Genomic DNA, 57,671 nt, shown 5'->3' with positions numbered 1-57,671 from the left:
TAGCGATGTGCTGTTAATGGGGCTTGCCCCTGATGGCGGCTTAATGTTGCCTGAGCATTATCCGCTTATTGACAGCGCCACTCTTGATGAATGGCGTAAGCTCAGCTATCCAAAGTTAGCATTGGCGATTATGCAACGCTTTGCCACCGATATTCCTGCTCCTGACCTACAAGATATCATTGAGCGTACTTATACCACTGAGGTTTTTGGTAGTGCGGATATTGTTCCTGTCCGCAAGCTTGAAGATAACTTATATATTTTAGGCTTATCAAACGGGCCAACCTTAGCCTTTAAAGACGTCGCCATGCAATTTTTGGGCAATGCTTTTGAATATGTGTTGAAGCAAAAAGACGCGCGTATTACCATTATTGGCGCGACCAGTGGTGATACTGGCAGTGCTGCTGAATATGCCCTACGCGGCAAAGACAATATCGAAGTCTTTATGCTGTCACCACATGGCAAGATGAGTGAGTTTCAGCGCGCGCAGATGTATAGTTTGACCGATGATAATATCCATAATATTGCCATTGATGGCATGTTTGATGATTGCCAAGATATCGTCAAAGCGCTACAACAAGATGCTGAATTTAAAGCCGCCTATAACTTAGGAACGGTTAACTCCATTAATTGGGGACGCATCCTAGCGCAAATCGTCTATTATTTTAAAGCCTATTTTGCAGTGACTAGTAGCAATGATGAACAGGTTAGCTTTAGCATCCCATCAGGGAACTTTGGTAATATTTGTGCGGGCCATATTGCGCGCGAAATGGGCTTGCCAATTGGGCGCTTAATAGTCGCTACTAACGAGAACGACGTACTCAATGACTTCTTTAATAAAGGCGCTTATCAGCCACGTCCGACTGCCAAAACCTATATTACTTCAAGTCCGTCAATGGATATCTCCAAAGCCTCTAACTTTGAGCGCTTTGTTTATATGCTATTAGACAAAGACAGCGCCCGAGTTCATGAGTTGTTTGAAGGGGTGAAGTCAGGGCAAGGTTTTGACTTATCGGATTTGATGGAAGCGGTTAATTCGCGCTATGGTTTTGCCGCCGGTAAATCTACTCATAATGATCGTTTGCAAACCATCAAGTCACTCTATGAGCAACATGGTGAGCTGGTCGATCCGCACACTGCCGATGGTATTAAAGTGGCTAAAGAATTACAGCAAGAGGGCGAGATTATCATTTGTGCTGAAACAGCATTGCCGGTCAAGTTTGCTGAGACTATTGTGGAAGCTATTGGGCAGATAGACATTGCCCGTCCTGCTCATACCGAAGGCTTAGAGGATTTACCACAGTATGTGGTTATTTTAGATAATAAAGCGGAGCTGGTTGCTGAACAGATTCGTCAGCATGTTCAGGCAAATTCTGTCTAAATATAAGAAGTTAACTTAACGATAAGGGTTCTGTTTCACGTGAAACAGAACCCTTGCTATTAATATATTTGCGCTATGTTGGTTTGATTTTAAAAATGAACTGCAACAAAGTTTTTTTTGTAAAAAAGTGTTTGATATTATGCTATGGTTTATATCCCTATAGATGTAAAGAAAGTAGCGGATAGCTTTGGCTTGAATGTCGTTACAGGCATAAATGCATATAACGAAATGAATTCTATAAATAGCTAATAATGATCGACTATGACTGTGGCTACAATAATAGCGCCAGCGCTAACCCTTACCTATTATGGATATAACCATGAAAAAAAACCTAAATGTGATAGCAAAAGCGCTGCTAATAACCGCATTTAGTAGTACGTTGCTGATAACTACTGCCCATGCTAACAATCCACCACCGACTATTAAGGCCGATGCACCCAATCGATATACGGTCAAAAAAGGCGATACCTTATGGGATATTTCGGGTCGTTACTTAGATAGTCCATGGCGCTGGAAAGAGATTTGGGCGACCAATAAACAGATCAAGAATCCTAATTTAATCTATCCTAATGACATTCTTATCTTATGCTTAATTCAAGGTAAAACGCTTATTGGTGTCGATACTGGAGAAGGCTGCGCTGGAGTAGAGAAACAACTGAATGACACTATGGTTGCCAATACCGTTGCCATCACATCTACTGCCAATAGTATTCCAGCCATTCCGCGGTCGGCCATTCAACATTGGTTAGATAAAACACTAATTGTCAATCCAAAAGACTTTAATACCACCCCTTATATTTTAGCTTCCAAAAATCGCAACTTAATTACCGCCAGCGGTGACAAAGTTTACGCCAAAGGTGTGCCACTTATCGTCGGCCAGCGTTATGGCGTATACCGTGCAGGCGAGCTGTACGTTGAACCTCTAACCCAACAGGTCATTGGATTAGAGGTCACCCAAGTAGCAACTGGACTGGCCACCAATGTGGCCAGTAATGGCGTGACTAGCTTGCAGCTTACTGACAGCTATGGCAAAGAAGTCCGTGAAGGCGATCGGGTGTTCGTTGAGCTTGATAATGCTATTCCACCAGTTTTCTACCCGACGCCAGCAACGGTCAACCGTGGCGGTATGATCGTCCGCGTCATGGATTCGATCAGCTCAGCGGCACGCGGTAGCGTAGTCGCTATCAACTTAGGTAGTACACAAGGCGCTAAGCCTGGTGATGTATTAACTGTCTATCAAAAAGGACCCTTAGTACGCGATACTATCGATAATGACACTCCGGTGCGTCTACCCAGTGAGCCTGCTGGTATGGTGATGGTGTTTAATACCTTTGATAATATCAGCTATGCTTATGTACTGAGCTCAGAGCTACCACTTGATGTTGGCGATCAACTATTGCCGCCCCCTTATTTATAAGTGCTTAACGTCTAAGCATATAATAAGCTTATCACGGGATAAAAAACTTCTATGAGCGGACAACTTTTATGAGTAGACAGTTATGACGGTAATCCCAGCTACTTTATCAGATAATCAGCGCGCGGTATTGGCGCTATGGTATGAGGTAAATGCGTCATTATCTGCTTATCATAAGCTTGTCACCGCCTTTGGGAGTGCACGGCAAGCGTGGATAGCTAAGGTAGGCGCATGGAAACAGTTGGGCATTCATCACAGCCATCTTAAGCGTCATGAAGAGGAGCAGCAAACCCTCGACAGTATCGATAAAATTGAGCAGGCATTAATAGCTGGTAAGTATCAGTTGTTATTTGCTGAACAGCCGCAATTTCCCGTTCAATTACTGCAAATATTTGATCCGCCGCCGCTATTATTCTGCCGTGGTAATGCAGAAAGGCTGAACCAAGCACAAATTGCGATCGTCGGTAGCCGTAAGCCTACTAACCATGCGCAAAAAACCACCTTTGATATGGCGCAATATCTAGCGCAGGTTGGTTACGTCATCACTAGTGGGCTGGCGATGGGGGTGGATAAACGCGCCCATCTTGGCGCGCTTGCCCAAACTGATCCTGACTATCAAGGACGTACCATTGGCGTCATGGGTACGGGTATCGATATTCGTTATCCCAATCATCATGACCAATTATTTATCCAAATTATTGAGCAAGGTGGCTGCTTGATTAGTGAGCTACTACCGCATACCCAACCGCATAAGCATACCTTTCCACGTCGTAATCGTTTGGTTGCCGGACTCAGCTTAGCCACTATTGTCACTGAAGCCACTATCAAAAGTGGTTCGTTAATTACCGCACGGCTCACCTCCGAGCAAGGCAAACAGGTTTTTGCCATTCCAAGCCACATTGATAATAGCAACGCTGAAGGTTGTCATCATCTGATACGTGAAGGTGCAACCTTGATTTATCACCCTGAACAAGTGCTGAATGATGTCAGCGCCCAACTTAACTATCAGCCCAATCAACTCAAGAGCATTAAAGCTTCAGTCAAAAATCACACCAAGCAACTTACCGCTAGTAAACCAACCAGTATCGCCTCTCAAGTGACTATTTCTGAGCATCTAACGGCTGTTTATGAGCAGCTTGATTGGCATGGACAAGATTTAGATGCCTTGCTGGTATCCACAGAACTGCCACCACCACAATTGATTGGCCAGCTGATGGAGCTTGAGTTATTAGGGGCTATTAGCGTACAAGGTGGTCGTTATTTACGGGTGTAGGTTATTTGCATATTTAATAATTGCGCTTAAAATACCTACGACTTAGTACTTGAGGCGATTTGCTATCGTCACTTCTTTCCTATCTTTTCTGATATGTCACTTTATGAAAAAATCTACGTCTTTAGTAACGCCTTTAACCATTGTTTCCGTTAGCCAAGCGGCGCAGTGGTTAAGCATAGGCAGGTTATTGGTTTATCCCACCGAAAGCGTTTGGGGTATTGGCTGTGATCCATTTAATAGGGACGCAGTACAGCAGTTACTTACGATTAAGCAGCGTCCGATAGACAAAGGAATGATAGTAGTCACGGATAATCCGGAACGTATTAAACCACTGCTAGACCGTTTAAATACTGCACAGCGCCAAGCTGTTCTCGATAGTTGGCAGACATTGCCAAGCGCCAGTACACAGCAAGCACATACTTGGTTATTACCGTTACCTGAACAGCTTGAGATACCTATTCCGACTTGGATTACGGGTGCTCATAATAGCGTAGCAGTACGGGTGATTGCTCATCCTTTAATTCAGCAGTTGTGTGCGCAGCTGGTCTCGCCAAGCAATCCTTATGGCTTTCTGGTCTCGACCAGCGGTAACCTATCTGGGCAACCACCAGCGTTGTCATTAGTGCAGGCACAAAGCTATTTTGTGAGCAAGGACACAAACGATAATGTAGCTGAGCACGTCAGATATTTACAAGGTGATACGTTAGGCTATCAGCTGCCCAGCCAAATCAAAGATGCGCTGACGGGGAAAATACTTAGGTAGTGCTTCAGTCGTGTTCTTGCTATTAATACAGTGTTGTTTCCTGCTTGAATTCAAAGTTATCGATGATCTAAGCTCACTAAATGTTTAAGTGATAATTCCCAATCCCTACAATTGTCCTCTTGTTTTTATATCGTGTTTTTTGCCACACTAAACACATCAATAATTCATTTTCATCGTACTTAATAGGTACGGTTTGAATATTATCAGTAAAATAAAAACATCATAAAACTCTAAGGATAATAGGTCATGAATATACTTATCAGTGGCGGTAGTGGCTTTTTAGGTAGTGCTTTTAGTGACGAGCTTATAAAGCGTTATCAACCACAAAGTAAAGAAGTGCATATCACATGGCTGACACGTGATAGCAGCCAGACGCATCCTGATGCGATTAGCATGATGACTTATAACGAGCTGGCCAAAACCGATAAAAGCTTTGACGTTATATTAAACCTGGCCGGGGCAGGCATTGCCGACTCGCGCTGGAGCGATGCGCGTAAAGAGCAACTGCTTGCCAGCCGAGTTAAACCAACGGAGTCGCTGTTAGCATTTATTGAGCGTAGAAGCGTTAAGCCTAAGTTGTTAGTCAGCGGTTCAGCGATTGGTTGGTATGGTACGCAAGGTGATAAGCCCTTGACTGAAAATAGTGCTTCTGAGGTAGATTTTTCGCATCGTTTATGTGATGAGTGGGAGCAGTTGGCAATAAAGGCCACTGAATATGGTGTGCCGGTGGCTATTGTACGCACAGGCGTGGTTATTCATCCTGCTGGCGGTATGCTTGGTAAGCTGCTACTTCCATTTAAATTGGGACTTGGTGGGCAGTTGGGCGACGGCAAGCAGATCATGAGCTGGATTAGCCGAGAAGATTGGGTTGGGGCCGTTATATTTATTATTGAGCAGCACCTTGCCGACAAAACCAATACCCGGCAGGATAGTGACCCAACTAATGATTCAACCATTGATGACAATACGCTTAAGACACCAGCGATAGTATATAACCTTACCGCCCCTAATCCAGTGACCAATCATACTTTCACCAAAGAGGTCGGTGCATGGCTTCACCGCCCTACCTTTTTCACCTTACCCAGCTCTTTATTAAAATTAATGTTTGGTGAGATGTCTACATTGCTTATTGATGGGCAAAAGGTACAACCACAAGCGCTCCTTAATGCGGGTTATGAGTTTGAACAGCCAACGTTGAAGCAAGCATTAGAGCAGCAAAAATAGTAAAGTAACTAACGTTTCATGTGAAACTTTTCGGGTTCTTGTTAATATATACATATTTAGTAAAATGCCCAAAGTAAGTTTCACGTGAAACAAAATATGAGCAAATTATAAACTCCTAAGAATAACCAGCATAGCGCATTGTAATCACTCTAAAACTGATGAACTAACTTAATAAGTTAAAATAAAAAGTCAGCTATAAAACTCATAAAAAATCAGTAAAAACACCCAATCGATATAGTTAGTTGTCTGATTTTGGCTTAAGATGCAACAGTATTTAAATGAGTAGACCTGTTTATAATGTTTAAGTTTATTATTGTTACCCAAGTATTGGCGCTTACCACCAGTGCTATTCTGTACTGGCTATTACAGATAAAGCGCCGTCGACATATCATCGTCCTTATATCAACCGTTTTTATTATCAATAATATAGTACTGTTTTATGGGCTCAGTAATTTTTGGCGTGACCGTTTTTATGTGTATTTAGTTTTGACTATTTTGCAAGGTTTTATGATTTATGCTGCCTTAATAACGGCAATTATTATTGTCATTTATTATGGATTTTTTAGACAGCCGTGTAGGCCAAAACACATACAAGTTATAGCTGTATTGACCTATATTAGTATTGTCAGCGTGGCCGTATTTAATGCTTATTCCCCTGTTGTGCATCGACTGACCGTGACGACGGATAAGGCTTTGGACAAGCCGTTGACCATGGCACTGGTCTCTGATACGCATTTGGATAGATGGTTTGGTAATCGGCAATTAGACAAACTAGCCAATCTTATCAACGCCCAGAATGTGGATGTAGTGATGTTGGCCGGCGATATTATGAATGACAGCACTCTTTATTATGATAAGACCAACATGCATGAGCACCTATCAAAATTGCGCGCGCCGCTTGGTGTTTATGCGGTATTGGGCAATCATGATTATTCAGGTAATCAGGTACCGATTGCGGCAGCGGTTGAGCGTGCTGGGATAAAAGTAATTGATAATAAAAGCGTGCTATTAAATGACTCCGTATGGCTGGTCGGACGCTCAGATATTACTGACCCGAATCCTCGCCAATCAGCAGTAGATTTATTGGCACCGATTGATAGCGATAAACCGGTAGTATTTTTGGAACATAGTCTTGAATCAATCGATGAATTAAGCCCTTTGCCGATAGATCTTCATTTATCAGGACATACGCACGGTGGGCAAATATTCCCTATGACCACTTATATGCATTGGTTTAGAAACGTAATAGTGCAAGGCTCCAAACTGATTGATGGCACTCAGTTTTTGGTGACTTCGGGTTATGGATTTGGTGCTGTACCTTTTAGATTGGGTACTCGCGCTGAAATTTGGGTCATTACGTTACAGTCTGCAGAACCAACAGCCAATCAGTAACTCTCAATATAGTTTGTTTACAGGCATTTATTCAGGTATTAACATAGTGATAGTGATAATAAAAAGGCTTTAGGACAGACCATGCGCTACGTATTTTTTATTACTATTATTGTGCTCTTACAGTTATTCAGTCTAGGCGCGGCAGTGAGTTTGCAGTGGTGGATACAGCCATGGGCGACGCAAGTACTACAGGCAACACTATTTGTCGTTGTATTTATAATTAGCAATGGTCTGCTACTGCTAAGCGTTAGTAAGCTACTTGCTAACAGTTATCGCTGGGTGAGTGGTTGGATGTTGGTCATGCATTTCATCATGCTGACCGCTGCGCTTACTGGTTTAGTATATGGTGGTTATTGGCTAGTCAGCATGCTTCTTGATAGTCCTATTAATAACTTAGAGATGGTCGAACTTGGACTAAGAGCGTTTGCTTTGTTTGTCTTTGTAGGACTGTTTATTCATGCGCTATATAGTGCGTATATACCCGTAGTTCGAAAATTAACTATTAATATTGATAAGCCCATGCAGGGGCAACTGCGCATCGCGGTGGCCAGTGATTTACACTTAGGGCGTCTGTTCGGTACCCGTGCTATCGATAGGTTGCATGGTTTAGTCAGCCAGTCTCAAGCGGATATCCTATTAATGCCAGGCGATATTATGGATGATAATACCCAAGCATTTTCTGCTTATAATATGGCAGCCAATCTAGCTGAGTTATGTCATAGCCTGCCGTATGGGGTCTATGCCACTCTAGGAAATCACGATTTATATGGTCATGAAAAACCAATTACTCATTCTTTGCGTAGTGCTGGCGTGCAGTTATTAAATGATGAGGTGCTTTGCATAGCGCATCAAGGACAGCCCATTTGGCTGGTGGGACGCTTTGATAATCATAAACGCCCGCGCGCTGCGACTACAGAATTACTGGCGCAAGTAAATACTGCTGAACCGGTGATTTTATTGGATCATCGACCCAGTGACATCACTGAGCATAGTAAGTTACCGATCGATTTACAGCTCTCAGGCCATACGCACAACGGGCAAATATTTCCTGCAAACTTTATTGTCAATGCCATTAACCGCCTAGGTTATGGTTATGAAGCGATTGGCCGCGGTCACTTTGTGGTGTCGTCAGGCTATGGTTTTTGGGGTATACCGTTCCGTTTAGGGTCACGATCTGAGATTTGGTTAATTACGCTGACCGGTAAAGGAGCTGAACCCGCCAGTATCCTTAGATCTTAAAAAAACCATTCGGTTGTGGAAAGTTATTAAGTCTTAAAAAAGCGCAACAGACGCTGCATCTAAATTTCTCTGCTAGTGTCGTCAATACCTACCTTGATATGTCAATCTGATTGCATTGCAGTTTCTGCTGCTAGTAGTTGTCGTACAAACAAGGAAAACTCATTAATAATATAATCGGTCTCGCGCCCAAGTCCTTTATGAATACTCATTAAGTGAATAAAACCATGTGGTGCGCCTAGGACGGTGTAGGTCCGGACGTCACTATTATCTTGTTGTAATTGAGCCGTATAAGCAAGTGCCTCATCGCGCAAAATATCTAATTCAGCGACGACAATATAGCTAGGGCACAAGTGGGTATTATTACCGTTCATAGGCGAGATAAGGGCGTGTGACCGTGTTAAAGCGCTACCCTGCATATAAGCGGTATCAAATACTTCTATATCGTCATGATCAAGTAATAACCCGTCACCATACAACGACCAACTGGGATAGTCAGCCTCAATATCAGTGACGGGGTATAAAGGTAGCTGTGCCAGCGGGCGTGGCAAGTCTTGTAGCAAGGTAGTGACTATCTCACCATCTAGCCCCAGGTTCAGCCATTGAGTAGCAGTTGGTGTGATGACTTGCTGGGCGACCAATATTGCAAGGCATCCGCCTGCGCTATCACCAGATAATACGATACGTGATGATGATGCGCCAAGGGTATGACAATGCTCAGCCAGCCATTTGTAGGCTGCTATACAGTCCATAAGCGCAGTCGGGGCAGGATGCTCAGGTGCTAGTCGGTAGTCAACACTCACTACGACCCAACCCGTCAACGCACAGACTGTATGACAAAATTCATGATGGGTATCGAGACCTCCGATACAAAATCCACCACCATGAAAGAACAACATGGCTATTTTATCGGATTTTTTCTGACCAGTGTCCTCCTCATTACCTTTTTGTCCATGTGTCTGTTTATAGTCCGTTCCTAATTGATAACAGCGAACGGTCATATCACCACCATCAGCATTGGCAATACATTTATCCTGCCAGCTAACTACTGAGTCTCGCACTAACGCACTTTTTTTAGGCTTCGATTTAACATCAATATTAGGCTGTTGCCACACTTTGGGCGCTTGCAGCGCTACCGCGTCAGTGGCAAACTTTTGCCGTAGTTTTATGAGATGTGCCAATTGCAACGGTCGTTTGAGCTTACGATTAAAAGCAACAATTAAGCGTAGGTGGGCATTAGCGTGAGGGTACTGCTCAGCAGTAGGGGCACCCAAATATTGATTAAGTCGCTCAATTAATGGTGCTGGTAGTTCGCCTAAGCCCTTTAAAAAATAATGCAATGCATGCTTTTGGTAACGTGCTGCTGTTGGTCTTCGACGCATGGACTTCTCCCTGTTTTTTTGACAAGGTATCGTGGTTTTTACCGTACTTACTGTTTTTGTAAGCAATGCCTGTAGCGAGGGTATCGGTAGAATAGACATAACAGCCCTTATTAAGTTGATGTCAGTATTGGCTGTGATTAAGCAGCCGTTACTTTGTTTAGCACTATAGTATTTCTTTATTTAGTATTATAGTAAAAGTTAGACACCATAAAGTTAAGCATGACTCGGCAGCAAAACCGTCATTAGAATGATGGGGTATTAATTTGCTATACCGTCTCGTTTTAACAGGCGAACGTTTGTTGGCGTTAATAATAGCGTTTATCCGCGCTTATTATTTTATCTAAAGCAGAAATTCATTACTGTTAGGCTTGAAATTTACCTCCATCACCTTTATCAAGCAGCTATTGAGTTCCGATTACTGTTTTCTAGAATAATAATGCGCCCAAAGGCGATAGCAGATAATAGAAAGGCACAACTACCAGTAACCAGCGGTTCTATACTATTTTAAACTGAATCATCATTAAAAAACATAAGGAGTTATCATGAGCGAGCAAGCCCCCAACCATCAGTTTGACACCCAAGACCCGAAAGCGGCACAAAGCAATATTGATCATGAAGCAAGTATTTTAGAAGAAACCATTAATGAATTTGACCCTAAAAATAACTCAGGAGCGAATGAAACCATCGCAAATGACATCGACCTCCATGCTTTTGAAGCTCGTATCGCTGAGCTAGAAGGCGAAGTGAAGCAAGCTAAAGAAGGAACAGCACGCGCCAATGCTGAAGCTTATAACGCGCAAAAACGCATGGAACAAGAAGCGGATAAAAGCAAAAAATTTGCCCTACAAAAATTTGCGAAAGAGTTATTAGAAATCGTCGATAACTTAGAGCGTGCAGTTGAGAATACGGATGTTAATGATCCAGTCACCGAAGGCGTTAGACTCACACATAAAGCACTGCTGACAGTCCTTAATAAAAATGGCGTTGATGTGGTCGATCCACAAGATGAGAAGTTTAACGCCGACTTACATGAAGCAGTTGGAATCGATCCAGACGCTGAAGCAGATACGGTCGGTACGGTATTGCAAAAAGGCTACAGCTTAAATGGTCGTCTATTACGCCCTGCCATGGTACGTGTTGGTCAATAAACCTTATTAAAAGTAGGGGTATTCACAAAACTTCACATAAAAGAAAAACTTTGCGTGGTCATGGACTTGAAAAAACGACAACGTAAACCGATATAAAGCAACAAGTGACCAGTTATGGTCTGATATGCCAAGCCAAGTACAGGTAGTACGCTTTAGTTAAATGAGCGTCAGTAACCTAGTACGGCTGGCAACACATATAAACATTGAATTATCAAAACAAACTAGGAGCAATTGATTATGGGTAAAGTGATTGGTATTGATCTAGGTACAACTAACTCATGTGTGGCAGTGATGGAAGGCGATAAAGTCAAAATCATTGAAAACGCTGAAGGCACACGTACGACCCCTTCAATCGTCGCTTATAAAGACGATGAGATTCTTGTCGGTCAGTCAGCCAAGCGTCAAGCAGTGACCAACCCGAACAACACCTTATTTGCAATTAAGCGTCTTATTGGTCGTCGCTTTGATGACAAAGTCGTGCAAAAAGACATCGGTATGGTGCCCTATAAAATTGCCAAAGCTGATAACGGTGATGCATGGGTCGAAATTAATGGTAAGAAATTAGCGCCACCCCAAGTTTCTGCTGAAATCTTGAAAAAAATGAAAAAAACAGCAGAAGACTATCTTGGTGAAGCGGTTACTGAAGCCGTGGTTACCGTTCCTGCTTACTTTAATGACTCACAGCGTCAAGCGACTAAAGATGCGGGCAAGATTGCCGGTCTTGATGTGAAACGTATCATTAACGAACCAACGGCTGCCGCGCTTGCTTATGGCATGGATAAAAAACAAGGCGATCGCACCATTGCCGTTTATGACTTAGGTGGCGGTACTTTTGACGTCTCAATTATTGAGATTGCCGACGTTGATGGCGAGCAACAATTTGAAGTATTGGCAACCAATGGTGATACGTTCCTTGGCGGCGAAGATTTTGACTCAGCCTTAATTGATTACTTGGTAAGTGAGTTCAAAAAAGATCAAGACGTCAATCTAAAAGGGGACTCTCTAGCGATGCAGCGTCTCAAAGAAGCCGCAGAAAAAGCTAAAATTGAGTTATCAAGTGCCCAAAGTACTGAAGTCAACTTGCCATACATCACCGCTGACAGCAATGGTCCTAAGCATTTAGTAGTAACCATTAGCCGCTCAAAATTAGAGAGCCTCACCGAAGCGCTAGTTGAGCGTACGATGGGCCCTTGTAAGATTGCTATTGATGACGCGGGTCTAAAAACCAGTGAAATTGATGACGTTATCTTAGTCGGTGGTCAGACTCGTATGCCACTCGTACAGCAAAAAGTACAAGATTTCTTCGGTCAAGAGCCACGTAAAGACGTGAACCCTGACGAAGCTGTTGCTGCTGGTGCAGCGATTCAAGGTGCCGTATTGTCTGGTGACAAAACTGACGTCCTATTGCTTGATGTGACGCCGTTGACCCTTGGTATCGAAACCATGGGTGGTGTGATGACGCCAGTTATTGAGAAAAACACTATGATTCCTACTAAGAAATCACAGGTTTTCTCAACTGCTGAAGACAACCAGCCAGCAGTAACCATTCAGGTCTATCAAGGTGAGCGTAAAATCGCCAACCAAAATAAACAGCTTGGTCGTTTTGACTTAACTGAGATTCCACCAGCACCACGTGGTTTGCCACAAATCGAAGTGACTTTTGACATCAACGCTGACGGTATCATGAACATCTCAGCGACTGATAAAGGGACGGGCAAAGCACAAAGTATCCAGATCAAAGCGGATTCTGGCCTGTCGGATGAAGAAGTTGAACAAATGGTTCGTGACGCTGAAGCCAATGCTGTTGAAGATGAGAAATTTGCAGAGCTTGCGCAAGTTCGCAACGAAGCAGATGGTCGTATCCATGCTGTACAAAAAGCGTTAAAAGAAGCGGCAGATAAAGTATCTGATGATGAAAAATCATCGGTAGAAACCGCTATCTCTGAGCTTGAAATGGCTGCGAAAGAAGATGATCATGATGACATCAAAGCCAAGCTTGAAGCACTAGACAATGCTTTCTTGCCAGTTAGCCAAAAGATTTATGGCGATGCTAGCGCGGGTGCCGAAGGTATGGATCCAAGCCAGTTCCAAGAAGGCGCGGATGCAGCAGCTGATAGCAGTAAAGCTGATGATGATGTGGTTGATGCTGAGTTCACTGAAGTGGACGAAGAAGAGAAGAAGAAGTAGTCTTTCTTAAAAGCAACTTCTTAAAAGCTTAGTTTCTAAAAGCCAGTATTAACTAAAAATAAAAAAACGCACCTTTCGAGGTGCGTTTTTTTATGACTATAATTATGATAGACAGTTTTATAACTTAAAGGCACTAACCATAAGTACTTCATAGGTCAGAGTAACGCAAGGCTGACCATTGTCATCTTGTCCTGCAAACTGCTGCCAATACCCCGCCTCAAACTGTTGTAAACGGCTTTTAGTCCAGATAAATGGCTTAGTGCTGGGTTTGATTTCGGTTCGGCCTGGCGTTTGAATGGCTGTCTGAGATTGAGCCTCTTTTTGCGTTTGATTGGTGGATACGCCAGTAAGTTTCATATGCTTAAGCACATCGTAAGGACGATAAAATTGCAAATCAAAGCGCCGTGTGGTCATTTTAACCTGTCCAAAACCAGCGTTATCCAGCGCCAGTTGCCAAGCGTTGACAGTTGGATATTCTAAACCTTGTCCGGTTAGCGCTTTTATTTGCAAAAAATTCTCTGGTGTAAAGGTATTAAATAGCAGCTGCCCTCCAACTTGTAAGCGTGTCGCTGATTGCGCTATAAAGTTCAATGGATCATCAAACCACTGTACGGCATTGGCGCTAACGATTAGGCTATGCTGATCACCCAAATCTATGGTCTCAGCGTCGCCAATCGCTACGCTTGCGAATTGCTGGGCTAATGCTTGTACTGACGGTAATATTGATTGCAAAGTATCAGTTTGCTGCGCGCCTAATTCATTGATAAGCCATCGCTTGCTTTGTAGATGTGCTGCTAACAGACGGGTCATCTGCCCAGTGCCTGCGCCAATTTCTAACACACTATTTTGCTGTGCATAGGCAATATTTTCTAGCAGTTGCTGACAGACTTGCTGCTGAATATTGGCATGCTGGTCATAATCGCTAGCATGCGCGAAATGACGCGCGATGGTTTGTTTTCTGACGCTAAGACCGTAGGGTGCGGCTTTATGTTTCATAAGGTTTATTGCATCCAAATAAGCCAATCATCGCTTGATAATTGGGCTGACATAAGTGCTAAAAAGGTTAAGCTATAATTGTTCTATTAAGCGCTGGCAGTCCTCATCAGTCAGCGCCGCATTCATAACCAACCGAATGCGAGCGGTGTTGAAAGGAACCGTGGGTGGCCTAATGGGCAAGGCATAAAATCCAGCATTTTGCAGCTGTTGTGCCTTGGTAATAGCGCGTGCATTATCGCCCAATATATAAGGCACAATGGGTGAATCGTAATTCATTTGTGATGTTGTTTGCGTTGTCGAAACTCTATGTTGTGGGTTAATCGCTTGTCTAACCTGTAAAGTCAGTGCCGTTAAATGCTCGCGTTGATGGTTTAATTGCGGCATTTTTTCTAAAATAAAGCGTGTCCACGCATGATTAATCGGTGGTAATGCCGTACTAAAGATAAGTGGACGCATATGGTTAATCAGCCATTGCCTGACCACGTCATCACAAAGAATATAAGCCCCGACTGAGGCAAAGGCTTTACCAAAAGTGCCGACCAAATAATCAATATCCGTCAGCGTTTGGGTTTCTTCCGCCAGCCCCAAACCTTGATTGCCTAAGACCCCAACCGCATGTGCCTCGTCCACATATAGCTCAATACGCTCGTCCGCGGCTTTTAGCTGTACCAACTTACGCAAATCAGCGCGATCACCATCCATGCTAAAAATACTTTCTGTGACGATAATAATGCGTTCAACGGCTGGCTCAGCGTGCTCAATCATCAAGGCTAAGTGTTGATAGTCATTATGCCGATAACGCCGATAAGTGCACAGCTTGCTTTGGCTAAGACGTATCCCATCGATGATACTGGCGTGTACCAATTTGTCTGCTAAGATAAGCGTCTTGACGGGCAAAGCGGTCAGTGCTGGCAAGATGCCAATATTAGCATGATAGCCACTGTTTACCACCAGAGCAGATTTTGGGGATGAGTCTTTGAGCGTACCTGCTGCTTTTTGATACCACTGTTGTAAGTCATTTTCAAGTGCTTGCAATTCCGTATCATTGCCGGTCAGCAACCGTGAGGAAGTGGCGCTCATTTTTGGCATTGATTGCTGTGATATCTGAGTGAGAAATGCCGTTTGTAACTCGCTATCGCTGCCTAAACCTAGATAATCGTTACTGGCAATATTGAGTAATCTTTTTCCTTTATTAGTAACATAGCGTCCGTGATGCTCAAGGTCAGGCAAATGACGATATTGTTGAGAGACCTTTAGGAAATCAAGTGCCTCTTGTAAACGAGAGGTAATAGAGCTGGTCATTTTTTATCGTTCCTTAATAGTTTTTTAATTTTTTCAAACTTAGAATCAATTGAGATGATGTTAAATGAGTAGGAAGTATTGCATAAATCTAGTGGTTGTAACAAAAGATTTCATATCTTAGCCTTTGTAACCTGAGTGATGACAAACACTTGCAAAAGTTAACTCTCAACCTATTAAACACCGACAGAGCGCACGAAATACTTTGTTACTATGTACTCATCGTTAGCAAACAAGGCGATGTGACTATAATAGTCAATATAACTAAATAACTTGTTTGTCAAAATTGATTTTAAGGAGATGACGATGAAAACTCTACAAAAAACTCTATTCGCACTAGCAGCTGGTTCTTTATTGAGTGTAGGTGCGCAAGCAGCCGTCTCTTATGGCAATGGCTATACTGGTCAACCGTACGTTGGTGTAAAAGTTGGTCAGTTCGACCTAGACGTTAATGGGGCTGATAAGCCAACTGCTTATGGTGTTTATGGTGGTTATAACTTTGATCCTAACTTTGGTGTTGAAGCAGAATATGTAGGTTCAGATGATGCTGATTATTACAACAACGGCGACATTGATGCTAAGACCTATGGTGCTTATGGTACCTACCGTTATGCCTTCCCAAACACTGGAATATACGCTAAAGGTAAATTAGGGGTTGCTAAAACCAAAGTAGAAGCCAATACGCTACTAACCTCCTACTCAGATAGCGATACTAGTCTTGCCGGTGGTGTAGGTCTTGGTTATTCAGTAAACCCTAACTTTGGTGTGGAAGCTGAATATGACCTTCTTGGTAGTGATGCTAACCTAATGACAGTTGGCGCTCATCTAAAATTCTAAGATTACTTATTTGACTGCATGTCAACTAAGTAAAATGGGCAGACGACACTATAAAAATATAGTTTAATAAATACAATAATATATTTCTCATAATTGTTATCTAGTCCAGTATTATTAGCCTTTTAATAATACTGAATGCCCAATAAAAATAAAAAAACGACCACTTCATGTGGTCGTTTTTTTGCTTGTTTAAATTTTTGTTTAAACCTTTACTTAAGCTATTGTTAAGTAACTCATTTATTATTATTATTACTATTTTTTAAAGGCCTAATAATCAGTAAAGTATGCTACATTAAAAGCTTGGAATGCACAGGAGAAGACAGCAATGGTTGAAATTATTTATATGATTGAACCCTGGCATTGGTTGGTATTAGGCTTTGGGTTGATGATCGTCGAGATGTTTATTCCGACTTTTGCCAGTCTTTGGTTTGGTACTGCTGCTGTTATTGTTGCTGCTTTGTCGTGGCTATTGCCCATTTCATTATTATGGCAAGTGTTGATTTGGCTGGCTTTATCAGTCGCGTTTCTGTTTGCTTGGGTCAAATATATCCAGCCATTATCGGTAGATCGCACGAAAGCAGGATTGGGTGGCAGCGTCATTATTGGTGAGACTGGCATGATTATAATCAAGCCACAGTCAGATAAGCTTGGACGCGTGCGTTTTAGCGTGCCCATTGTGGGCGCAGATGAATGGTTTTGTCGTACGCGTGACGAAGAGGTTGAAATTGGCGACCGGGTGGTAGTCACAGATATTATTGGTAATGAGCTTATCGTAGCGCTTACCAAACGTATTGCAGCGCCTAGTGTTAACCAACCTAATATTACCCCTGCTATTGGGAGCCGTCCTGTCGCGAGTAAAGTTAACGTTAATAGACTGAATCTTAATAAACCTGATCTTGATAGAGTTCGCCTCAAGAAGAAATTTTTTGATAAGTGACCTATCAAAGCATTGAGTGAGCCACGTTTTATTTAATGGTTTTTTATTTAGTGGCATCGACTATTATGGCCTCGTTCAGGATAGCAAATACTTACCGCACCTTAGAATGATAGATATCTAACAAATACGACATTGCCGAGCCATTTATAGTGATGGTTTAAGGAGAGCCGCATGAATAGCATCATCAATAGCATGAATAGCTTTAGTATCGTTATGTTGGTACTAGTTGCTTTAATTGCCTTTACGGTCTTTAAAGGGGTACGGATTGTACCTCAAGGTTATAAATGGATCGTCCAACGTCTAGGTAAGTATAATCAAACGCTTGAACCTGGCCTGAATTTGATTATCCCTTTTGTGGATACCGTTGCCTCTAAAGTTACTACCAAAGATATCGTACTCGATATTCCATCGCAAGAAGTCATTACCCGCGATAACGTGGTCATTATTGCTAACGCCGTTGCCTATATTAATATCGTTCGCCCCGATAAAGCCGTTTATGGTATTGAAGACTATGAATACGGTATTCGTAATTTAGTACAGACTTCCTTGCGGTCTATCATTGGCGAGATGGACCTTGACAGTGCCTTATCGAGCCGCGATGAAATCAAAGCCAAGCTTAAACATGCTATCTCAGAAGATATCTCCGACTGGGGTATCACCCTAAAGACCGTTGAGATTCAAGATATTAATCCGTCATCGACCATGCAAATGGCGATGGAAGAACAAGCCGCCGCTGAACGTCAGCGCCGTGCTACGGTTACTCGTGCTGATGGTCAGAAGCAGGCCGCTATCCTAGAGGCCGACGGTCGCTTAGAGGCCTCACGCCGCGATGCTGAAGCGCAGGTAGTTCTTGCAAAAGGGTCAGAGGAATCAATTCGACTCATTACCGCAGCGGTAGGAGAGGAGGACATGCCGATTATCTACTTACTTGGGGAGCAGTATATTAAAGCAATTCGTGAATTGGCTGAGTCTGACAACGCGAAAATGGTGGTTATCCCCGCTGATATTTTAAGTACGGTTAAAGGGATGGTCGGTGATAAGTTAAAAGCATAACAAATGACAATTTAACTTCATCCTAGATACTTAATCTCTAAAATAGTCAGTTAGCATTTCATGCGCTGACTATTTTTTTGTCTATAAATTAACAACAAATTGGTATTTATATTGCTTTTTATTGAGCTATGGTTATTTATAATTCATGTTGTTTAAACCGTTAAAGAATATTGATTTAGGAAATTAAAAAATGTTAAAAACCAATAAAAAACAAACAATTGTTAATATAAGTGAGTTTATTCAAGGCAGCCTATTACCTTATAGCGTGATGAATAATAGCGTAATAAACAATCAATTTATAAATGCTGCATATCCTGAGAAAAAATTAGAAATTCGTAATGGTGGTTTTGGCTCAGACGCCGCTGCGCATCCTACCAATACCAACCAGTTTTACGCACTCACTGATCGCGGTCCCAATGCTGATTTTGATGGTAGTGCTGGTAAAGGTAAGCAGTTTCTAACGCCTGACTATACACCGCGTATCGGGCTATTTGAGTTACAAGCTGATGGAAAAATCAAAAAAGTCAAAGAAATTTTACTTAAAGATGCTAACGGTAATCCTATTTCTGGTCTACCCAATCCAAAAGCACTTGGCGGTACTAATGAGATACCTTACGATGTATCAGGCAAGCTAATGACCGTTAACCCTGACTTACCTTTTAATGACCTTACCAACCCAATCAAAAATGATATTAATGGCCTTGATCCCGAAGGTTTGGCGGCATTAACAGATGGTAGCTTTTGGATCAGTGATGAATATGGCCCACATTTGGTACATTACAACGCTGATGGGGTAGAGATTGCGCGTATTAATCCTTTCAGTAGTGATAAGCGTAATACTGTCATAATCGATGGCAACCCAGTTTTATTGCCTACAGAATTCGCTAACCGACGTCCCAATCGCGGTATGGAAAGTCTAACGATCACTCCCGATCAAACGACCTTAGTTGGTGTTATGGAATCGTCAATGGACAATCCGGATAAGTCAGGTCGCCTGTCTAGTTTGACCCGAATGGTCACCATCAATTTAGTCACTGGTCAAATCTCGCAGTATTTATATCGTCTTAATAAAGCGCAATATGTCATTTCTGGGGTGGTAGCTTTAAGCAGCCATGTATTCTATCTGATTGAACATGACCGCGAGTTTCTCCTACAAGTTGCGTCTGCGCAAAAGCATATCTATAAAGTCGATATTACTACCGCCACTGATCTTGAAAAAGTCACCAGTGAAAATAGCGAACTCTATCTTGATAACTATAGTGTTGAGCAAAATAAAAATTTAGGTCTGATGATTGATGGGCAGACCTTAGAACAATTTATTGTCGCTACAGATAGCAATTGGCAAACGTTTGAAAAGATGAACATTAAAGCGGCTGACAAAATCTTAGTAGCCGATGTTATTGCTGCTTTGAATTATCCTCATGATAAGCTCGAAGGCTTGTGGCTGCGTGAAGATGGTTCACTTGGTTTGCTAAATGATGATGACTTTTGTATTACAGATTCGACAATGACAAATTCGGCGATGACGGATGCGAATTATACGGTTGAACAAAAATATCTAGATAAGGAAAAAACGATAGAAGATGCCAATAGGTTATATATTGTGATGCCTAGTGAGTAATGACTCGTGGTTGATGAATTGATTTTCTATATTTTTGCCCAAAAAAAGACCTCTAATTAGAGGTCTTTTTAATTACTCATAGCATCAAGTTAAATGACTTTAGAAAAACGGTTTTTATGTGTTTTATCTAAATACTCATCAAATACCATCGCTACATTACGTCCTAGCAGGCGACCTTTAGGTAATACACGAATACCAGCTATATCCATATCGATAAGCTTGTCCTTTTGCATTTCACCGAGTTGTTGAATCTCATCAATAAAGTAAGTAACTGCATCGATACCGAATTTTTGATTGACGTCTTTAAAGTCGATGTAATCATGACACAATAAGTTCATGATGACATATTCACGCAAGCGATCTTTTATGGAAGTTTTTATAACTTTGACTGCCGGCATGACAGTAGGATTATTACTTACCGCATCAAGATTGTCTTGATAAACCTGTAGGTCAGTATCATTTTGCAAGATATAACTGCTATTAGCATTGATAATTTGGCTGATCGCTGAAACCCCAAAGCCTAATAAATCACAGTCGCCCATAATGGTATAGCCCTGAAAGTTACGATGGAGATGACCTTCGCGCTGTGCTACCGCCAACTCATCGTCAGGTTTAGCGAAGTGATCAATACCGATATATTGATAGCCAGCTTCGGTTAAAGTATTGATGGTATTGCCTAACATAGCAAGCTTCGCTGCTGGATCTGGTAAATCTTCATTTTTAATTTGGCGTTGGGCTTTAAAGCGCTCAGGTAGATGCGCGTAGTTAAATACCGATAAGCGATCCGGTGACATCTCAATAATACGGCGTACGGTTTTATCCAAAGTAGCCGGGGTCTGATGTGGTAAGCCATAAATCAGGTCAATATTAATAGAATGAAAGCCTAAATCGCGGGCCTCATTTAAGATATTGGCAATCATTTCTGCTGAATGTACCCGGTTTACGGCAATTTGTACCGCTTCATCTAAATCTTGCACCCCTAAACTAATTCTATTAAAACCTAGGTTACGCAGAGTCTGTAGGGTCTCGTCGCCAAGCTCACGTGGGTCAATTTCAATAGAATAATCGCCCTCGTTTTCAGGTAAAAACTCAAACTGAGTTTGCAAGAATTCCCAAAGCTGTACCAACTCTTCATCACGCAAAAATGTCGGCGTCCCGCCGCCTAAATGTAGTTGCTTAACCAGTGGTTTGGTAGCGTCATCTGCTATAGATAATAAGCTGCGTTTATGTTTAATCTCAGTAATGAGATACTGTAAGTAGTCGCCTGAATCGCTATTTTTTTTAGTGATAATCTTATTACAAGCACAGTAGTAGCAGAGATGGCGGCAAAATGGAATATGAAAATATAAGGATAATGGGGCGTATGCTTCACGGTTTTGTAGAATTTGGGTCTCAAGACCGTTAGGTATTGGCAAAAATTCTAAAGCAGTCGGGTAGGAGGTATAGCGTGGTCCCGAACGATTGTATTTATTAATAATTGTTTCATCAAATGTTGGTAACTGCTTGGTAGCAAGCGTACCGCGAAGACTGGCATAAGGGTTATTCAGCTGCGCAACAGGACGGGCAGTCGTGGGCTGCTCATTTGGCGGCGTGTGTGGAGTGATAGGTGGCTGCTGTGCGTCATTATATTCTGAGTGTTCTGGCATGCGACATTCCTCGTTTTGACCCTATTTATTACCATTTTTTGCGTTATTAATCCGTACTTATCTAAACGTTACTTATTATTCTGCTAGAAATGACAACACTAACTAAGTTAAGCTCATCATTTGCTATATGTTCGATTGTAATACTTACAGCTAAATGGACAATAACTATTATAACAAATCCTTGCTTATAGTGGGGTGGCCGACCCATTCTTTTAAACAGCCTATATTCAGTTTCTTGTACTGACTTTATAGTGAAACGGCCATAGTAGCACTGCAACAATTAGAACCTGAATCATTAGGTTTTATGGATAATAAGACACGACATTTGCGCACTGATAAATAATGCTCTATCATCAATAGCACTCTATATCTGGAGACTATTATGTCGTTTGCTCAAGTCTACACCCGCTCGGTTGTTGGTTTGCACGCCCCAAAAGTCATTATTGAGGTACATCTGTCATCAGGATTGCCAGCCCTAACCATTGTAGGTTTACCTACAGCAGCGGTTAGGGAGAGTAAAGATCGAGTACGCTCCGCCATTCTCAATTCAGGTTTTCAATTTCCCAATCGACGTTTGACAATCAATCTAGCGCCCGCTGACTTACCTAAAGATGGTGCGCGGCTTGATCTGCCTATCGCAATTGGTATTTTGGCGGCGAGTAATCAGCTCAATCCAGAAGATCTATCAGGGTTTGAATTTATTGGTGAGTTGGCACTTAACGGTGAGCTTAGGCAAGTAACGGGTAGCTTGGCAGTAGCACGAGTGATAAAGGCTGAGGCGATAGCATTGGAATCTGAACAAGAGTCGCGACAATTAATAGTACCTGCTAATAATGGCGCAGAAGCCAGTCGCGTTGAAGGCGTAACTATATTAGCGGCTCAAAGTCTAAAAGCGGTTTGCAACCATCTGCAATCGTTAGCAAATCCTAAAGCGACGGATGCGCGTCTAGAAATTGTACCACCAACTCCCGCTCAGCAACATGCAGGTTATCAAGTAGACTTAGCGGACGTTAAAGGTCAGCATCATGCACGGCGCGCGTTAGAGATTGCGGCAGCAGGTGGGCATTCGCTATTATTTACAGGGCCGCCTGGTTCCGGTAAGACCTTAATGGCATCACGGCTGCCGACTATCTTGCCAGATTTAAGCGCTGAGGATGCGTTAGAAGTCGCTAGCACTTATTCAGTAGCCGACAGCGACTATGATTATGGCACAAGGCCATTTAGGCAAGTTCATCACACCGTGTCAGCCGTTGCCTTAGTTGGTGGCGGTTCGCGTCCCAAACCGGGGGAAATTACTTTAGCTAATAAAGGTGTTTTGTTCTTAGATGAATTACCTGAATTTGATCGTAGCGTGTTGGAAGTATTGCGTCAGCCATTAGAAGCCAAGCAAATTACTATCAGCCGCGCCAACTCTCAAATGACTTTTCCGGCTAATTTTCAATTGGTCGCTGCGATGAATCCTTGTCCATGCGGTTATGATGGTGATGTATCAGGGCGTTGTCGCTGTCGTCCTGAGCAGATTAAGCGTTATCAAGATAAGCTCTCAGGACCACTGCTTGATCGCATTGATCTACATATTACCGTGCCAGCGCTACCGATTGCAGACCTGCAAAATAGCAGCGCTGGTGAAACTTCAGAGCAAGTACGGATTAGAGTCGCCGCAGCGCACAAGCGGCAACTGGCACGGCAACAAAAAGTGAATAATGAGCTTAGTCCCAGTGAAATTGACAAGTATATTCAACTAGGCGAAGGCGAGCAGCAGTTATTACAGTTGGCCCAGCAGCGCCTTAATCTTTCCGCTCGTGGCTATCACCGTGTACTGCGCGTTGCCCGTACTATCGCTGATCTTGCAGACAGCACGGGTATTACCAGTGCCCATGTGTCTGAAGCGCTTAGCTACCGGAGCAAATAGCATCTATAACTTGCATAGCATAGTCGGTTCAATTTAAAACAGACACAACGCAGCTGGTAGAAAATTTTGCAGCCTCTGTCTAGCGTAGCGCACAGTACGCCAGAAAATTTTTATCAGCCGCAGGTATTTATTTGTGACTATTGTTTAATTAGTATCTGCCGAACAAACAATAGTAACCAAACTTTTGAAAATAATATTATCTAGAATAAGCCAGTAATATTACCAGCGTCGTCTACATCAATACGCTCGGCTGAAGGACGTTTGGGTAGGCCTGGCATTTTCATAATAGGCCCACAGATAACCACAATAAACCCTGCACCGGATGAAATACTGATATCGCGCACATGGATATCAAAGCCGGTAGGTCGCCCGAGCAGCTTAGCATCATCGCTTAATGAATATTGAGTCTTGGCGATACAGATAGGCATTTTATCTAGATTGAGCGCTTCTAATTGGCGAATTTTGGTCTGCGCAAGTCTACTGATATCAATATCCTTGGCCCCATAAATACGCTGGGCAACCGTGCGAATTTTATACTCAATGCTATTATCATTGTCAAAAGCCAAACGGAATTGGCTAGGCTTATCTTTATTATCATTAAGTAGCTTAAGCAGTGCATTCGCTAGCGCTTCCCCGCCCGCGCCGCCTTTTTCCCAAACTTGAGTTAGAGCAACCTCCACATCTTTCACCCGGCAAGCTTGCCGTACCATCTCTACTTCGGCATCGGTGTCGCTGATAAACTGGTTAATGGCGACGACTACCGGCAGGCCGTACACCTCTTGCATATTTTCGATGTGTTTGAATAAGTTTGGTAGACCTTGTTCAAGCGCTGGCAAGTTTTCAGTCATCAGCTCATTTTTCGCAACGCCACCATTGTATTTTAACGCCCGAATAGTAGCCACGATAACAGCAGCATCTGGCATGAGCCCTGAGAGCCTACATTTAATATCACAAAACTTCTGCGCACCTAGGTCAGCGCCAAAGCCAGCTTCGGTAAGAGTGTAATCTGCCAAATGCATGGCAACGCGGGTGGCAATCACCGAGTTACAGCCATGGGCGATATTAGCAAAGGGACCGCCATGGACAATGGCTGGCGTGCCCTCAATGGTTTGTACCAAGTTAGGCTTGAGCGCCTCTTTTAGTAAGGCGGTCATAGCGCCATGGGCATTAAGGTCTCTGGCATAAATGGGCTGTTTGTCTTTATTATAAGCGACTAAAATATTACCCAAACGCTGTTTTAAATCGGCTAAATCTGTCGCCAAGCAAAAAATAGCCATCACTTCAGAGGCGACAGTGATATCAAAGCCATCTTCACGCATGACGCCATCGGTAGTTTTGCCCATACCGTTAATGATGTTGCGTAGCTGGCGGTCATTCATATCTACTGCTCGCCGCCAAAACACTTGTTTTGGGTCAATATTCAGCTTATTACCTTGGTAAATGTGATTATCCAGCATTGCGGCTAGTAAGTTGTTTGCCGCGCCAATAGCATGAAAATCACCGGTAAAATGCAGATTAATATCTTCCATCGGCAACACTTGCGCATAACCGCCACCAGCCGCACCGCCTTTCATACCAAATACCGGGCCTAATGACGGCTCACGTAAGGCAACCATCGTTAGCTCACCAGACTTTTGCTGTTGATGTAATCGGTTTAAAGCGTCAGCTAGGCCGATAGTGATCGTGGTTTTACCTTCACCAGCAGGCGTCGGATTAATCGCAGTGACCAATATCAATTTGCTACGTTTGGCTTTAACAGGCTTGGCAAACACATCGTTCGGATTTATCTTCGCCTTATAATGCCCATAAGGTTCTATATTATTGGTAGATAGGCCAATTCTTTCGGCAATACTATTAATTGACTGTAAGGTAGCGTTTTGGGCGATGCTAATATCGCTAGGTACGGTCATGTTAAAGGTCTCTTTAATTTTTATATTACTTTATATCATTTTGTATTGGGCCCAAAAAAATAGCGTCGTCATACTCGCTATTTTAGTTTTTGAGAAGGACGTGACATGTGCATATCGTTAAAGTTTATCGGTGTAAAGTTACACTCAGGGTGTTAAAAGTTAGGGTGTTAAAAGTTAGGACGTTAAAATCTATGAAATTAAAAACTATGGTGCTAATAGATAATCAAGCAAGTTTGCGAAATTTTCAAAAACTTGATTGGGATTACTCTCGCTAATATATTTTCCGTAGTTATAACCGTAAGACAGTCCGATGGTATCGATGTTAGCATTCTTACCTGCTGAGATATCATTGATCGAATCACCAATCATGATAGCTTCGGCTGGGTTAAATTTAAGAGTCTCACAAACATGGAGTAGTGGTGCGGGATCTGGCTTTTTGAGAGGTAGGCTATCACCACCTAATACCATATCAAATAAGGGCGACCAACCTAAGCCCTCCAGAATTTTTGGTACAAAGCGAATGGGTTTATTAGTGACTAACGCTAAAGTAAATCCCGCAGCCTTTAACTGTTGTAAACCTTGGTCGACATCAGGGTAAGAGGTTGTTTTGCTAGCGTCATGCTCAGCATAAGCGGTAAAGAACAATTGCTCAGCAGCTTCAATCTCTGCTACAGATAAGCTTTTATCAACTTCAACGCTGCCAGATAAGGCACGTTCAACCAAGGCTCGTGCACCATTCCCTACCCACTCTTTTATGGTATCAATGGGATAATTTGCTTTGCCCAATTGCGTGAGCATAAGGTTAGCAGCATCAGCCAAATCAGGTACGCTATCAATCAAGGTACCATCAAAATCAAAAATCAAAAGTTTTTTATTCATCATTGGTTCTCATTATCCCTTACCGTTTAAAGTTTTGCGCTTGTTTTATTTATACATCAGCTTTTTTAAAATACTTATTACCTTAGCATAGCAGAATCTTGCATCTAGATTTTTTACGCTGTTGTTCTAGGACTATTTATTCCAAAATAAAACTGGTAAACGTATTTCATAGAAATTTAATAAAAAACACTCAAATTTGTTGCTTACGAGTTCTTAAAGTCGTTTGTTTGTCTCTGCTAAATCCTATCTGCAACAGGCGCCTTACAAAAAAGACGAAGCCTATTCATATCTTTAATGATTTTGGATGCTTATAGAGGATTTTCTGCACTATTAAATCTCTTGATAACGCTGACGGTGCTCAGCTTTCATTGCCAGATACGTTTCATTTTCTCGGCAACAATCCCATTTCTGTTTAAAGATACGTGCAGACTCAGCTTTGATAGGATCTTCTTGTTGGCGTGGTAGTTCCGCACGACCATGCGCACCGCTTTGACCTTTTTTGTCGTCAGGGACTGCGCCTTTGTACTTTTTGCCACCTTTATGATTGGCATAGCGCCGCGCCCGCGTATAGCCCATTTGGATGAACTTACGCGCCATATCAGCACCGACAAAGTCATCAGCAGCCAAATAATCTAAAAACATCTGATAAATCGTCTCGCTGCTTTCTGTTGCGATATCAGGAGTGGCAAAGCGCCAATGGGGCAAGATTTCAGATTTATAGGGCTCAACCAATAGCACGCCTTGCTCACCGCGACCGATACGATATAACTCAGGTTGCACCCGCAAGTCTAAATTCTTATAATCCAAATCGTAATCAAACTCTCTCATAGCTTGTTACCTGCTAGACCGTCACTGATTTTAGTATACTGAGCGCACTGGCGTAAAAAATAGCACAAAAATGTTATTAGACTGTGATAGTCGCTCTTTAGAATACGATGCTACTTTTTATCAAAAATAAACGCTGAATAGCAAGCTCTTAGCAAAAAATATAAATAGGTCAGATTATAATGAATAAGTTTATCAGAGATAAGCAAGCGTATACCGTATCATTAAGTACCATGATAGTGACGCTAGGACTATTACTAATAGGCACTGTGTTGAGTAGCAGTAACGCCCATAGTGCTTGGTTTGAGCGCTTGATACCCCAAGGTGAAACCTATACGGTGAAAGAGATAGATCGCGATGTGGCTTTTGTGATTGATGACTTTATTTACGATGCACGCAAATTTTGTTATTTAGCAGTCGGTGATCGGGTCGTGTTTTTTGAAGGGCAGTATGGCATTGATTATCACGCTACCATCTATGATTTAGATTCGCGTGAGCGTTGCGAGCTATTATTAAGAGACCGACTACATTAAAAAATGAAGATATCCACCTGACCATCATCAGCATAGTAATGATAAGCCAATAAAATAAAGACATAAAAAAGCCCCAAACATTGCTGTTCGGGGCTTTTAAAATTCTAATAACGAAATGGTGGCTCGAGGCAGGTTCGAACTGCCGACACACGGATTTTCAATCCGTTGCTCTACCGACTGAGCTATCGAGCCGTCTTCGTTGAGGACGCTATTAAACTAAATATAGAGCTTGCTGTCAAGTTATTTTTGAGTTATTTACTATAAAAAAGTAAAGATAGACGGTTATAGCCTAATAATCTAAAATAGTTTTTGTTATTATTGTATATAAATACATTTAGATTTTAACCTGCAGCAGCTCATATTCAGTCATGATACGATGAATATCTGCATCAACCGGTACAAATTGACGCACGCCTTTTTTGATTTCAGCATCATAAACCAACTTAATAAACTTAGCATCAATGGCACGATTACGGTTCTCCGGATGCACGGTTAAATATTGCAAGCGTTTGGCATCGGTTTGTCCATCGTCAAAACAGCCAACGGCAGCGATAGGCTTATCGTTAAACATGCCGACATAGAAGCATTGTCCACGTCGAAAGCCTTGCTCCACAATCTTTAACACCTCAACGCCATCAGGCTGATTGTCATCGGCATCATACAAGGCTTGCAAGCGTTCAGCTAATTCGTGCTCACGAGCTGGTTTTTGAATAAGGGGCGCATCTAAGTTGTTGATAGCAATCGCTTCTAAAGGCATAGTTGGTTCCTGTCGTATTGTGCGTATACAGCGTTGATTGATAATACTGAACGCCCTATTTTAGCAGAATTATACAAATATGGGCGTGGTTTGCTGCTTGGTCGTGGCAGTAAATCTTAGGGTTTGCTATGATGAGGTTAGATAACACCTAGAACGTACTTTATGAGCTTTTTGTGTCATTGAAACCTAACTTTTGAGTTTAATTACGAAGTAATGACTCCGGATAAAGTATGTCAGTGTTTAACCTATTTATTAAGAAGTATTTTATTGAAAGTCAGCCTTTATTATTTTCATAGCGCTTTGACTTTATCTCGAACATATTGGGTATGTTTTTAGCCCTATTTTATTGACTTTATATTTATAGAGGGTAGTTATGACCGCCAATTCTACTGCACAATCTCAAGACCAAAACCCATCTTCATTATCAAGCCATAATTTACATGGCCGTCCTGCGCGTACTGCCACCGTTGAGCGCATTACTGCCGAGACCCAAGTAACCTGCACGGTCAATCTTGATGGCACAGGTCAAGGCACTGTAGATACAGGCGTACCGTTTTTGGATCATATGATTGACCAAATCAAGCGTCACGGTCTTTTTGATTTGGAAATTAAGTGTACTGGTGATACTTTTATTGATGATCACCATAGTGTTGAAGATACCGGTATTACCCTGGGGCAAGCGTTCGCTAAAGCATTAGGGGATAAAAAAGGCATTCGTCGTTACGGGCATTTTTATGCGCCACTAGACGAAGCATTGACGCGTGCGGTAGTCGATCTTTCAGGGCGTCCCGGCTTACATATGGACATTCCATTTACGCGCTCGCATGTGGGTAAGTTTGATGTGGATTTATTTAGCGAATTTTTCTATGGCTTTGTTAATCATGCATGGATGACGGTACATTTGGACAACCTAAAAGGTAAAAATAGCCATCACCAAATCGAAAGTACTTTTAAAGCCTTTGCACGGGCGCTACGTATGGCGTGCGAGTATGATGAGCGGGCGCTAAATACCTTGCCATCGACTAAAGAGGCGTTCTAAATGAGCAAAGTAACCAAAATTGCGCTATTAGATTATGGCATGGGCAATTTGCACTCTGCCAGTAAAGCTTTATCAGCAGTCGGTGCGGAAGTCTCCATCACCAATGACCCTAAAGTCGTTGCGGCTGCGGATAAGATTTTCTTCCCTGGCGTTGGTGCGATGCGTGCTTGTATCGATGGTATGCATGAGGCTGGTATTGATGAGGTGATACGTCATGCAGTATTTAATAAGCCAGTGATGGCTATTTGTGTGGGGATGCAGGCATTATTTACTGACTCTACTGAAAATGGTGGTACGCCTTGTCTGGATATTTTAGAGGGTACGGTAAAAGCTTTTGATCCAGCATGGACCGATGAAAACAATGCGCATATTAAAGTGCCACATATGGGCTGGAATACCATCAAGGGTATGGATTTTGATCATCCACTGTGGCATGGCATTGAAGACCACTCGCATTTTTACTTTGTGCACAGCTATTATTGCGAGCCAGCAGACAGCAAGCAAGTAGCGGCTGTTTGTGATTATGGGCAGCCATTTTGTGCCAGCATCTTGCAAGATAACTTATTTGCCACTCAGTTCCATCCCGAAAAGAGCCATAGCGCAGGCTTGCAGTTATTGAAGAATTTTGTGGATTGGGATATTTAGATAAACGTGAATTAAATATTTGATTCAGCAGTAGGGTAGGTTAGCAAATGTGTAGCCTGAGCGAGGAAGGAGCAAAGCACTGCTTTGCCCTCGTGCAAGAGAGCTTGCATTGTCGCAAACTCTTTTTTATTCTTATTTTATTCTGAGTTATTTGCTACTCTCTTATATGTGGAATACACAGTGGATTTTTATACCTTTAAGATAGGCATCATGAATGCCACAGGATTAGACAAAGATGCCCTACATATTTATGTGGGCATCAGCGTTTACCTATTAAGTTTAATCCTATTTCGTCCGATTTTCAGAAAATACAGTATTAGGTCATTTATTGCTTTAATCATGGTGACCTGTATCGCCTTATTAGGCGAGTATTTAGATAATCGCCATACTATTACAGAGCTAGGTATCTCGGGGATAGGAAGCGCAGAGCTAAGGGCTAGCATCCATGATCTTATCAATACTTGCCTGCTCTCTTACCTGCTCTACGCGCTTACCTTATGGACCAAGATTTTCCAATCAGTTACTAAACCAACCAGACTACTGAAACAACGACCATAGATTGATCTGGTCTACTTTGAAATGAATTTAAGTAAGATAGGCTGTTATTGGCATTAACCTATTTATTATCATACAACTCTCTTACCACTTTACCAATGACCTTAATACCATCAATCAGTGTTTGTTCATCAGCAGCGATGCTCATGCGAATACATTCATGCGCATGTTTATAGTTATCAACATCGACACCGGGAAAAAAGTGTTTACTTGGAACAATCAAAGTGCCTTTTTCCTTAAGAATTTCGTATAGCTCGACAGTAGTAATAGGTAAGTCTTTAAACCACAACCATAAAAATATCGCGCCCTCAGGCTTATGAATCGATAATGGGTAATCACCTAAAGCTTCTTTTAACAGGCGTACGGCTGTATTCGCTTGCTGCTGATAAAAAGGCTTAATAGCCTCATCAGATAACTGCTTAATACGGTCGTCTTTTACTAATGGCGTGGCAATGGCAGCACCAAAGCGAGTTGGGGCTAGATTGACCACTGCATTCATTGAGCTTACCGCAGAAATGACTTCAGGATGAGCAACAATAATACCGGTACGTACGCCTGGCAAGCCGATTTTGGATAAGCTAAAACATAAAATCGTATTGTCATCCCAAGTTAAATGCGCGTCAGAATAAATGATATTGGGAAAGGGCATACCGTAAGCATTATCAATAATTAGTGGTACATCATAGCGTTTTGCAATTTCAGCTAGGTGGCTCATTTCTTCATCGGTTAGCACATTGCCGGTTGGATTGGTAGGACGTGAGCAGCAAATCGCCCCGATACGACCCTCGACGAGCGCCGGTAATTGTTCGAGCGCCTCAAAGTCTACGCGATATTTAAAGAATCCTTCCTCGCCATCATGTGTGACTTCATCGATGTGCGGTAATACGGCAGTGAAATGCTGACCATCGATATGCACATCACTATAACCAATATATTCAGGCGCTAATGGCAGTAGGATAGATTTATCTACCGACTGGTTTTGCTCATCTGTAAACGCGCCGCCAAATAGATTAAATAGATAAAAGAAGGCGTTTTGCGAGCCATTAGTGAGGGCAATATTTTCAGCGCTCAAATTCCAATCATAATGACGATTAAAGAAGTCCACTAAGGCCTCAATAAAATCAGCATCGCCTTGCGGGCTAGAGTAGTTACTCATGCTATTGATAGCAGTGCTTGATAATTCATCAGAGCCATTTTTACCAGAAGTATTTTTGCCAGAGCTTCCGTCATTACCAAGCGCTTGAAAGGTCTGTAGAAACAATTCATTGACCGCATCAATACGGGCAGGATTACCACCGCCCAGCATATTAACCGGCTGATCACTTTTTAGCGCATCGCCTAAATCATCCATAAGCTGAGAAATGCCAGTCGGCTGAGTAAACTTCTGCCCAAATTTTGAAAAATTCATAACTATTCCATGTTTTTATAAGGTTGATAACTTAAAGGTTAGTATAACAAATGATAAACTTTAAATAAGCTAAAAAAGGCCTAGAGTCGAATCTAAGTAATTTCGATACAAAGAAACTGAGTGCAGCTCTTACCTCGAGTACAATAAGTAAGGTTGACACCGTAGTAGAATTGTTTGAATTCGGCTATCTTAAATCATTGCTCGTACTCGTGCCATAATCCCGCGCCCAATCACTAAGCGCACATAAATAATCGAAATGCTCAATAATAAGGCGAGCAACACTAGTGTACCGACACCGATACTCATCCATGGCATACTAAATTGCAAATTAAACCAGTAGGTAATGACTGCCCAAGCGCCAAGACTTGCAATAGTCACTGCGAACGCTGCAGCACTGATACCTAGCAGCCCAAGCTCTAAAATATTAAGTGTATATAAGTCGCGCTTTTGCATCCCCAACAAACGGAACGACGCGCTTTCTTGCATACGATCTTGTGAGGTAGATAATAACGAGCTGATCAACACCATCACCCCAGTTAGCAATGCCAATAGGGTAAAAATATAAACCAAGCGGCTCATTTGTACAACCAACTCTTGGACTTGCTTAGCGATTGCGGTGCCATCAATAGTGGTAATCGCAGGGAAACGGCGTACCAATTTACCTTGTAGCTCGGGGATATCATCGGCTGGCATATGAGCGGTGGCAAATTGAATTTGCGGGGCGGCAGACAATACAGAAGGCTCAAATAAGAAGTAAAAATAAGGACTTGGACCGCGCTCATAACGTGTACGAATACTGGTAATTTGACCAACAATCTCAATGCCTTGAATATTAAAGCGTACCTGATCGCCCATCTTAACGTTTAGCATGCTTGCCGCCGTATCTAAAATAGATAGTGGCGCAATTTGCTGGTTTGGTTGTTCAGCTCCTTGGCCTTGTTTAGTCTCAGCAGTAATAGGAGTGTAGAGTTTGTCATCTTGCACAGCAGAGGTTATAAACTCAGTTTCCATTACCGTATCGGCATAGCTTAAATTAAAGACTCGGGTAGGATCGTCAAACCCCTCAGCAGGCTCAATATCTTGCACAGGTACATTATTAGCAGTCACCACCCGTGCGCGAATAACGGGGTAATAGCTGACGGGCGCGCCAATTAAGTTATTAATGTCGTCGTGTTGGTCACTTTGAATATCTAATAGAAAAAGGTTGGGTGCATCTTCAGGATAAGCATTAACGAACTGTGCATTAATACTGTGATTAAGGGTGGTGATTAGGGTCAGCACCGCCACCGATAACGATAAGGTAACGAAGAACAGCGCTGACTGATTGCCTTTGCGAGCAAGGTTATGGATAGCAATACGCTGCATCCAACCTATCTTACTATAGGTAGCCAAGCGTGACAGGAACCACAGCCAACCGCGTGCCAATGCCCAAAATATGGCAATGAAGCCAATCAATCCTATAAGCAGCTGCCCAGCAAGCAGCCATGATTGTACTTCATAGGCAAAAAACGCATATAATCCTGCTAGCATCAGCCCATACCACAATAGCGGTAGCTGTCGATACCAAGGTAGGCGTTGCGCCTGCTGACTGGCACCTTGGCTGAGAAGGGTTGCAGGCTTAGTCGTGCTCAGTGTGCTAAGGCCGCGTTGAGTGATAAATAAAGTCAGTACTAACGCAATTACGATAGTTTTAACAATACTGATAGGCTTAATTGCCAGGCCAATATCAGCAGGTAAAATAGCGGCAAGATAAGGTTGACCAATCTTAAGCAAAGCTAGGCTAAGCAATATCGCCGCAATACAGGCTATTACAGCTGTTCCCATTAGCAACCGATAATAGCTGCCTTTAATCGATCCTATAGGCTCACCTAAGGCCATCCGAATCGCATTGTTAGACTGCTGCTTGGTCACAAAGGCGGTAATCACCCCATACATCGCTACCGCTGATAACAACAGTACTGCAATGACCAATAGCTTTAAAAACATTAGCACATTATCGGAGATGCGCGATACTGAGGTGTCTGCTGACTCAGCATCGGACAGCTCAATATCTGGATAGTTTGCGAGTATTTGCGTTAGCTGCTCGCGCTGGCTGGCCATTAGCTCAGGGTCACCTGCCAGCTCAATACGATAACTAATACGGCTGCGCTGACCTAATAAGTTAGTCGCAGCCAACGCATCTTGTTGCATCAGTACGCGCCCGCCAAAACCAAAGGCGGTTAATGGACGATCTGGCTCTTTGACCAGCTCGTCGCTAATGGTAAATTGTGCATCACCAATGTTAATACGATCACCCACACGTACGTCTAAGCTTTTGAGTACTTCAGGGGCGACCACCACGCTATCGGTAGTGAGTTGTTGCCATAACGGTTTTTCGGACGCCAGCGCTACCTCTCCGTATAACGGATAAGCAGATGACACTGCCTTTACGCGGGCAAGTAAGGTTTGCTCATCAGTCACTACCATAGCGTTGAACTGATAGTCATAGACTGTTTGAGTATCAGCGAGCGTTTGCACCTGCGTGACTACTTCTACTGGCCAGTCTTGGTTGCTGGTTAATACTAAATCCCCGCCGACCAGCGCGCGCTGATTGTCGTTGATATAAGTGTTCACCGATTGCTGAATGGAATCGAGGGTCAGATAAGTGGCAAGCGACAATGTTAAAGTTAATAAAAACAAGACCGGATAGACCCAGCGTCGCCACCAGCTGCGGCTTAAGGCTTGTGTCCCTAGTGTACGAGTAAGTATTTGGCTTATCATACCAACAGACTGCGTTGATGGCTCATTATTCATTGAATGGCTATCCATTGACTTATTATCCACTATGCTAAAATCCGGCCATCGTGCATGGTAATCACTCTATCAGCCATCTTGGCAAGTGCGGCATCATGCGTCACGACGACTAGCGCCGAGCCCACTTGTTGGCGTAAGTCTAATAGTAGCTGCATAACTTGGTTGGCATTTTGTTCATCTAAGTTACCCGTTGGCTCATCCGCAAACACCACTTTAGGATGTGATACCAGTGCGCGCGCCACCGCTGTGCGCTGCTGCTCACCACCAGACAATTGGTTGGGCAAGCTATTACGCCTATGACCCAATCCGACTGCATCGATCAATTCAGTCACTCTTGCTTTATTTGGACGCCGGGCAATATCGAGTGGAAAAGCAATATTTTCAGCCACTGTTAATGTGGGCAATAAATGAAACGATTGAAATACAAAGCCCATATCGCGCTGCCGGATAACCGCTAATGCATCCTCATCAAGCGTGCTTAATGGCTGACCAGCCAATTCAACTGAGCCGCTATCTGGGTAATCTAGAGCCGCTAGTAATCCCAATAAGGTGGATTTTCCTGAGCCTGACTTACCCATAATCACTAAGAATTCGCCAGCATCAACATGAATATTGACGTCTTTAATAATAGACAACGTCTGCTCACCGACCTGGACGGTTTTATTCAATTGTTTGCCAACCAACAGCACTTTTTCTTTTTCTATCGTTATTGGCATTGATTGCGATGTTGAGGTTGTTGATTGCGATGTCATTGTGTGATCTCGATTGGTTTTGTCTCTACTGGTGCTGGCACGTTTGTATTAGTAGACAGCATCTGCACAATCTTAGGTTCTAATATTGGTAAGATATTGTCGTTAACGATAATGGTATATCCTTCGGCTGTAGGATGAATCGCATCTGCTTGGTTGAGATTTGGATCTGCTGCCACTCCATTTAATATAAATGGAATGAGGGTTACGTTCATATCCTGAGCTATTCTTGGATACATTGCTGCAAATGCTTGGACATAGTCAGAGCCTAGATTGTCATAAATCTGCATGCCGCCTAAGATGACCTGGCTGCCATTGTCCTGTAAATGCTTGACAGCGGTACGAATATTGGCCTCAACGGTTGCCACATCAATACCGCGAATAGCATCATTTGCGCCAATAGTTAAAATAGTAATATCAGGTTTGGTTTGGGTGACCCAGTCCAAACGATTAACCAATCCCGTGCTGGTCTCACCGCTCAACCCTGAATTAATAACCTTGACATTTTTATAGCCCATCTGCTGAAGGCGTGCCTCTAACTGGGCGGGATAATTCGCATCATTTGCTACGCCAAGACCTTCAGTGAGTGAATCGCCCAGTGCCAATATGGTCAAGGATTGACTATTTGCTTGCTGAGTAGTTTCAATAGCGGTTTGATTGTGAGTCGTTTGATTACCAGTAGCTTGAGCATTCGCAATGGGCTCCTCGGTGATATCAACTGGTTCAGGATTTTTTTGGCAACCACTAATTGTCAAAATTACCGCCAGCATAGCAATGGCTATATAGTGATAGGGGCGTTGTATTACTGAACCTGCTACTAAACGGCCATTTAAACTGAATGATACGTTCATCATAGTTATTTTGTCCTATATCCAATCGGTTTAGTGTAGCAAATATTAAGGCGTGTTAAACATTCAACAAAGTCTATTTGTGAATATTTAACACGCCTGAGAATAGCAATATTGCTGCGTTAGGTACAAGAGTGAGCTTAGCGGATATTGATGAACGATATTGCAAGTAAATAATATCTGTCTATTACGCCCAAAACAAGCAGGTATGTCACACTTTTATAGGCATTATATCCGCTTCCCATCGACCATTATCGGACGACTAACCAGCCACGCAACACCTACGTTACCAATCATCAAAATCAACATAATTAATAGAGGTAAGTCCCAACTACCAGTTGCCTGATGTAGCCAGCCGGTACCTAGTGGACCGAAAAATGCAATGATATAACCGACTGCTTGTGCCATACCGGACAGCTCGCTTGCTTGATTGGCCGTATAAGTCCGCAGTGAAAACAGCATCATGCTTAAAGTAAAAATAGCTGAACAACCAAGACCCATGATTCCTGACCATAACCATGCCAGATCAGTGGATAAAAAGGTAATCCCCAATATACCAATCACATTTAAGATAGAGGCAAACACCGCCAAGGCCTGAATAGGACGACCACGATTGACCAGCCAAGTTAAGCTTAAAATAGATAGCGGCGCCATGAACTGAAAGACTGAACCCATCTGCCCTGCTATCACCGCAGGTAGACCTTTACTCACCCAAATAGAGGGTAAAAAGCTGGCCACGGTGTAGAACAATAACGACTGTAAACCCATAAAAATAGCAATCTGCCATGCAAATGGCGTGCGCCACATTGAGATATCTGAAGAACCTAGCGTGGCCAGCGCCGCCGTTTGATTGTTTGATGAGCCTAAACGCAGTCGCAAAAATATCCAGATAATAATCGCAAAGATACCCAAGAACGACCAACTACCAAGTGCCCATTGCCAACCAATATACTCAGATAAAGGCAGTACCACTCCGGCCACAAGCCCTGCGGTTACCGTCATAGTCAGGCTAAACAGACCAGTCACTAGGGGGATATGGTTGGGTGTGCGCTGCTTGATCACCGGAGCGGCTAAAGTATTGGCAAAACCGATGGCTAAGGTAAGTATAACCGTACCAGTCAAAAATCCAATCCACGTTGGGATGATGGTACGAACAATCATACCGATGGTCAAAAAGACAATCATCGCAATTAAAGTATTCTCAAGACCAAAACGCTTCCCAATCGTTGGGGCAATCAGTGCACCAACTGCAAAGGTCAGCATCGGCACCGCACCCAGCCAGCCGATTTGGGTTTCAGAGATGTTAAGGGCGTCTTGTACCACTGGTGCGATCGAGCCGAGCGCAACAATAGGGGCGCGCATATTAGTGCCCAGTAAAATCATGGCACCTAGCACCAGCCAAAAAGTAAAGCGTGAGGAGGGTAGGTTAAACGCTTTTGGCACATCCGAGCGAGGCTTGGATTGTAAATCAGAAGGGGTTGACATAGCAGCACGACAATCAGAATAAGAAAAAGGACACGTCATTAAAGAGCGCCGGAGAACCGCCACTCACAAAATAACACCAAAGAAAATTCAACAAGACGGTGATTGAGAGTTCGGTCAGAATTAGAAAAAACGTATAGAGCTTGCAGAAAGCAGATATTCAAAGGTTGAGCAAAACGGTTAGATAAAGATATTTAGTAAAAACACTCATCAAGAATGAGTATCGCAGGAAGCGATTGATATTTATCTGATTTAACTCAGTCTTGAACAAGACTGAACACCATTATAAGAGCAGATGGTACACGACGACTACCAGCGTATGGTAACACGCTGGTAGTATTACGAGTTATGAGGTGCTATTACGATATTGGCCACATAATAGTTAACATTTCATGAGCAATATTTAGACATTACTATTTACCTGACCAGATATCTAAGGGCCAGAAATTTTATAATGCAGGCTTGCCCAATTGAGCTGCTTTAACGGCATTTATCTGCTGATCAGCAACCGTAGATTCACACTTGTTAGGGTCATCACCACAATACGAGCATTTTTCATTGCCCATTAACTTAGCAACACCACCGCAAGAGCCTTTAAGTGGTTGTTTTTTAAACATATAACCAATACCCATAAAGATAAAAAATAGCACGAATACGGTAAAGGTAATAGCAAGCATGGGAAGTAATTGGCTAAACATGAGGTAACCTCGTTTTAAAAAATGAGACAGTCATTAATAACAATGACTGTTAACAGTATAACAAAATTTTGACCTGCTCGTTTACCATCAAGATTTTATTATCAACGCTTAAGGCTTTTTGTCGGCTCGTAGTTGTTGCATAGCTGGCGTTTGTACCATTTGCCAATCATCAAGGCTGTCAGCTGCCGCATCTGCTTTGACACCATCAGCAAGTACCACAAATAACGCGGCAATATTTTGTTCTTTAGCCGTTGCTAAAGCTTTGGCATAAGGCATTGCGGTTAATGCGGTCGCCCATGCATCAGCAAGCGCCACAGAATCTGCTGCCACAGTCACTGATGGCGCACCGCCAGCGATAGGCGCACCAGTGGAGGGATCAATGGTGTGACTATAGCGCTTACCATCAAATATCACCGAATTACGGTAGTTACCCGAAGTCGCCAGATACATCTGATTATCATTATTCATAGGTTGACGGATCGCCGCAATCGTTTGGCGCTCGCTTACTGTACTGCCTTCAATGGGCGCATCAATGGCGATTTGCCATGGTTGTTGTTGTCCGCTAACCCCAGATGTCGCTACTTCACCGCCAATCTCAACCATGTAATTATGAATTTGATAACGATTTTTGAGTACATCAGCGATGACATCGACGCCATAACCTTTGGCTACTGCCGAAAAATCAAGTCCGATACCGTCTTTAGTTTTATAAATGGTTTTATCGTTTTGAACAACCCCTTCGAAATCTACTAATGCGCGTGCTTGTACAATCTCTACGGGGCTGGGCGGACTTTGCAGGCGTTCAACGGTCATGGTACTGCCAAAGCCCCAAGTTTCGATAAGTGGCATGACTGTGGGATCAAATGCGCCATCTGATTGCTCATAAACTTGCCGTGAAACTTCCAGCACGTGGCTAAAATCAGCATCAATAGTGATGGGTGTGTCTTTGCCCAACCGATTAAATTTAGAGATAGTAGCATCAGCTTGATAAGTAGACATACTGTCATTAATCTGTTGCAAGCGCTCATTAATCGCCGCTTGAATAGCGGTCTCATCAGCGTCTTCTGGCAACTGATAGCTAATATGGTAACTGGTGCCCATGGTCTCGCCGCTTAGATAGTTATAATCAGGCTTTTGCTGACAGGCGGTCAATACTGACAAGCTTAAAGTTATAGTGGTTAGCGCTGTTAGCTTGCTCCAGTTACTATCTTTTAAACTATTTTTATTTAAATTATTAGGGATGTTGTTAGCTGTTAACGTCATAAGAGTTATCCAATAACAAAAAATGGATTAAAAAAAGAGCGTCAACAATGACGCCCTTTTTATACAGTCTGTAGCGACTATAATGTGAAAAATCGAAAGATGTTCAATGGCTTGTTTTAACCATTAAAGGTTTTAACCACCGAAATCATCAAGCGCAATATTTTCGTCTTCCACACCCATACTGTGTAACATATCGATTACCGCCGCATTCATCATCGGTGGCCCACACATGTAATATTCACAATCTTCCGGATTTGGATGATCTTTTAGATATTCTTCTAATAACACATTATGAATAAAGCCTGTATAACCATCCCAATTATCTTCAGGTAATGGATCTGACAAAGCTACATGCCATTGGAAATTAGCAAACTCTTCTTGGAGCTGATCATAATCTTCAACATAGAACATCTCACGAATAGAGCGTGCACCATACCAAAAGCTGATTTTACGATCCGTGTGCAAACGTTTAAGCTGATCAAAAATGTGCGAGCGCATGGGTGCCATACCAGCACCACCACCAATAAAGATCATTTCAGCTTCAGTCTCTTTGGCGAAGAATTCACCATAAGGACCAGATACGGTGACTTTATCGCCTGGCTTTAAGCTAAACGTCCACGAAGACATTTTACCGGGTGGAATACCATCAGGACCGCGCGGAGGTGGTGAAGCAATACGAATATTAAACTTAATTAAGCCGCGCTCTTCTGGATAGTTGGCCATTGAATAAGCACGAATAACCGGCTCATCAACTTTTGAGACATACTTGAAGATACCAAACTTTTCCCAATCTTCCTGATATTCTTCATCAATATCAAAGTCTTTATAATGCACTTCATGTGGTGGCGCTTCCAGCTGTACGTAACCACCAGCACGGAATTTTACTTCTTCGCCTTCTGGAATTTTGAGTACTAATTCTTTGATAAAGGTCGCAACGTTATCATTTGAGATAACCTCACACTCCCATTTTTGTACATCAAAGAATTCAGGATCAATTTCGATTTGCATGTCTTGCTTAACAGCAACCTGGCAAGCCAGACGCATATGATTGCGAATTTCACCTTGGGTAAAATAGCCTTCTTCGGTGGGTAAAATAGACCCACCACCTTCAATAACACGGCAGCGACATTGGGCACACGTACCACCACCACCACAAGCTGAAGATAAAAATATACCTTCACTAGCAAGGGTTTGTAGTAGCTTACCGCCTGCTGGCGTCACCACATCATTGTCGGGATTATCATTGATATGAATGGTAACATCGCCTGAACTGACCAGTCTTGAGCGTGCCGCCAAAATAATGACAACCAAGCCCATGATGATCAAGGTAAACATAGCAACGCCACCAATCGCCGTAGCATAATCCATGATATGTATCCTTAATCTATGGGGTAGGGGTACGGGGATACGTCATTGCGTTTCGTCCCGAACCTCTACCGAATAAATGAATTAAATAGGTCAAATAGCTAATTATAGTCTTAAGCCTCAGCGTTTAAATAGCCTCGTGCTTAAATCGACATACCACCGAATGACATAAAGCCTAGTGACATGAGACCGACTGTAATAAAAGTAATACCAAGACCCTGTAGTGGTGCTGGGATATCTGAGTATTTGAGCTTTTCACGGATACCGGCTAATACGGTAATGGCAAGTGCCCAACCGAAACCAGCACCAAAGCCGTATACCACGGACTCACTAAAGTTATAGTCACGCTCAACCATAAATAGCACGCCACCTAAGATGGCACAGTTAACAGTAATCAGTGGCAAGAACACCCCAAGGGCGTTATACAAACTTGGGACAAACTTATCTAGGAACATCTCTAAAATCTGCACCACGGCAGCAATGAGACCGATATAACTGAGCAAGCCTAAAAAGCTTAAATCAATATCCGGAAAACCTGCCCATGCTAGCGCGCCATCTTTTAGGATGAACTGAAATAACAAATTGTTCAATGGCACAGTGAGTGCCATAACAAAGACCACTGCGACCCCAAGACCAATAGCGGTGGATACTTTTTTCGATACCGCTAAAAAGGTACACATGCCTAAGAAATAGGCCAGCGCCATATTTTCGATAAAGACTGAGGTTATAAATAAACTAACATAATGTCCCATTAGTGACCCCCTCCATGTGCCATGCCTTTAGACTGCGGCTTCATTACAAATTCAGCCTCTTCAACCTGTTCTGGTTTCCAAATGCGCACGATGACAATAAACATCGCAATAATAAAGAACGCTGAAGGTGGCAATAATAATAAGCCATTAGGTACATACCAGCCACCATCAGTAGCTGGTTGTAATAGGGTGATACCAAACCAGCTACCTGAGCCTAATATTTCGCGAATAGTTGCGACGAATAATAGGACTGCAGAGTAGCCAAGACCGTTACCAATACCATCTAAAAAGCTGGGCACCGGTGGGTTACTCATCGCAAAGGCTTCTGCACGGCCCATCACGATACAGTTAGTGATGATCAAACCGACGAACACTGACAGTCCTTTACTCACATCATAAGCCACCGCTTTTAGTATCTGATCGACCAAAATAACCAAGGAGGCAATAATAGTCATCTGTACGATAATACGGATGCTTGATGGAATCTGTTTACGGATAATTGAGATAAAGAAACTTGAAAATGCGGTCACTAATGTCAACGCCACACTCATGACCAACGCATTAGACATGCTAGTGGTCACCGCCAATGCGGAACAAATACCTAAGATTTGTAGGCCAATGGGGTTATTGTCAAAAATGGGCGAGACTAAAATACTTTTTGTATCAGCCATGCTATGCCTCCTTGCCGTGTGCTGCTGGTGCTATGGATGCCAGCTCGGTTACGGGGTACGTCTCTTTCTGAGTTGGGTTCTGACCTAGCTTTTTATATAAACTTTGAGATGAGCTTTGCTGTGCTTGCGCATCAGTACTTGTCAGCGTTTTACCGCTTTCTTTACGCTGCTGATCCAAATAAGGCTTGTAACCTTGCTCACCTAACCAGAACTGAATCATATTACTGACACCACGGCTGGTCAGCGTCGCACCACTGATACCATCTATCCAATTCTCTTTGGGGTTACCGGCTTTGGTCACACCAGTAGCAACTTTACCGTTTTCATCATAGGAATGAATACCGCTCCACGTGGCACGCCATTTTGGCTCTTCAATACGAGCCCCTAAGCCTGGGGTTTCTTTATGCTCATAAAAACTGATACCTTTAATGGTATTCATATCACTTTCAAGGGTCAAGAAACCATAGATAGTACCCCATAGGCCATAGCCTTGAATCGGTAGCACGACCATTTCAGGTTGACCGGCATCATCATTCTTTACATACACTTTAGCGTATTTAGGTTTGCGACCGATACTGGCAGGATCATTCTCACCTAAATCTTCACTTAATGCCTTATTTTTAGTCGCTTGATTGGCATCATAAGTATTACGATCTGCAATACCAACTGCTGTTAAGGCGTCATCATCTAAGTAGTTGCCTTTATCTAAGTCAACAATTTCAATATCGAAATCTTTAAAACGCTCAGCGACATCTTTATCTGTATCAGAAGCGGGGTCAAACATGCCAGCGGCGACCAAGATATTCTTATTGCGGTCTAAGCGCGCATTTTCAATTTGTGTCGGCTTCAAGCCGACGGCTGCTGCTGAAACCAATATGGAACACACCAAGCATAGCGTCAACGCCACGCTGATGGTTTTCATATTATTACTTTTGGGCTTGGACATAGCGAACCCTCCGTGCAGTTTGGCGTTTGATATTTGCTTGGGTGACAAAGTAGTCAAACAGTGGGGCAAATAAGTTGGCAAATAGAATAGCGAGCATAATGCCTTCTGGGAACGCTGGATTAACCACCCGGATCAATACGGTCATAAACCCAATCAAGATACCATAAGCCCAGCGGCCTTTATTGGTATGCGCGGCTGACACTGGATCGGTTGCCATAAAGACCGCACCAAACGCAAAACCACCGATGACCAAATGCCAATAGAACGGTAGGTTCATCATGAGGTTTTCTTCAGAACCAATCATATTAAAGATAAGTGAGGTAATAATTAGCCCGATTACACAGCCTGACATGATGCGCCATGAGGCAATACGCGTCCATAACAGCACTGCAGCACCAAATAAGATGGCAAGAGTCGATACTTCACCAATACTACCTTGGATATTACCTAAAAAGGCATCACTCCAGTTAATGGCCTGGCCATAGACATCAATAAATTTGTCCGGTGTCACCCCAAGAGCCGCTAAGCCAAGTGGCGTCGCACCAGAGAAGCCATCAACCGCTGTCCACACGGAGTCACCTGACATATAGGCAGGATAGGCAAAATATAGAAACGCACGACCCGATAGGGCAGGGTTCAGGAAGTTTTTACCCGTACCACCAAATACTTCTTTGGCCACGACTACCCCAAAGATAATACCCAAGGCGACCTGCCATAATGGAATATCTGGTGGCATAATCAACGCGTACAGTACCGAGGTCACAAAGAAACCTTCGTTCACCTCATGACCGCGAACCACGGCAAAGATAATTTCACATGAAATACCTACTGCAAAAGTGACGATATAAATCGGTAAGAACTGCATCGCCCCATAGACAAAGCATGCCCAGATATTTTCTGGGTTATAGCCTGCCATGCTGGTGATAATGGTACGCCAGCCGTCAGGTTGCAGCCCAAGCTTCTCTACCGCTGTCAGTGCTTGATGACCGACGTTGTACATACCCCAAAACATCGCTGGGAAAGTACACATCCATACGGTGATCATAATACGCTTAAGATCGATACCGTCACGTACATGTGATGAGGTAAAAGTCGTTGAGTCTGGTTGACGTAAAAAGGTATCAAACATCTCAAAGAGAGCGTAGTATTTTTCGTGTTTGCCACCCTTAGTAAAGGACGGCTCCATCCGATCGAACATGTTGTGTAAAAATTTCATCGTGGTTAGCCCTCCAGCTCAATGCGCGTTAAGTTATCACGCAAAATATCACTGTATTCATATTTGCCAGGAGAAACGAAGGTGCACAAGGCCAAATCTTCTTCGTCCAGTTCAAGAACACCTAAGTCAACCGCGGTGATAATGTCTTCGATAATTAGTGCGCGCAAAAGCTGCGTTGGCAGATAATCTTGCGGCATAATTTTTTCATAAACCCCAATCGGTACCATAGCGCGCGGTGAGCCATTAGTAGTCGTGGTAAAGTCATACTTTTTATTACTAAAGAAATGGGAGATATAAATGGGCAATTTAGAGAAACGGTTTTTACCGGCTCTTAAAAAATGGAACGAGGGGCGTTCATGTCCTTCAGATAACACACTGATTTGATCATGAAAACGGCCAAGATAGGAGATGTTGTCAAACACTTTACGGCCCGACAGAACCGAACCTGAAATGATACGGTTCTCGCCTGCGATCAATTGACCTTTGGTCAAAGCTGTAATATCAGCACCGCGCTCAGTGGCGACCAAATGCGGTTCTTTAACCGCAGGGCCTGCTAGACTGATCAAGCGGCGCGTATATAAACGACCAGTGGTAAAGAGCTTACCAATCGCAATCACATCTTGATAGCCAATTGTCCATACAGTCACGCCGCGAGCAATAGGATGCAAAAAGTGTATATGCGTACCGGCTAGACCTGCTGGATGCTTACCGGTAAAACTATGATATTCAGTGACATTATTAGTAGCCGTGTGCGGTACTGGCGTCAACTGAGCATCACCATGATGGCAGACAAAAGTCTTTGGACTTAGAGTTGATAAAATGGCAAGGCCATCATTGAACGCCTGCAGCTGCTCATTAATCAGCAGCATGGGATCAAATGCTAATGGATTGGTATCCATAGCAGTAACAAAGATAGCGTGCGGACGGTCACCGATATCGGGCGCGCGGCTAAAGGGACGTGTGCGAAATGCGGTCCATTCACCCGAGGCAAGCAATTGGGTTTCAACTGCTTTAGAGTCTAAGTCAGCAAGTTGCTGGGATTCATAGCGCTGAAAGTCTACTTCTTCACCGTTGGGATCAATCTGAATCACCAGACTCTCAAACACACGACGGTCGCCGCGCTTAATGGCAATGACTTTGCCTGCAGCAGGTGCCGTATAGATGACACCGACCCGTTTCTTATCTTCAAAAACAGGCTGACCTTTTGCTACGATGTCGCCTTCTTTGACGTTCATCGTGGGCTTCATACCCACATAATCGTAGCCAATGAGTGCCACCTGTGCGGGTCTGTGCTCAGATATCTCGCGGGAGGGCTCACCGGTGATGGGCAAATCCAAACCTTTTTTAATGGTAATCATAAGCGAAAACTTAGTCCATAGTCTAAAACGATACCAGACGTCCTGTTTGGTACATCGGCAGTATGAACATCGGCGTCACTAAAAGAAATTAACCATCTATTCCCTATAGTAGGGCGGTGATAAAGACCTTCAAAAAAACGCTTGAGCATTACTGCTAGTAAGAGTATTAACGCTGACCTTAGACTCCTTAACAACACGTTAATGTCTTATTCGAATTACCAAAGTGGCGGCTGGCTACCAGGATGCATGATAAAACTCTCTAACTATAGTCAAAATTAAACGCTATTAACTATAGCAGAAGCCAGTCCCATCATACCTTCTATAACAAATACAAGAATTGTAATACCAGTGTGATTTAATTAGAGCTATTCAATAAAATTGATATGGGGTTAAATGTTAGTAGAACCAAGTAATCACCCATCTAAATAGGTAACAAACTGGTAAAACGATCAACCAATTAAGTGAGTGATGGATGGCTTGTTAATGCCTTATAAAAAGGTATCTAAGCGCAGTTTAGTGACCTATGATAGCATCTATAAACACCTCACATGTGAGCACTTGAGGTCATCCATTTATCAAAGAAACAAGTAACATGACCACCAATGTAGCCCTGTCATTTACCATATTCTAACTGCAAAGCATCGTCAAACCATCTGTAGATACAAAACGGTTGGGTGTTCTTACATAGAAACAAATACAAATTTACCTAGGATTATACGCTAAATTAACCTAAAATTGCCAGTTAGTAATTGAATTTACCTAATATTAGTACTGAGTTTAGGTGCTAAAACTTATAGTTATGAGTGTCTAGTTTCTGAAACTAGCAACATTATCTTCTACTCAAAATTTTATTCTATTTTTTAACTATTCTATATCTTAATTTAATATCTAAATAGTATTTTCAAACTTTGTTTTATTTTTGATATTATTTTGATTTCACGTTTTATAAGGAATGCTATATGTGTGCTGTGCCTGTCATTATTCCAGCTATTGATCTAAAAGATGGTAAATGTGTGCGCCTAAAACAAGGCCGTATGGAAGATGATACGGTTTTTTCTGATGACCCCGTAGCAATAGCGGCGCGTTGGGTAAAAGAGGGCGCACGGCGGTTACATTTGGTTGATTTAAACGGTGCATTTGATGGCGTGCCAGTTCATAAAAGTGTGGTTCATGATATTGCCAAAGCTTTTCCTAAGCTGCCTATCCAGCTTGGCGGTGGTGTCCGTAATATGCATACTATTGAACAGTATATCACCGCCGGTTTGACTTATATTATAATTGGTACTAAAGCCGTTGAAGATCCTGAATTTGTTACTGAAGCCTGTCGCGAGTTTGCTGGACATATCATTGTCGGTATTGATGCCAAAGATGGTATGGTCGCCACCCATGGTTGGGCGAATGTTACTGATACCAAAGCCACAGAGCTGGCAAAACGTTTTGCCGACGTTGGGGTTTCCTCTATCGTTTATACTGATATTGCTCGTGATGGCATGATGCAAGGTGTCAATGTCGAACAAACTATAAATTTAGCTCGTGAAGGTGGCCTGCCAGTAATTGCTTCCGGTGGCGTGACTGATATGCAGGATATTAAATTATTAAAACCTTATGGTGACTGTATAGAAGGTATCATTACTGGACGCGCTATTTATGAAGGTACATTAGACCTTGGTGAGGCGCAGAATTATTTAGATAGCAAATAAGTTTCTCGACTGATCTAGCTTAAAATTCTAGGTTGACCCAGTTTAGAATAACCATCAAGATTACTAAAGGGTGCTTATGGCTGCTTATTCCACTCACTCATTTGTTCTCAAATGGCGGCTTGCATCGGGTCAGCTGCTATTGCTATTAAGCATTTTTTTAACTTTGCCTTTACATGCCGCTGTTGAACAGCCTACTGATGTTACAGCGGCATCAGATATAGAAAACCTAGAAGCAGACTCTGCAAACACTTTAGCAATTATTGAGCCAATAACAGAACCAGTCACTGATAACTCTATCGCTCCAGCTAGTCCTACTCATGATAGTGGCATCCTGCCTACTGCCCCAACTACAGCGCCAGCTAAGCCGCCAGTTATCAGCGGTGAGAGTACCAATAATGCCCAAATCGAAACTATCCCAACCCTGCAAAAAGACAATGACATTCGTCAACGTATCAGTGGTATTTTTTCTGAAATCGAAGGTTTACAAACTGTTGGTGTCAGCGTCACTCAAGGCGTTGTTACTTTAACGGGTGAAACCCCGAATGAAAAAAAAGCCCAGCAGGCTATCAACCTAACCAATCGTTTAACTGATGTGGTTACGGTAGAAGATAAGATTAACCGCACCTTGGATGTACAAGATAACGTCACAACCGTTTATCAGGGGCTTAAGGTTCAAGGTAAAAATCTACTTAAAGCCATACCCTTATTATTGGTAGGTATTATAATATTTAGTATTGTGACTTGGTTTGGTAGTTGGTTGTCTAATCGGCAAAAAATGTGGCAGCGCTTGACACCCAACCCTTTTGTGGCTGAACTGTTGTCACAAACTGTTAAAGTGATCTTTATTGTCTTTGGACTGATATTGGCATTAAGTTTAGTAGGAGCGGAAACCATACTAGGGACGCTCCTCGGTGGTGCAGGGGTTATAGGTATTGCCGTTGGTTTTGCGGTAAAAGACACCATTGAGAATTACATAGCCTCTCTGATGCTAAGTATTCGTCAGCCATTTCGTGCCCGTGATCAGATCGTCATTAACGGTCAAGAAGGCATTGTAGTACGTTTGACCTCACGGGCGACAATTCTGATGACTTTAGACGGTAATCAGTTGCGTATTCCTAATGCTGAAGTCTTCAAAGGTACTATTCTAAACTATACCAAAAACCCTGAGCGTCGCTTTACTTTTGAGCTGGGAGTGGATGCCAATGATGACCCACTCGCAGCCATTAAAGTTGGGATCGATGCCATATGTACGTTAGACTTTGTGCTGGACAAGCCTAAAGCAATAGCGGTTATTACAAAGGTTGGTGATTCCAACATTCTCCTCGAGTTTCAAGTGTGGGTGGACCAGTCAGAGACTGACTTTGCTAAAGCGCGCAGTATTGCCATTCGTGAAACTAAGCATGCTCTAGAGAATGAAGGCTTTAGCTTACCTGAACCTATTTACCGCCTACGCTTCAATCATAAGCTCGAGAAGGCTCTTGAACATCTAAATAATAATAACAGTACCAGTAAGGACGACCCTGAGATTACTGTAATGCCGATGACACCTGCACAGGAAATTGCTGTACATGGTGATGAAATTACTGTTGACGACAAAGATAAGAAACAGGCCAAAGCGCGTGCTAAGTATATTTTGCAAGGGCATAATAGTGATGACGTACTTGATGCGCGTCCTGATGAAAAGCTAATGGAAAAAGTAAACCAAGAAATTGCTGAGAGTTCTGATGAGACTGATTTATTGGATAAGAGCAGTCCACAAGAATAGGCATAAGATCAAATGTTTATAAACCAGCGTCAAAATAGTAACAAAGGATAACCATGCAAGCAAAATATCTGATTATCATTGCACTTTTAGGTATTGCTGGGTTGTTGGGCTTTAATATCATTAACAGTAGCCACTACGAGGATAACAAAGCTGTTGCTATTAATACTGTTGAGCCCCCAGAGTCGAACGATAAGCCTATATCGACCACGAATAGGGAAGGTATTGCTAACAAACCGCTAGACGAGCAACCCAAAGCTATAATGGATAAGGCGACTACCCAGATAAATCAGGCGCAGCAAACCGAGCAAGAACGTTTAAAAAAAATGGATAGCCTGCAGTAGTGAATTAAATAGCGGGCGAATCATCCGCACAAAAAAGGCTAACGATAACGTTAGCCTTTTTTATAACCGTCTAGTGTTTAACTGGCTTTAGCTTTTCTTGCTATTACCACTACTACGGCGACGTTTTTTCTTGGCTGGACTTGCCTCAGTCTGGTTCATCTCACTAGATTGCAACTTAGCTGTCAAATCAAAGTCAATTTGTAGCAGATCCATATTAACCCCAGCAACTTTTACTCGTACCGAATCACCAAGTCCGAACAACGTGCCTTTGTCTTTACCGATAAGTTGTTGCTGTTTCTCATCATAGACAAAGAAGTCATCGCCAACATTGGAGATGTGTACCAGACCATCAATATATAGGTCAGTGAGCATCACAAAAAGGCCAAAGCTAGTTACGGTGGTGACTGTGCCATCAAATTCTTCGCCGACATGGTCTTTCATATAATGACACTTGAGCCACGACTCTACAAAGCGAGAGGCTTTTTCGGCACGGCGCTCCGTATCTGAGGTTTGGGTACCCGCACCTTCAAGAGAGAATTCCATCACCGGCTGCTGACTATTAGTTACTTTCGCTTTAATCGCGCGGTGCAGCATCAGGTCAGGGTAGCGGCGAATCGGCGAGGTAAAGTGGCTATATTCGTCATATGCCAAACCGAAGTGACCGATATTATCGGGCGCATAATTCGCCTGCATCATTGAGCGTAGTAGCATACTGTGGATACTGACGGCATCAGGACGTTCTTTGGTAGCCTCGATGATACGCTGATAATCTGCTTGCGTTGGACTCTCTTCTGGAAAGCTCAAACCAAAGTTTTTTGCATATTCATGAATACGCATCGACTTTTCGCCATCAGGCTTATCATGATTGCGATATAAAACAGGCAGCTCATTTTTTAGTGTGTAGTTTGCCGCGCAGGTATTTGCCAGCAGCATACACTCTTCAATAAGTTTGTGTGCATCACCACGTGTACGCGGCAAGATAGCCGCGATACCACCTTCTTCATTAAATTTAATATAAGTCTCAACCGTTTCAAACTCCATCGCATGACGTTCTTCACGCTTTTTAAGGAGCAAATCATACAGTTGATGTAGAGTATCAACAGATTTCTTAACGGCTTTATTCTCTGTCAAAGATTTTGGAATGCTGTCATCTTTTGGGTCAGCAAAATAAGCGTTTACTTGATTATAAGTCAAGCGCGCTTGTGAGTGCATAACTGCTGGATAAAAGTCATAAGCGGTAACTTTACCTGCACGTGAAACTTTGATATCAGCGACCATACACAAGCGATCGGCTTCAGGATTCAATGAACAAAGACCATTCGACAGTACTTCTGGCAACATCGGTATGACGCGATGGGGGAAATATACCGAGGTTCCACGCTCATAAGCATCTTGATCAAGTGGAGAGTTTGGTGTGACATAATGACTCACATCAGCAATAGCAACTAATATACGATAGTTACCACCAGCCCGCTTTTCAGCGAATACCGCATCATCGAAATCGCGTGCATCTTCGCCATCAATAGTAATCAGCGGTAAATCACGCAGATCAGTACGACCTTTTAAATCTTTCTTAGTTGGTTCTTGATAATCATTGGCTTGTTGAATGGCCGCTTCGCTAAATTCAGAAGGAATATCGTAGTTAAGTAACGTGGTTTCAATGATGAGTTCGCGATCATTGTCATTAGTGAGCACTTCAGTTATTTTTCCGGTAGAAAATTCATGCTGATTTGGCCAGTCGATAATATCAACTTTAACCGGATAGCCTTGTTTCGCGCCTACTGCTTGCACATTATCATCAGTGACGGTGATCGGTTGATGATTATTTGGGCTACCAAGCTCAACACAATAGCCGTCTTCATCTTTTGCTAGGGTACCGATGAACTGGTTTTGATGGCGCTCAGTAACTTCAACGATACGCCCTTCAGTACGACCACGGTTGTCCGTTGAAGTACCAACAGCATTGACTTTATCGCCGTTAAAAACCCAACGCATTTGTTTTTCATGTAAAAATAGATCTGGCATATCACTTAACAATACAAAGCCAAAACCTTTCGCATGTGCGGACACGGTACCAGTGACAATATCTTGCTGGGTTACCGTACGATAGCGATAAGGACGCCCTTCGCGGTTAACTTGCCCATCACGAGCCATCGCTTTTAGACGATTGCCTAAAGCATCAAACTGATCAGGATCTTCTATATTAAAAGCTTTTGCCAATTGTTGATGCGTCATGTCACCTTGTTCATTAATCGTGCTCAATATCAGCTCACGACTAGGAATAGGATTGTCATATTTTTGTGCTTCAGCCGAGGCGTTTGGATCATTCCAACTCATAAAGTACCGTATCTATTTTTTTAAATTATTAATAATCGCTATCTTAACACGAACGACGCCGTAATATCTTAGGTCAATTGTCTTATATGCATCTGATAGCAGGGAGTTGTTACGTTCAATCAGTAAGGGTTACCTAATTATTTTAGATATCAATATCAAATGAACTTGATTTATCTTTGATCTTTTTACTGTCCAATTCTTTTGATACTTCAAGCACGGTAGTCTGATTGGATTTATCTAAATACTTTTGTGCTTTGTCAACTTCGGTGGTCAAAGTATTGACGGTTAGCTTCATATTTTCTAGCGCTTCAATTTTATAATTACTAATCATATCCATGGTGTCATAGACATTATTGAAGGCGTTTTGCAATTTATCAAGTTCAATAGTGCTACTGGTCGCTTGCTCATGAATTTCACCTGATTGGCGCTTAAGCATGGCAGAAGTTGACTCGATTAAACTACTGGTGGTTTTATTTAAAGCGGTAATTTGATCCAGCACCAGCTTTTGGTTGGTCATTGCCTGGGCAACGATAACCGCTGTACGTAACGCTGAGACCGTGGTAGTGGTAGCGCGATCAACCCCTTTAATAAGCTCTAAGTTATTTCTACGAATAGTATCAAGGGCTAAATAACCTTGCACGTTAACTGCCAGTTGGGTCAAAAAATCCGTATTTTTCTGGCGCACATAGAACAGCATCTCTTCTTTGATAATACGTGCTTTTTCAGGGTCAGTGGCCTCAATCGTATAAATTTTTTGCTCTAGCTGCTCATCGATTTTCTTGCCAACATAAACGTATTGACGAATAGACTGCATCAAATCCCACATATTGACTTTTTCTTGTTCAATCATGGCATTGTCTTTGAGCAGCTCATCTTTACCATTATAAAGACTGGTTACTACCGCATTAATATGCGACTGTGCTGACTCATACTGTCTAAAGTAATCCTGTACTTTATTACCATAGGGAATCAAACCAAATAATTTACGTGAGCTAGTCAGCTCTTTTTTGCTAGGGTCCAAGTCCTCTACAATTCCGCGCAGTTCAGTGAGCGATTTAGCAATGGGCGAGTTATCAAATAAGCTGTCATTAAGGCTTTTAGCCGGTAATTCTAGCATCCGGTTAGAAATTTGCGCAGATTCACGTATTTCTTTATTACCTAAATTATGGATAGATTCAACATTTTGCTTAAATTCAGGACTGTGAACAGAGTTAGTAATGACATGATCTACAAAAGCATCGACTTTAGCATCAAGCTCTGGAATTTGGCTTTCATCTAGTGTGACCATCTGATCCGCTTCACTTTTTTGTATTTCTTTAACAGGGGCAGGGGGTGTCAGAGAGATGCTGGGGGTAGTCATGTTTTCGGGTGGGGTTAACTCTTGCATGAAATTTCCTATAATCACTGAAATTAGGGAGATTTTTTAACTAATATTTTACACACTAGATTTGGCGATAAAGATTCTTTTTTAATTGAATGGTCATTAATGAGTGCGACATAGATATAAGATTACCGTGTTATTAAATTTTAGAGAAGGTTGGTTTTGTAAAGTAGCTATCACTATTGTGCAAAATAGCAGCAGTCTAATAGCAAAAAACCATCAATATCTTACAGCATATTGATGGTTAAAAATTCAGATAGTTATGGCAGCTAACAATACGCTGTTTAACTATTTTTTCTTAGTAGGCCCTAGCAGCATACCCATTTGTCGACCTTCCATTTTTGGATACTGCTCGACATTCGATATATCAGCAGTGTCCTCAATGATACGGTCAAGTTGTTTCCGACCGATATCTTGGTGTGCCATCTCACGACCACGAAAGCGGATGCTAATTTTAACTTTGTCTTGATCTTCTAAAAAACTAACGATTTTTTTCAGCTTAACCTGATAATCAGCTTCTTCCGTACTAGGACGCAGTTTCATTTCTTTAAGCTGAGTTTGTTTTTGGTTTTTCTTAGCCTCTTTCGCTTTTTGCTTTTGGTCATAGAGGAAATGTTTATAATCCATGATTTTGCATACTGGCGGCTTGGCATCGGGAACTAACTCAACCAAATCTAGATTTTCATCACGTGCCGCTTTCATCGCGGTATCGATATCGACCACGCCCATTTGTTCGCCGTCCTCTCTGACAAGACGAACTTCTTTAACACTGATATCTTCATTGGTGTTCAGACGGTTTGACTGTTTAATAGGTATTACTCCTGATCTGTTTTTTGATTCTGTCGGCCTTTTTCGGCGACAGCTGTCTGTACTAATGTGATAAATTCAGGAACACTCATCACGCCTAGGTTCTCACCTTCACGAGTTCGGACGTTGACGCTGCCTGATTCGACTTCTTTATCCCCTAATACTAGCATATAGGGAATACGTTCTAATGTTTTCTCTCGTATCTTAAATCCAATCTTTTCGTTACGCAAGTCACTAATGGCGCGCAAACCTGCATTTTTCAACTCACTAACCACATTTTCACAGCTTTTCGCTTGCTTATCAGTGATGTTCATTACCACTACTTGCTGGGGCGCAAGCCATACTGGCATCCAACCCGCATAGTGTTCAATAAGCATACCAATAAAGCGCTCGAACGATCCCAAAATGGCACGGTGTAACATAATAGGCACTTCACGCTCGCCATGCTCGTTAACGAACTCGGCATCAAGGCGCTCAGGCATATTAGGATCGACTTGAATCGTACCGCACTGCCAGACACGACCTAAACAGTCTTTGAGACTAAATTCAATTTTAGGACCATAAAACGCGCCTTCGCCCGGTAGATAATCCCAATCAAGCCCTGAATTATCAAGCGCATCAGCCAATGCTTTTTCGGCAAAATCCCAAGCTTCTTCGCTACCAACACGTTTTTCAGGACGAGTAGACAGCTTCATAATAATATCTTTAAAGCCAAAGTCATCGTAAACATCAAGAGTAAGTTTAATGAAGTCTGCTACTTCTTGCTGAATTTGCGCTTGGGTACAAAAGATATGGGCATCATCTTGCGTAAAACCGCGCACGCGCATCAAACCATGCAAAGAACCTGATGGTTCATTACGATGGCAAGAACCAAATTCAGCCATCCGCAGTGGTAAATCACGATAAGATTTTAAACCTTGGTTAAATACTTGCACGTGACACGGGCAGTTCATCGGCTTCACTGCATAATCACGACTTTCACTAGAAGTGGTAAACATATTAGTGGCATAATTACCCCAATGACCAGAACGTTCCCATAAGCTACGATCGACGATTTGTGGCGTTTTAATTTCTTCATAGCCGTTATCATTTTGTACTTTGCGCATATATTGCTCAAGTACTTGATAAATCGTCCAACCGTTTGGATGCCAAAACACCATACCTGGCGCTTGTTCTTGCATGTGGAATAGATTTAACGCTTTACCAATTTTACGGTGATCACGTTTTTCTGCTTCTTCGATACGCTGGATATAAGCTTTCAGTTGTTTTTTATCCGCCCATGCCGTGCCATAAATACGCTGTAACTGCTCGTTTTTAGCATCGCCGCGCCAATAAGCACCTGACATCTTGGTCAGTTTAAAGACTTTCAAAAACCGAGTATTAGGAACGTGGGGGCCACGGCACATATCAACATATTCTTGATGATGATATAACCCAAAAGCATCTTCGCCTGGCATATCATTGATCAGCTTGAGCTTATAATCTTCGCCACGGGCTTTGAATATCTCAATTACCTCATTGCGAGGGGTTATTTTCTTAATAACATCATAGTCCTGTTTGATCAGTTCCATCATGCGCTTTTCAATTTTTTCCATGTGTTCAGGGGTAAACGGTGTTTCACTATAGATGTCATAATAAAACCCATCATCGATCACTGGCCCAATGACCATTTTAACGTCAGGATAAAGCTGCTTAACCGCATGACCGAGCAAATGCGCACACGAATGGCGAATGATATCGACTCCATCATCGTCTTTTGGCGTCACGATTTCGACATTGGCATCAGCAATGATAGGATCAGAGGCATCAACCAAATGACCATTCACACGCCCAGCGATTGTTGCTTTGGCAAGTCCTGCTCCAATACTTTGCGCCACGTCCATAACGGTAGTGTGGCCTTCGAAGTTTTTTACGCTACCATCGGGTAAAGTAATCGCTACCATAATCTGTTCACCTGTTTTTGAGTCTGTTAGCAGTGATGATTGCAACCATCAATCATATGACCGTAAGACCACATCAATTTTATCCACGAATCGTGTTATATTTTATCTGCCTAGCTTAAACATGTGCCGCTTATATATAGCCAGCCCTAACAATTTGGCTTAATAGCAAATAGCGGACTCATCATAAACCGCGGCAGCCTGCCCTTTAAATACGGTTAACGAACAGTACAGACAAGTAAAACCATAAAAGCACCTACTATAGCAAAAAATGTCTATAAACACCAGGTAGCAAGGCATAGCGATAGATATAAATCCGTTATATCGTATATTCTAGCAAGAGACAGTATGCTTATTGGTGCCCATAGCCGCCTCGTTTTAGTGCGGTCTTTGACTTAGTTTGGTCTTTAATGAAGATATATACACTGTATAAGAGATAGATGTCATTGCTATGGTGCAGTTAATGTGTAATTAGCCTAATTATCTAAGTGTTGGTCTAATTTCATCATATTATAAATCCAGTACCTATAATCCAGTACACATATAGTCACATACACCATTAAATAAAGTAATGCGCTATAGTGCCCAGTAAGCTAATAAAGCTAATAAAGCTAATAAAGCTAAAAGGCATTAAACATTAGTCCCTAAGTACGTATATATAGGGATGCTAGAGAGTAAATAAAAACAATCCACGCACCCCTTGACGCCCGCTTCAAACTGCGTATAATACGCCCCTATTGGAACGGCGCTACTTTGAGTGAGATAGCTACTATTTATATAGTAGGTTGTAGCATGAGAAGGCAGTCAGATTGGGAATTAAAGTTTAAAATCAACTTTAGAAGCCAATTAAAAAATAAGTTCTTGACAGCAGATTAAAAGGGTCTATAATACGCCCCTCAGCAAGGGAAGCGGGCTACATAAGTAATTTACTTATCACCTGACTCACTTGATGAAACGAATTAGAATAAAGGGTTGACAGGCTATCGAATCATGATATGATGGTCAGCTCG

General features: G+C 42.5%; 44 protein-coding genes, 1 tRNA gene and 1 pseudogene (1 of these 46 running past the window's edge). 20 read left to right on the top strand and 26 right to left on the bottom strand.

Annotated elements, in window-relative coordinates; translation table 11 throughout:
- The 7 genes from thrC to AAEY88_RS09170 form a co-directional block, all read left to right on the top strand.
- Positions 1-1,378, top strand: partial view of a threonine synthase gene (thrC, locus tag AAEY88_RS09200; protein WP_350561671.1) — the 3' portion only. The gene continues 44 nt to the left of window position 1, outside the view; only the last 1,378 of its 1,422 coding nucleotides appear in the window; its start codon lies off the left edge, out of view; it ends in the stop codon at positions 1,376-1,378.
- 319 nt (positions 1,379-1,697) lie between these two features.
- The gene (locus AAEY88_RS09195; RefSeq protein WP_350561669.1) at positions 1,698-2,795 is read left to right on the top strand and encodes a LysM peptidoglycan-binding domain-containing protein; all 1,098 of its coding nucleotides are present in this window, start codon (positions 1,698-1,700) and stop codon (positions 2,793-2,795) included.
- A gap of 82 nt (positions 2,796-2,877) precedes the next feature.
- A complete protein-coding gene (dprA, locus tag AAEY88_RS09190; RefSeq protein ID WP_350561667.1) occupies positions 2,878-4,065 on the top strand; it encodes a DNA-processing protein DprA in 1,188 nt (395 codons plus the stop codon).
- 103 nt (positions 4,066-4,168) lie between these two features.
- The gene (locus tag AAEY88_RS09185; RefSeq protein ID WP_350561665.1) at positions 4,169-4,828 is read left to right on the top strand and encodes a Sua5/YciO/YrdC/YwlC family protein; all 660 of its coding nucleotides are present in this window, start codon (positions 4,169-4,171) and stop codon (positions 4,826-4,828) included.
- 246 nt (positions 4,829-5,074) lie between these two features.
- Positions 5,075-6,052, top strand: a complete 978-nt coding sequence (locus tag AAEY88_RS09180) for a TIGR01777 family oxidoreductase (protein ID WP_350561663.1) — start codon at positions 5,075-5,077, stop codon at positions 6,050-6,052.
- A 297-nt stretch (positions 6,053-6,349) separates the two neighbouring features.
- The gene (locus AAEY88_RS09175; RefSeq protein WP_350561661.1) at positions 6,350-7,444 is read left to right on the top strand and encodes a metallophosphoesterase; all 1,095 of its coding nucleotides are present in this window, start codon (positions 6,350-6,352) and stop codon (positions 7,442-7,444) included.
- Between the two features lie 81 nt (positions 7,445-7,525).
- Entirely contained in the window at positions 7,526-8,683 is a 1,158-nt protein-coding gene (locus AAEY88_RS09170) for a metallophosphoesterase (RefSeq protein ID WP_350561659.1), read from the top strand.
- Between the two features lie 101 nt (positions 8,684-8,784).
- Here the strand turns inward: AAEY88_RS09170 and AAEY88_RS09165 are convergent, their stop codons facing one another.
- The gene (locus AAEY88_RS09165; protein ID WP_350561657.1) at positions 8,785-10,062 is read right to left on the bottom strand and encodes an alpha/beta hydrolase; all 1,278 of its coding nucleotides are present in this window, start codon (positions 10,060-10,062) and stop codon (positions 8,785-8,787) included.
- Between the two features lie 542 nt (positions 10,063-10,604).
- Between AAEY88_RS09165 and grpE the strand changes: the two genes are divergently transcribed.
- Both grpE and dnaK read left to right on the top strand, forming a co-directional pair.
- Positions 10,605-11,210, top strand: a complete 606-nt coding sequence (grpE, locus tag AAEY88_RS09160) for a nucleotide exchange factor GrpE (protein WP_350561655.1) — start codon at positions 10,605-10,607, stop codon at positions 11,208-11,210.
- Positions 11,211-11,447: 237 nt separating this feature from the next.
- Positions 11,448-13,397, top strand: coding sequence for a molecular chaperone DnaK (gene dnaK / locus AAEY88_RS09155; protein WP_350561653.1), 1,950 nt, complete (start codon positions 11,448-11,450; stop codon positions 13,395-13,397).
- A 117-nt stretch (positions 13,398-13,514) separates the two neighbouring features.
- Here the strand turns inward: dnaK and AAEY88_RS09150 are convergent, their stop codons facing one another.
- Positions 13,515-14,393, bottom strand: coding sequence for a methyltransferase domain-containing protein (locus AAEY88_RS09150; protein ID WP_350561651.1), 879 nt, complete (start codon positions 14,391-14,393; stop codon positions 13,515-13,517).
- A gap of 72 nt (positions 14,394-14,465) precedes the next feature.
- The gene (locus AAEY88_RS09145) at positions 14,466-15,695 is read right to left on the bottom strand and encodes an 8-amino-7-oxononanoate synthase (protein WP_350561649.1); all 1,230 of its coding nucleotides are present in this window, start codon (positions 15,693-15,695) and stop codon (positions 14,466-14,468) included.
- Between the two features lie 303 nt (positions 15,696-15,998).
- On the opposite strand from AAEY88_RS09145, the gene AAEY88_RS09140 reads away from it, so the two are divergent.
- The 4 genes and pseudogenes from AAEY88_RS09140 to AAEY88_RS09125 all read left to right on the top strand — a co-directional run bounded on the left by AAEY88_RS09140 (position 15,999) and on the right by AAEY88_RS09125 (position 20,140).
- A complete protein-coding gene (locus AAEY88_RS09140; RefSeq protein WP_350561647.1) occupies positions 15,999-16,529 on the top strand; it encodes a porin family protein in 531 nt (176 codons plus the stop codon).
- A gap of 325 nt (positions 16,530-16,854) precedes the next feature.
- Positions 16,855-17,307, top strand: a pseudogene (locus AAEY88_RS09135) (NfeD family protein); the annotation flags it as partial.
- A 351-nt stretch (positions 17,308-17,658) separates the two neighbouring features.
- Complete coding sequence (locus AAEY88_RS09130; protein WP_350562055.1) at positions 17,659-18,519, top strand: SPFH domain-containing protein; 861 nt, start codon at positions 17,659-17,661, stop codon at positions 18,517-18,519.
- A 190-nt stretch (positions 18,520-18,709) separates the two neighbouring features.
- Positions 18,710-20,140, top strand: a complete 1,431-nt coding sequence (locus AAEY88_RS09125; RefSeq protein ID WP_350561645.1) for an esterase-like activity of phytase family protein — start codon at positions 18,710-18,712, stop codon at positions 20,138-20,140.
- Positions 20,141-20,229: 89 nt separating this feature from the next.
- Here the strand turns inward: AAEY88_RS09125 and hemN are convergent, their stop codons facing one another.
- Positions 20,230-21,786, bottom strand: coding sequence for an oxygen-independent coproporphyrinogen III oxidase (gene hemN / locus AAEY88_RS09120; protein WP_350561643.1), 1,557 nt, complete (start codon positions 21,784-21,786; stop codon positions 20,230-20,232).
- A gap of 382 nt (positions 21,787-22,168) precedes the next feature.
- On the opposite strand from hemN, the gene AAEY88_RS09115 reads away from it, so the two are divergent.
- On the top strand, positions 22,169-23,698 hold the full coding sequence (locus AAEY88_RS09115; protein WP_350561642.1) for a YifB family Mg chelatase-like AAA ATPase: 1,530 nt from the start codon (positions 22,169-22,171) through the stop codon (positions 23,696-23,698).
- A 200-nt stretch (positions 23,699-23,898) separates the two neighbouring features.
- Here the strand turns inward: AAEY88_RS09115 and AAEY88_RS09110 are convergent, their stop codons facing one another.
- The 3 genes from AAEY88_RS09110 to AAEY88_RS09100 all read right to left on the bottom strand — a co-directional run bounded on the left by AAEY88_RS09110 (position 23,899) and on the right by AAEY88_RS09100 (position 27,315).
- On the bottom strand, positions 23,899-25,608 hold the full coding sequence (locus AAEY88_RS09110) for a formate--tetrahydrofolate ligase (protein WP_350561640.1): 1,710 nt from the start codon (positions 25,606-25,608) through the stop codon (positions 23,899-23,901).
- Between the two features lie 204 nt (positions 25,609-25,812).
- Positions 25,813-26,487 carry a phosphoglycolate phosphatase gene (locus AAEY88_RS09105; protein ID WP_350562053.1) on the bottom strand — a complete coding sequence of 225 codons (675 nt, stop codon included), beginning with the start codon at positions 26,485-26,487 and terminating at the stop codon, positions 25,813-25,815.
- Between the two features lie 330 nt (positions 26,488-26,817).
- Positions 26,818-27,315, bottom strand: a complete 498-nt coding sequence (locus AAEY88_RS09100; RefSeq protein WP_350561638.1) for a DUF4385 domain-containing protein — start codon at positions 27,313-27,315, stop codon at positions 26,818-26,820.
- Positions 27,316-27,494: 179 nt separating this feature from the next.
- Between AAEY88_RS09100 and AAEY88_RS09095 the strand changes: the two genes are divergently transcribed.
- The gene (locus tag AAEY88_RS09095; protein ID WP_350561636.1) at positions 27,495-27,845 is read left to right on the top strand and encodes a hypothetical protein; all 351 of its coding nucleotides are present in this window, start codon (positions 27,495-27,497) and stop codon (positions 27,843-27,845) included.
- 116 nt (positions 27,846-27,961) lie between these two features.
- Here the strand turns inward: AAEY88_RS09095 and AAEY88_RS09090 are convergent.
- Positions 27,962-28,037: transfer RNA gene (locus AAEY88_RS09090), tRNA-Phe, on the bottom strand.
- Between the two features lie 142 nt (positions 28,038-28,179).
- Positions 28,180-28,602, bottom strand: a complete 423-nt coding sequence (locus tag AAEY88_RS09085; protein WP_350561634.1) for a hypothetical protein — start codon at positions 28,600-28,602, stop codon at positions 28,180-28,182.
- Between the two features lie 373 nt (positions 28,603-28,975).
- Between AAEY88_RS09085 and hisB the strand changes: the two genes are divergently transcribed.
- Together hisB and hisH are read left to right on the top strand one after the other, a co-directional pair.
- Positions 28,976-29,641 (top strand): imidazoleglycerol-phosphate dehydratase HisB, encoded by a 666-nt coding sequence (hisB, locus tag AAEY88_RS09080; RefSeq protein ID WP_350561632.1) that lies wholly within the window; start codon positions 28,976-28,978, stop codon positions 29,639-29,641.
- Positions 29,642-30,286 carry an imidazole glycerol phosphate synthase subunit HisH gene (gene hisH / locus AAEY88_RS09075; protein WP_350561630.1) on the top strand — a complete coding sequence of 215 codons (645 nt, stop codon included), beginning with the start codon at positions 29,642-29,644 and terminating at the stop codon, positions 30,284-30,286.
- 616 nt (positions 30,287-30,902) lie between these two features.
- Here the strand turns inward: hisH and AAEY88_RS09070 are convergent.
- The 13 genes from AAEY88_RS09070 to AAEY88_RS09010 all read right to left on the bottom strand — a co-directional run bounded on the left by AAEY88_RS09070 (position 30,903) and on the right by AAEY88_RS09010 (position 46,390).
- Complete coding sequence (locus AAEY88_RS09070; RefSeq protein ID WP_350561628.1) at positions 30,903-32,249, bottom strand: valine--pyruvate transaminase; 1,347 nt, start codon at positions 32,247-32,249, stop codon at positions 30,903-30,905.
- A gap of 189 nt (positions 32,250-32,438) precedes the next feature.
- Positions 32,439-35,042 (bottom strand): FtsX-like permease family protein, encoded by a 2,604-nt coding sequence (locus AAEY88_RS09065; protein WP_350562051.1) that lies wholly within the window; start codon positions 35,040-35,042, stop codon positions 32,439-32,441.
- Positions 35,043-35,071: 29 nt separating this feature from the next.
- A complete protein-coding gene (locus tag AAEY88_RS09060; protein WP_350562049.1) occupies positions 35,072-35,758 on the bottom strand; it encodes an ABC transporter ATP-binding protein in 687 nt (228 codons plus the stop codon).
- Between the two features lie 32 nt (positions 35,759-35,790).
- On the bottom strand, positions 35,791-36,645 hold the full coding sequence (locus AAEY88_RS09055; RefSeq protein ID WP_407074445.1) for an arylesterase: 855 nt from the start codon (positions 36,643-36,645) through the stop codon (positions 35,791-35,793).
- Between the two features lie 222 nt (positions 36,646-36,867).
- Positions 36,868-38,124, bottom strand: a complete 1,257-nt coding sequence (locus tag AAEY88_RS09050) for an MFS transporter (protein ID WP_350561626.1) — start codon at positions 38,122-38,124, stop codon at positions 36,868-36,870.
- Positions 38,125-38,570: 446 nt separating this feature from the next.
- Positions 38,571-38,819, bottom strand: coding sequence for a (Na+)-NQR maturation NqrM (gene nqrM, locus AAEY88_RS09045; RefSeq protein ID WP_350561624.1), 249 nt, complete (start codon positions 38,817-38,819; stop codon positions 38,571-38,573).
- 108 nt (positions 38,820-38,927) lie between these two features.
- Positions 38,928-40,082: an FAD:protein FMN transferase gene (locus AAEY88_RS09040; protein WP_350561622.1), complete on the bottom strand. Its 1,155-nt coding sequence runs from the start codon at positions 40,080-40,082 to the stop codon at positions 38,928-38,930.
- Positions 40,083-40,214: 132 nt separating this feature from the next.
- Positions 40,215-41,450: an NADH:ubiquinone reductase (Na(+)-transporting) subunit F gene (nqrF, locus tag AAEY88_RS09035; RefSeq protein WP_350561620.1), complete on the bottom strand. Its 1,236-nt coding sequence runs from the start codon at positions 41,448-41,450 to the stop codon at positions 40,215-40,217.
- 140 nt (positions 41,451-41,590) lie between these two features.
- Entirely contained in the window at positions 41,591-42,199 is a 609-nt protein-coding gene (gene nqrE, locus AAEY88_RS09030) for an NADH:ubiquinone reductase (Na(+)-transporting) subunit E (RefSeq protein WP_350561618.1), read from the bottom strand.
- Entirely contained in the window at positions 42,199-42,870 is a 672-nt protein-coding gene (locus tag AAEY88_RS09025) for an NADH:ubiquinone reductase (Na(+)-transporting) subunit D (RefSeq protein WP_350561617.1), read from the bottom strand. The genes nqrE and AAEY88_RS09025 overlap by 1 nt, the downstream gene beginning before the upstream one ends.
- 1 nt (position 42,871) lies before the next feature.
- Positions 42,872-43,816: a Na(+)-translocating NADH-quinone reductase subunit C gene (locus AAEY88_RS09020; RefSeq protein WP_350561615.1), complete on the bottom strand. Its 945-nt coding sequence runs from the start codon at positions 43,814-43,816 to the stop codon at positions 42,872-42,874.
- Positions 43,797-45,032: an NADH:ubiquinone reductase (Na(+)-transporting) subunit B gene (locus AAEY88_RS09015; RefSeq protein WP_350561613.1), complete on the bottom strand. Its 1,236-nt coding sequence runs from the start codon at positions 45,030-45,032 to the stop codon at positions 43,797-43,799. Before AAEY88_RS09015 ends, AAEY88_RS09020 begins: the two co-directional genes overlap by 20 nt.
- 5 nt (positions 45,033-45,037) lie before the next feature.
- Positions 45,038-46,390 (bottom strand): Na(+)-translocating NADH-quinone reductase subunit A, encoded by a 1,353-nt coding sequence (locus tag AAEY88_RS09010; RefSeq protein WP_350561611.1) that lies wholly within the window; start codon positions 46,388-46,390, stop codon positions 45,038-45,040.
- Positions 46,391-47,349: 959 nt separating this feature from the next.
- Between AAEY88_RS09010 and hisA the strand changes: the two genes are divergently transcribed.
- The 3 genes from hisA (at position 47,350) to AAEY88_RS08995 (ending at position 50,196) form a co-directional block, all read left to right on the top strand.
- A complete protein-coding gene (gene hisA / locus AAEY88_RS09005) occupies positions 47,350-48,090 on the top strand; it encodes a 1-(5-phosphoribosyl)-5-[(5-phosphoribosylamino)methylideneamino]imidazole-4-carboxamide isomerase (RefSeq protein ID WP_350561609.1) in 741 nt (246 codons plus the stop codon).
- Positions 48,091-48,166: 76 nt separating this feature from the next.
- Positions 48,167-49,855 carry a mechanosensitive ion channel family protein gene (locus tag AAEY88_RS09000; RefSeq protein ID WP_350561607.1) on the top strand — a complete coding sequence of 563 codons (1,689 nt, stop codon included), beginning with the start codon at positions 48,167-48,169 and terminating at the stop codon, positions 49,853-49,855.
- Between the two features lie 53 nt (positions 49,856-49,908).
- Entirely contained in the window at positions 49,909-50,196 is a 288-nt protein-coding gene (locus tag AAEY88_RS08995) for a hypothetical protein (RefSeq protein WP_350561605.1), read from the top strand.
- An 87-nt stretch (positions 50,197-50,283) separates the two neighbouring features.
- Here the strand turns inward: AAEY88_RS08995 and rnr are convergent, their stop codons facing one another.
- The 4 genes from rnr to thrS all read right to left on the bottom strand — a co-directional run bounded on the left by rnr (position 50,284) and on the right by thrS (position 56,664).
- Complete coding sequence (gene rnr / locus AAEY88_RS08990; RefSeq protein ID WP_350561603.1) at positions 50,284-52,533, bottom strand: ribonuclease R; 2,250 nt, start codon at positions 52,531-52,533, stop codon at positions 50,284-50,286.
- 142 nt (positions 52,534-52,675) lie between these two features.
- Complete coding sequence (locus AAEY88_RS08985; protein WP_350561601.1) at positions 52,676-53,920, bottom strand: toxic anion resistance protein; 1,245 nt, start codon at positions 53,918-53,920, stop codon at positions 52,676-52,678.
- Positions 53,921-54,202: 282 nt separating this feature from the next.
- A complete protein-coding gene (gene infC / locus AAEY88_RS08980; RefSeq protein ID WP_350562045.1) occupies positions 54,203-54,706 on the bottom strand; it encodes a translation initiation factor IF-3 in 504 nt (167 codons plus the stop codon).
- A 23-nt stretch (positions 54,707-54,729) separates the two neighbouring features.
- Positions 54,730-56,664, bottom strand: coding sequence for a threonine--tRNA ligase (gene thrS, locus AAEY88_RS08975; protein ID WP_350561599.1), 1,935 nt, complete (start codon positions 56,662-56,664; stop codon positions 54,730-54,732).
- Between the last annotated feature and the right edge of the window lie 1,007 nt (positions 56,665-57,671).

Origin of the sequence: Psychrobacter sp. CAL346-MNA-CIBAN-0220 (genome assembly GCF_040309805.1) — a bacterium.
Taxonomy (GTDB): Bacteria; Pseudomonadota; Gammaproteobacteria; order Pseudomonadales; family Moraxellaceae; genus Psychrobacter.
The sequence above is the reverse complement of the archived record's forward strand: the minus strand, read 5'-3'. Positions and strand labels throughout refer to the sequence as shown.

What these genes read in the sequence shown, in the direction of transcription:
- AAEY88_RS09195 (WP_350561669.1), top strand. Translation starts at nt 1,698, where the DNA reads ATGAAAAAAAACCTAAATGTGATAGCAAAAGCGCTGCTAATAACCGCA.
- dprA (WP_350561667.1), top strand. Translation starts at nt 2,878, where the DNA reads ATGACGGTAATCCCAGCTACTTTATCAGATAATCAGCGCGCGGTATTG.
- AAEY88_RS09185 (WP_350561665.1), top strand. Translation starts at nt 4,169, where the DNA reads ATGAAAAAATCTACGTCTTTAGTAACGCCTTTAACCATTGTTTCCGTT.
- AAEY88_RS09180 (WP_350561663.1), top strand. Translation starts at nt 5,075, where the DNA reads ATGAATATACTTATCAGTGGCGGTAGTGGCTTTTTAGGTAGTGCTTTT.
- AAEY88_RS09175 (WP_350561661.1), top strand. Translation starts at nt 6,350, where the DNA reads ATGTTTAAGTTTATTATTGTTACCCAAGTATTGGCGCTTACCACCAGT.
- AAEY88_RS09170 (WP_350561659.1), top strand. Translation starts at nt 7,526, where the DNA reads ATGCGCTACGTATTTTTTATTACTATTATTGTGCTCTTACAGTTATTC.
- AAEY88_RS09165 (WP_350561657.1), bottom strand. Translation starts at nt 10,062, where the DNA reads ATGCGTCGAAGACCAACAGCAGCACGTTACCAAAAGCATGCATTGCAT.
- grpE (WP_350561655.1), top strand. Translation starts at nt 10,605, where the DNA reads ATGAGCGAGCAAGCCCCCAACCATCAGTTTGACACCCAAGACCCGAAA.
- dnaK (WP_350561653.1), top strand. Translation starts at nt 11,448, where the DNA reads ATGGGTAAAGTGATTGGTATTGATCTAGGTACAACTAACTCATGTGTG.
- AAEY88_RS09150 (WP_350561651.1), bottom strand. Translation starts at nt 14,393, where the DNA reads ATGAAACATAAAGCCGCACCCTACGGTCTTAGCGTCAGAAAACAAACC.
- AAEY88_RS09145 (WP_350561649.1), bottom strand. Translation starts at nt 15,695, where the DNA reads ATGACCAGCTCTATTACCTCTCGTTTACAAGAGGCACTTGATTTCCTA.
- AAEY88_RS09140 (WP_350561647.1), top strand. Translation starts at nt 15,999, where the DNA reads ATGAAAACTCTACAAAAAACTCTATTCGCACTAGCAGCTGGTTCTTTA.
- AAEY88_RS09130 (WP_350562055.1), top strand. Translation starts at nt 17,659, where the DNA reads ATGAATAGCTTTAGTATCGTTATGTTGGTACTAGTTGCTTTAATTGCC.
- AAEY88_RS09125 (WP_350561645.1), top strand. Translation starts at nt 18,710, where the DNA reads ATGTTAAAAACCAATAAAAAACAAACAATTGTTAATATAAGTGAGTTT.
- hemN (WP_350561643.1), bottom strand. Translation starts at nt 21,786, where the DNA reads ATGCCAGAACACTCAGAATATAATGACGCACAGCAGCCACCTATCACT.
- AAEY88_RS09115 (WP_350561642.1), top strand. Translation starts at nt 22,169, where the DNA reads ATGTCGTTTGCTCAAGTCTACACCCGCTCGGTTGTTGGTTTGCACGCC.
- AAEY88_RS09110 (WP_350561640.1), bottom strand. Translation starts at nt 25,608, where the DNA reads ATGACCGTACCTAGCGATATTAGCATCGCCCAAAACGCTACCTTACAG.
- AAEY88_RS09105 (WP_350562053.1), bottom strand. Translation starts at nt 26,487, where the DNA reads ATGAATAAAAAACTTTTGATTTTTGATTTTGATGGTACCTTGATTGAT.
- AAEY88_RS09100 (WP_350561638.1), bottom strand. Translation starts at nt 27,315, where the DNA reads ATGAGAGAGTTTGATTACGATTTGGATTATAAGAATTTAGACTTGCGG.
- AAEY88_RS09095 (WP_350561636.1), top strand. Translation starts at nt 27,495, where the DNA reads ATGAATAAGTTTATCAGAGATAAGCAAGCGTATACCGTATCATTAAGT.
- AAEY88_RS09085 (WP_350561634.1), bottom strand. Translation starts at nt 28,602, where the DNA reads ATGCCTTTAGAAGCGATTGCTATCAACAACTTAGATGCGCCCCTTATT.
- hisB (WP_350561632.1), top strand. Translation starts at nt 28,976, where the DNA reads ATGACCGCCAATTCTACTGCACAATCTCAAGACCAAAACCCATCTTCA.
- hisH (WP_350561630.1), top strand. Translation starts at nt 29,642, where the DNA reads ATGAGCAAAGTAACCAAAATTGCGCTATTAGATTATGGCATGGGCAAT.
- AAEY88_RS09070 (WP_350561628.1), bottom strand. Translation starts at nt 32,249, where the DNA reads ATGAATTTTTCAAAATTTGGGCAGAAGTTTACTCAGCCGACTGGCATT.
- AAEY88_RS09065 (WP_350562051.1), bottom strand. Translation starts at nt 35,042, where the DNA reads ATGAATAATGAGCCATCAACGCAGTCTGTTGGTATGATAAGCCAAATA.
- AAEY88_RS09060 (WP_350562049.1), bottom strand. Translation starts at nt 35,758, where the DNA reads ATGCCAATAACGATAGAAAAAGAAAAAGTGCTGTTGGTTGGCAAACAA.
- AAEY88_RS09055 (WP_407074445.1), bottom strand. Translation starts at nt 36,645, where the DNA reads ATGATGAACGTATCATTCAGTTTAAATGGCCGTTTAGTAGCAGGTTCA.
- AAEY88_RS09050 (WP_350561626.1), bottom strand. Translation starts at nt 38,124, where the DNA reads ATGTCAACCCCTTCTGATTTACAATCCAAGCCTCGCTCGGATGTGCCA.
- nqrM (WP_350561624.1), bottom strand. Translation starts at nt 38,819, where the DNA reads ATGTTTAGCCAATTACTTCCCATGCTTGCTATTACCTTTACCGTATTC.
- AAEY88_RS09040 (WP_350561622.1), bottom strand. Translation starts at nt 40,082, where the DNA reads ATGACGTTAACAGCTAACAACATCCCTAATAATTTAAATAAAAATAGT.
- nqrF (WP_350561620.1), bottom strand. Translation starts at nt 41,450, where the DNA reads ATGGATTATGCTACGGCGATTGGTGGCGTTGCTATGTTTACCTTGATC.
- nqrE (WP_350561618.1), bottom strand. Translation starts at nt 42,199, where the DNA reads ATGGGACATTATGTTAGTTTATTTATAACCTCAGTCTTTATCGAAAAT.
- AAEY88_RS09025 (WP_350561617.1), bottom strand. Translation starts at nt 42,870, where the DNA reads ATGGCTGATACAAAAAGTATTTTAGTCTCGCCCATTTTTGACAATAAC.
- AAEY88_RS09020 (WP_350561615.1), bottom strand. Translation starts at nt 43,816, where the DNA reads ATGTCCAAGCCCAAAAGTAATAATATGAAAACCATCAGCGTGGCGTTG.
- AAEY88_RS09015 (WP_350561613.1), bottom strand. Translation starts at nt 45,032, where the DNA reads ATGAAATTTTTACACAACATGTTCGATCGGATGGAGCCGTCCTTTACT.
- AAEY88_RS09010 (WP_350561611.1), bottom strand. Translation starts at nt 46,390, where the DNA reads ATGATTACCATTAAAAAAGGTTTGGATTTGCCCATCACCGGTGAGCCC.
- hisA (WP_350561609.1), top strand. Translation starts at nt 47,350, where the DNA reads ATGTGTGCTGTGCCTGTCATTATTCCAGCTATTGATCTAAAAGATGGT.
- AAEY88_RS09000 (WP_350561607.1), top strand. Translation starts at nt 48,167, where the DNA reads ATGGCTGCTTATTCCACTCACTCATTTGTTCTCAAATGGCGGCTTGCA.
- AAEY88_RS08995 (WP_350561605.1), top strand. Translation starts at nt 49,909, where the DNA reads ATGCAAGCAAAATATCTGATTATCATTGCACTTTTAGGTATTGCTGGG.
- rnr (WP_350561603.1), bottom strand. Translation starts at nt 52,533, where the DNA reads ATGAGTTGGAATGATCCAAACGCCTCGGCTGAAGCACAAAAATATGAC.
- AAEY88_RS08985 (WP_350561601.1), bottom strand. Translation starts at nt 53,920, where the DNA reads ATGCAAGAGTTAACCCCACCCGAAAACATGACTACCCCCAGCATCTCT.
- thrS (WP_350561599.1), bottom strand. Translation starts at nt 56,664, where the DNA reads ATGGTAGCGATTACTTTACCCGATGGTAGCGTAAAAAACTTCGAAGGC.